This is a genomic window from Soonwooa purpurea, from assembly GCF_053891095.1.
The window spans coordinates 1-57,671 of the sequence record NZ_JBSSMA010000014.1 but is presented as its reverse complement, the minus strand read 5'-3'; the positions used below and the strand labels follow the sequence as shown (position 1 = coordinate 57,671).

Here is a 57,671-nt window from a genome sequence, read left to right as displayed (position 1 = left end):
ATCTTTTTTTAATGGAATATTTTCAAACTCCTCCCCTTTGGTTTCTGATTCAAAAATATTTGTATTAGAAACTATAGATTCTTCTTGACCTACATCAGCAGCCGATGGCTTTACGTTTCTCTCTTCTTTTTTTGTTTTACCCATAATTGAGGGTAACTTCAGTTCTTTTTCGGTACTGCTTTTCTTATTACTAATGAATTTCTTATCCCAAAGTATGAGGATGATAATGAATAACAGACCTATAATGATTTTTTGTTCCATAATAATGATACCTTAAAATATTGGACGGTATTTGCTGTTGAAATCATCTGTAATCTCTTTCTCAAACATTTCGAAATGATAGGCTAAGATATTATCCAGATAAGCATATAGAGGAATCTGATCTTCGGCAATAATCTGAATAATACGGGATAGCCGCTCATGATATTCCGCGCGGATATAAATGCTTTTATCTCCTCGCTTCGTCATTGTATGATGGGTAAGAAACTGCTGAGCATAAGTAATTTCAATACTTTTCTTGCTTTTTACTTTTTGTTTCGTGATTGTCTTTTCTACAGACAATTCCGATTCTTGGTTCGGTAGTTCTTTCTTTGGGCTGCCAGCCATGATGGACATCAAATATTGTTCATCAATATTGTTGTCTTCCTCACTCTTTTTATCATTTTTCATATTTTTACAATTTTATAATGCTTAAAAACTCATCGATAAAATGATCAAGACCACAAACTGCCATCAACTTTGGGTCAGCGGGAAGTAGGGTCGAGCGGAAAACAGTTTTTGCAACTGTCTCGCCCTCTTTTCGAAATCTTTTGCTGTCTCTAATGGATGTTTTCATTAACTGAAGCCCCAAATCTTTGATTACCTTACTATAATTATCATACAAAGCTGTTTTTTCCCTGCCATCTACCTGATTCCAAAACAAATGAATACTTTTAATTCCTGTCTGCTTTTTCTTCATTAGGACATTGGTCAGCACATCTGTAAAACTCAATGTGCTTTCCAAAACGACCCGATCAGCTGTTATTGGAGAAAAAATATAATGTACATTCGCAAGAGTACTTAAAATACCAGCCGTATTGACTGTTCCCGGAAGATCCAAAAAAATAAAATCAGGAATAATTTCTGTAGTATCCTGGTACTCTGACAACTCTTCCAGGACTGCTTCTGCCCTACTTTGGAAAATAGGATAAGCTTTTTTATTAAGGCTGGAAAACTGTTTATGAGCCATTTTTTTCAGTGCCTCATTTTGCATGACTGTCTTCAAATCCCGCTCCCGCATCTGAATTAAACTGTATTGTGGAAAATCACAGTCAAAAACTGCGACATTATATCCCAAGCGGTAATGAAGGATACTGGCAATAAGAGTAGTGAACGTGCTTTTTCCTACTCCACCTTTCTGTGTTGATAAAGCAATAATTGTTGTTTGGTTTTTTGTTTCCATTTTAATGAATTTTGTTAAACTTAATTTGAAAGAAGTACTGACTGCAGGCTCTGCTTCAAGAATGACTTCTTGCTGCAAATCTTGTTGTCAATAATGCTTGCCGAAGGTCTGGCTATCGTTCATGAAAGCATTTCATCATCCTTGATTACCTTAAGTTTTTCAATACTTCACGACAGAGTTCCTTCTTTTATTCAGGCAATACTGAAATCCTGACGGCTTGAATTCCTGAAAGCAGGCAAGCAGGATTTCAAGAAATCATAACTTCAGCCAATCAATCAGCTCTGCAACAGTGAACGCCTGCACTCATTCTTGTTCTAATGCAAATGAATATTTTATATTCTTTGTAATTGTATGCATGGTCTATGTTGTCCTTAACTGTCTCCTATTGGCACTCCATATTTTGCTTTAATTCTAAAGGATAGCAGTTTACTTTGTTATAGAAACATTAAGGGCTTGAAGAGCATGAGGTTACTCAATAAAAAATGGTAGCAAAACCAGTTTTGTTAATAACTTTTCCTTTCACCCGAAAGGGGCAAGTTGTGTTTTGAGCATCTCGAAACGTTTTCGGATGCTAAAAACAACTTGCCCTTGCAGGGGGCAGAAAACAATCTCCGAAGTCGATGTTTCTTTAAATTAAAATTGATTTATGATGGAAGATAAAAAAAGCAAGACAGTTAGAAAGACAGGTCGCCGACCAAAGGCAGATCCTGCCAAGTTTCGATATACCATTTCATTTAATGCGGTTGAACATGCGAAATTTTTAGAACTTTTTGACCAATCAGGACTGGATGTAAAAGCTCATTTTATTACTGCCTGTATATTCGATAAGTCTATCAAGACCATAAAAATTGACAAGGGAACTTTAGATTTTTATATGAGACTGACCTCTTTTCACAGTCAATTTCGTTCTGTTGGTGTAAATTACAATCAGATCGTAAAGATTCTCTACAATAATTTTTCAGAGAAAAAAGCTGCTGCATTTCTTTACAAATTAGAAAAACAGACACTCGTAATGATTGAAATTTTTAAAAAAGTCATTCAGTTAACTGAGGAATTTAATCAAGAACATTTGAAAAAGACAGAATAGGATGGTCGCAAAAATTGGTAGAAGCAGCAATCTTTTTGGCACTTTATCCTATAATAATAAAAAAATGGAACAGGATAAAGGTGAAATTATAATGACCAATAAAATGATTGAAACTTTTGACGGAAAATATACGGTATCTCAATTAGCAAAATCATTTGAACCTTATGTTTTGGCCAATAAAAATACTGAAAAACACACGCTCCATATTTCGCTAAATCCCCATCCTGATGACCAGGTGTCTGATGCAAAATATATGCAGATAGCCCAAGAATATATGAACGAGATGGGTTACGGTAATCAGCCGTATGTTGTCTTTAAACATACTGATATTGAAAGAAGCCACATTCATATTGTGTCTGTATGTGTGGATGAAAATGGAAAAAAGATTTCAGATAAATTCGAGAAGATACGCTCAATGAAAGCCTGCAGAGCAATTGAGAATCAATATGGATTGATAAATACTGAAAAAAATACAGGAAAACAAAATGTTAAGATTTTCAAACCGGTAAAATATGATGAAGGAAACATCAAAAAGCAGATAGCGTCCGTCATACGGCATCTACCTCATTATTATCAATTTCAAACCTTAGGCGAATACAATGCACTACTTTCTTTATACAATATTACCTCCGAGAAAGTACAGGGTGAGTTGGATGGAAAGATGCAGGAAGGATTATTATATTTACCGGTAAACGAAAAAGGTGATAAAGCAGGTAATCCTATAAAAGCTTCTCGTTTTGGAAAAGAGGTCGGTCTAAAAAATATTCAGCTACAGTTTGAAAAAAATAAATCGTTAATGAAAAATCATCCTTCCAAACAAAAGTTGAAAACAGAAATTTTAAATTGTCTGAAATTGTCAAAAGGTGAAAAAGAATTCAAAAAACAATTATCCGAAAAAAATATAGACTGTATTGTAAGAAGAAATGATCAGGAAAAGATGTATGGGATTACTTTCATAGACCATCAATCAAAAACAGTATGGAACGGTTCGAGATTGGGTAAAGAATTTTCAGCGAATACCTTTAATGACTATTGGAATTCAGCTCAACAAAAACCTGAAGATAAAAGTGAACAACAATCAGAATTTAAGAAATACAATAACATTCAAGACATAAACAATCATGAAATACATGATTATTTCGATGTTTTTAGTCGTGAAGAACCTCAATTAAATCTTATTGAAGGACTGGGAGGACTTCTTCCCGATGTTCAAATTGAAGACGTTGAAGAAATTAATTTTGTTAACAGGATGAAGAAAAAAACTAAAAAGAAAAAAATATGATCAAGAACATTCTACATCATATTAATTTTTAGAACTAGTGTCAATGTTTTAAAATACCATGGCTCGTAAAGCAAATTGAAGCCATCACATGACATCTATCCTGATAACTTTTATACCGCCATTAGATTCGTGCTTAATAAATACTTATCAAATGCAGGGAGAAGACGACTTAAGAGGATTGGGAAAAATCATGGGTTTTATGCGGGCAGTGAGTATCCTCTTACTATTAATGCACATCTATTGGTTCTGCTACGGATTTTTTTTAGAGCGTGGCTGGACTTTAGAGCTCATCAACAAGATTTTAAACAACTTTAATCGGACAGCAAACCTTTTTTCACATACAATTTACACTAAAGCATTTGCCATCCTTTTATTGGCGTTAAGTTGCTTAGGAACCAAGGGTGTAAAAAATGAAAAAATAACGTGGAGAAAAATTTATTTAGTATTAGGTGTTGGTTTTACGTTGTTTTTTCTCAACATACCCCTGTTACAACTACAAACAACTGAAGGTGTCCATTTATATATCCTGACTACGTCGATTGGGTACATTGCTTTGCTAATGGCTGGTGTATGGATGAGCAGATTATTGCGTAATAATCTAATGGATGATGTTTTTAATAGTGAAAATGAAAGTTTTTTGCAAGAAACAAGATACATATACAATGAGTATTCCGTTAACCTCCCTACAAAATTCTATTATAGAGGCAAATGGAATAACGGCTGGATTAATGTTGTAAATCCCTTTCGTGCTACTATCGTTTTAGGAACTCCTGGCTCTGGTAAATCTTTTGCTGTTGTCAATAATTACATAAAACAGCATATTGAGAAAGGGTTTTCGATGTACATTTATGATTTTAAGTTTGATGACCTTTCTACCATTGCCTACAATCACTTATTGATTCATTCAGATGCTTATCCCATCAAACCTAAGTTCTACATCATCAATTTTGATGCCCCTAAAAGAAGCCATCGTTGTAATCCTTTAAATCCAAATTTTATGACGGATATATCTGATGCTTATGAAGCAGCATATACCATCATGCTCAATCTGAACCGAAGCTGGATACAAAAACAGGGAGACTTTTTTGTAGAATCCCCCATAATTCTTTTAGCTGCGATTATCTGGTTTTTAAAGATTTATGAAGGTGGTAAGTATTGTACCTTTCCTCATGCTATTGAACTTCTTAATAAAAAATATGAAGACGTATTTACTATTTTGACCTCATACGCTGAATTGGAAAACTACCTCTCTCCTTTTATGGATGCATGGCAAGGCGGAGCACAGGATCAATTGCAGGGACAAATTGCATCAGCAAAGATTCCATTGTCAAGAATGATATCGCCACAACTCTATTGGGTGATGACCGGAGATGATTTTTCTTTGGACATTAATAACCCGAAAGAGCCTAAAATACTTTGTGTAGGGAATAATCCTGACCGTCAGAACATCTATTCCGCGGCTCTTGGTCTTTATAATTCCAGAATCGTTAAGCTGATTAATAAAAAAGGACAGCTTAAAAGTTCGGTAATTATTGATGAGCTTCCTACGATTTACTTCAGAGGACTTGATAATCTGATTGCTACTGCCAGAAGCAACAAAGTATCCGTATGTTTAGGATTTCAGGATTTTTCTCAATTAACAAGAGATTACGGAGATAAAGAAAGTAAGGTTATTCAGAATACTGTCGGCAATATTTTCAGCGGACAAGTCGTGGGTGAAACGGCAAAGGCTTTGTCCGAAAGATTTGGAAAAGTACTCCAGAAAAGACAAAGTATTTCTATTAATCGAAATGATACTTCTACTTCAATCTCAACGCAATTAGACAGTTTAATTCCTGCTTCTAAAATTTCAACGCTAACACAGGGATTCTTTGTAGGATCCGTTTCCGATAATTTTCATGAAAGAATCGAACAGAAAATATTTCATTCTGAAATTGTTGTTGATACTGTAAAACTCTCCGCTCAGGAAAAGAATTACCAAAAAATACCGAAAATCCGTTCTTTTTTAAACGATAATGGTATTGATTTGATGCAGCAAGATATTGACAACAACTATAAAAATATTAAGTCAGATATTAAAAGAATCATTGCAGATGAATTGAATAGAATTTCAAATGATCCTGATTTGCAGCATTTGATTAATAAAGAATAAAAAACCTCAACACTAAATCAGTAATTGAGGTTTTACCAAAGGAAAGCGATTATTCTTCTTCACTATTTTGAAAATGCTGATTTAGATTATCACTGACCATATTTAAAAACTTGGTAGGTCCTTGCTTTCTGTTTCGGATTTCAAAAATGGTCTTATGAAAGTTTCCCAGATCAGTATCCAAAGTTTTTTCCACATTTTTAATAACCTCACTCAGCTCTATATTTCCGCCGTTAAAGCAGCGCATATGATAAAGTGCGTATACCAATTCTATTAATCCAACTTTTGAAGAAGACCAAACCAATGGTGATTGGACTTTGCCATTGCCATTGCCATTGCCATTGTCACCTATATTTTCAATCTGTCTTTTCAGATACTGGTCATACTGCTGGTTGGCGATAAAACGAGCAATCATATGGTCATGAGATGTTGTAAAGCTTGAATCGAAATTGTAAAAACCAAATGATAATTTCATTTTGATATCGTAAGAATTTCTAACGAATATTTTATGGTCGAGATAGGTTGCTTCTCTTCGATAATAACTGTAAAATTCCGATTGCTGAGAATAAAAGAGTTTCAATTTTTCCTGTTCTGCTTCATAATATTTTTTTAAAACCTTAATTCCTGCGTTGGGCTTATGTGATTCAACCTCTAATACTTTTGAATAATAGATAAACTTTGCAATGAATGGCGGTTTCAATTTTTTGAAGAACTGAACTTCTTCTGCAACGGTTTCAAACTGATGTGATGAGATCATTTCTTTGAGTTTACGAATGGATTCGTCTATATGAAGCAAAGATTTTTCTGCAACTTTCACCATATCTTCGTCATCATCATAAACTTCATTGATTTTTAATTCTAACTCATCGTGTAATTGAGTGATTTTTCTAAAAATAGTTTTTGTTACCATGTCCTTTTTTTAGAAATTTACAAAAAATCGTTTATTGAAGCCACATTCAGCTGATTTTCAGTTCTTGTTTGCGCTTTTTGATGTAATCTGTTGGTCTGATTCCGTTAATCTCGAAAAAAAGTTTTGAAAAGTTCTGTCTCGCAGCAATACCACATTCTTCCGCCAAAGCCTCTATAGTATAATTTAAGTATTTATTGTTGGTATTTAAAAGTGTTGTGATATAATTAATTCGCAATTCAGCCATGTATTTATTAAAGTTTATTCCTTTATTTTCATTAATATAGACTGATAAATAATGAGAATTGGTTCCCATTTTACTGGCAATACTTTTCTGAGTGATGCCTTTCTTAAGAAATTGAAATTCTTTCTCAAATTTTTCAAGTTTTTCCTTGATTTCGGAAGCCATTTCAGGAGAAATCGAAGTTTTTCGCAAAGAATATTCTTCCGATTCTTCGTTTGTAATATCAATTGTATTATAAGTGCCTTCCGCTATTCTCTTTTGAAGCAAGTTGTATTGCTTTTTTATTTTTTGGTCTCTACGAATTCTTATAACAAAGACAATGAGTAAGACCGCACCTGAAAATATTAAAATCTGTGCAATAAGGATTTTTCTTCTACTCTTCTTCTCAATATTCTCCTTTTGTTCAATCAATTTACTTCGATCATAATCTTTATGAAGCTTATGCGACAGATAGGGATAATCTCTTGTGATTAAACTATCTGCTTTCAATAACTGATTGGTGTAGTAAAGTTGCTTGTTAACATCTTTGTTCTTGTAATAATCAATAAGATAATTATAACTTCTATAAATCTCCGGTTGAATAAACTGATGTTTTTCAAAAATAGAATCTATTTTACTGTAATAGTTAATGGCTTTATTCTCTTCCTTTTTAACTTCCGAAATTTTTCCCAGATAGTAATAAACTACCGATACCCAAGCAAAATCATTGCGCTTTAGAATATTGGGAAGTGCTTTTTGCAAATCTGATTGTGCTCCAGCATAATTTTGATTTAAAAACTTCGAAATACCCATGCACTTTAGAAAATAACTGTTTTCTAAAAGAAAATCTTTATCATTTTTGGTGAGATCAAAACCAATTCTGCTAAGGCTATCACTCTTTGAGAAATTCTTAAGATAACGGTTGATTACCGTCATTTGGTGAAGCGAATTGAAATATGCCTTATTATAATTGAACTGAAGATTCTCATGTTGATTCATCTGAATTTGAGAATTATAGAATTTACCGCATTCTTCAAAATGATTCAAAGCTTCTTCGTAATAACCCAAATGTTCTTTCACAATACCCAAATGGTAAATTACTTTAAAATGATGATATTGATCCTCAGATCCTTTAGAGTACTCGTAAGCCTGCAAATAATCATTGAGAGCTAATCTGTACTTCTTTTGGTAGAAATAATAGATAATACCTTTACTGAGATATTCTTTACTGACATCATTTCTGGTTCCGTACTTTAAACTTATTGTTAAAGCACTATCAGCATATTTGATTTTATTGTTTAGGTCAAACTGTCTCGCATCCCTATATCCCTGAATCAGCTTAGCAAAGTTTTTTTCTTTTTTTGCTTTTTGGATGTAGAGTCTTACATAAGGCATCGCATGGACATCATCTATTGTCATTTTCTCGTAGTAATTTCTAATCTCCCTGTAGGTCTTTTCTTTTTTTTGCTGTGAAAATAATAATTGTGAAAATACAGAAAGGAGGAAGAGAAAGTAATTTAACTTTTTCATATACTGATATTAAGAACCTCACCATTCCAAAAATAATGATTTTGCTTTTAAATACAGGGGTTTTGACCTCACCCCATTGTGTAAAGAGTTAAAAGCAGGATTTAATGTTGATTAATCGGGTTTTAAAGGCATTTAAACAATGGTTCAATTTTAAAATAGTTCCGTCTCAATTTTAAAATTACCACACAATGCGATTTTTTCTGTGGCTTCAGCCGGATAACTTTGGCTTCAGAATTCTAAATCAATCCGGCCGGGATAACCAAATTAAAATTATTAAAATGAAAAATTTGATCCCAATTTTAAGCATAGCAATAGCTTCAGCTTCTTTGCAAAACTGCGCAAACCTAGATGAAGACATAACCCCTGATTTTGATCAGTCTGAACAATTACAAAAAGCATTTATGAAATCATCTGATTCTACAAAATCTTCAGAAGAAACTCTAGACTTAGACCCAGATCCCGACACCGATCCACCTGTAAGAGATGGTGATAACTGGCGGCTAATTCCAAGAAAATAGTAAATCTCCATAAACTATGATTCCTCATACCTCCATATCAGCTGTCACAGGCTTACCATGTCCGGAAAGCGGCATCTGGGAGAGTATGGGGAATTTCAAGACAACAGTAACCTTGCTTAAGGGTGAGCCCATGCCTGACTACTGCGGGAAGAAAATAATATGGCAATTAATCCAAATCTGTTAAAACGACTAATGCATTAATCATGAAAACCTTTTTGAATTTTTTTATACAAACTGTTTCATATTTTTTTATTCTGTTGTTTATCTATGCAGGCATTAGTAAGTTGCTTGATTTTGAAAATTTTCAGGTACAGATTGCTCAATCACCATTATTGAGCTCTTACACCGGCATAATTTCGTACTTTGTTATTATTATTGAATTCATAATTGTTGCATTATTACTATTTCCTAAAAGTAGAAATATAGGATTATATTTTTCTTTAGGATTAATGTCAGCATTTACAGTCTATATCTATTTAATTCTTGAATACAGTGAATTTGTACCCTGTTCATGCGGTGGCATACTTGAAGATATGGGATGGAGAAAGCATCTTTTTTTTAATGTGATTTGTGTTCTCGCATGTTTGGCAGCCGTAATAGCAAACGAAAACAAAGCAGAAAAAAAACCTGTAAGATATATTCGATTGATCCTTTTAGTCATGATTTTAAGTTCACTTAGTGTTTTTCTTATGTACCTGCAATCGGAGAGAGAACTTAGAAAAAATAACAATTTTACAAGAAGATATATTCCTCATGCAGTGGAAGATGAAGTAAAACTAGATATTAAATACAATTCGTTTTACTTTTTGGGACATGATTCATTGAATATTTATCTTGGAAATACGACTGCGCCGTTAAATCTTACCATCGTTAAAAAAGACCTAAGCAGTTTCACAAAATATAGAATACCCTTAGATCCAAAATCCCATCAGTTCAAAAGTATAAAAGTTACTTGGAAGACACCTCACTTTTATATATATGATGGAACTGTTCCAATTATTTATAAAGGTACTATTGAAAATAAAAAATCATTAAGCGTAGAAAGCTTCAGAGATATGTACTTCGACCAATTGAATGTTATTTCAGACGATAGCTTTTTGTTTAGATCGCAAGGCACACAGTTCAAAAATTTTGTAATTGGATCTTTCAAAAATAACGATGTACATCTGAAATATGATATCCTTGGTACTCAGAAAACCGGATATATTGAAAATGATGGACAATTATTACTCGATGAACAACAAAACAAATCGGTTTACTTGTATTACTACAAAAATGAGTTTATCGTTATTAACAGTTCTTCTGGTGAAAAGGAAAGATTTAAACTTATAAGCTTTCACAAAAATCAGAAAACTGAAACGGTAAAGCTTCCTGATGGGTCAACAAAAGTCAAAAACCCCTTACAGCAAAGCGTAAAAAATGCATTTGTCTCAAACAACACCCTGTTTGTAAACTCAAATTCCAAAGCTATTCATGATGGAACTATGCAATGGAATAAGGCAAGCATTATAGATTTTTATAAGATTAATCAGCAATATTATTACGGAAGCTTTTTGGTGCCTAATCGCCATGGCGAAAAACTGAAAGATATGCTTATTGCTGGTGAATACTTATATATCCTCATTGGAAATGAAATTGTCAAATACCATTTTGCGCAACCCGTACTTGAACAGTTTCACAGGTAATGCCGAAAACCTGTATTAATCGTAGGCACATCTTAATACAATTATTATGAAAAATTTTAAAACAATCATGATTCCCGTAGCAATTTTGGTATTTGGTGTCGGAAGTGCTTTTGCTACCAACAAAGCAAAAACAGACAAAAAAGCTTTAATCTCTGGTTATCATTTTGATGCATCTGCACCAGATGAAAAGTGTATTTATTTTGGAGAAGTTGACTGTAATCCAGAATTCGGTCCGGTATGTACTGAATTGGTTGGAGGTACGCCAAAAGTAATGTTTGAAAAGATCAGTGCTACTGAATGTGGACAAAATTTGTATAGAAACTAAAAAAGAAGGATGCCAAAAGGCATCCTTTTCTTTCTATTCTATCCAATCCGGTTTTGAAGAATCTTTTAGGTAGTAATCTAACCAGTCAAAAACTCTTCTAAGAAGATCTTTAGCACTTTCACGGGACGCTAAATAATGTCCTTCTTCAGGATATACAATCATTGTCGCTGGCTTCAGATTTCTTTTAAGACCCAAATAAAACTCCATTGATTGTCCCCACTCTACATTTAAATCCTTTTTCCCAGCCCATAAGAGCATCGGCTTATTTACGTTTCGAACATAAGAAATTGGATTATTTTTAAAATACAATTCTTGATTTGAACTGTATGGAGCATTAAAATCAAACTGCCCTTCTTCATACTGCCAATACAACGGACTCATATAGTGAAAGCTCATTGAAAAATATGATTTGACAATATCGCTGACACTTGCACCTGAAACATATGTGGTAAATCGATTGGAATGCGTTGCAATAAAATTTGTAACATATCCTCCAAACGAATGCCCGATCAGAGCAACTTTCTGAAAGTTAAGGGATTTATGTTCTTGTAGAGCATCAAGAGATTTTTCAACACAATCCAAAGCCGAAAGCCCAACTCCTTTTTCATTACTAATGATATCTGGTAGATAAACAAAGTATCCTTTATCTAAAAGACCCCTAAGATCAAATCCAACGTTGAGCTGGCGCTCCAAGGATAATGGGTACACATTTCTTTTATGACTTTGTAATTGATAAACATGAATAACCATCGGATATTTTTTTTCAGGATGATAATCTGATGGATAGTAAAGAATGCCTTTGAGTTTTGCATGATCTGAATTTTCAAAAGTGACGGTCTCAATACGAATTTTGAATTGCGCTTTATCTTTTCTATTCGATTGATAGATTACTTTTTTATCTGTATTTTGACTAAGGCTAATCACTTGGTTAGGAAGATTAAAATTTTCTTCTGAAAAGAAATAATCTTTGTCAAGTTTGATTTGTTTGTAAACCAATTTTGACGTACTGTTTTTAACTAAATGATGAAATCGCTTTTCAGACTTTTCATAAATCGATGTCGTAAGATTAGCTTTATTATGAACTTCAAAAAGTAAGTGATTTTCATGTACAGTTCTGCATAAAAAAGCAAGTTCAAACAGATTACTTGAAAAATGAGTTGAATGATTAGAATTCAATATTTTATAATTTCCTTTTTCCTGATTAAAAATCAATGAGAGTCTATCTCTGTTCATATCATACTCCCACAGTCCTTCTGCCCCATCAAAAAATATTTTATTATTTTCTGTGAAAAATGCCTGGGAGAAGCCATGATTTTCAATTTTTATTGACTCTAAAGAATTAATGTTCATTAGCTTCCAATAGTCATCTTTTTTGTAAATGATGTAATCTCCATTAGGAGAATATGTTGCGCCTGATTTTACTACATCTATGTAGTCATATTTTTCTGCAATGAAATTATATCTGTATAACTTCAAAGAAACGTCTAAACTGGTATAGTCACGCATCCCTGAAAAGCTAAAACTGAGAAAATAATCTTTATTGTTAATATCTACGACCCTATCCATTTTTTGAAATCCCAAATCAACGACTTTACTTTGTTCAGGAATCCAGAGAAATTTACTTGTTAATATGTTCGAAAATTTTTCCTTATAATCATTTTCAGATGCTTGCCAAATTTCAGGCTCACTCGAAGTTTTCTTTTTCTTCGGCCTTTCAGTAGTGAGAACAATACCTCCGTCATTTCTTTGATAAGCTTTTGCGAAATTAAAATCAACATCATGCTGTTCTGAAAAATTGAATACCTTATTTCGAAGATAATTGTAGTAAACTATATCCTTAATTCCATTCTTAGTATTTTTAAAGATCAACAATGATTGACTCTTCAACTCTGTTACATTTGAAATCAAGTCTGTTGTTTGATACAAAATTGATTTTATATTTCTTTTTAATTTCACCAATTCGTAAAAATTTTTCTTTTCAATCAATAGTAAAATACTATCCTCTTGATAGAAAACTTTTTTTACCGAACGGATCCTATCAATTAACTTTCTACTCTTAAGGTCGTAGACTTTCACCTGCTCAGAACCATATAAGATTAGTAAATTTTCTTTTTTGTTAATTCCAAAACTCTCACAAACTGGTAAATGAAAAGATACACCTTTAGTATAGTCAAAAATTTCAGTTATATTATCATATCTTAATACCAAATCATGAGGAGCCCATTTATAATCCAAAACTTTTATTTTCTCATAAAAAATTTTAGGATTATGGCGGTTAATAATAACAAGACTGTCACTTTGACTGTCGTAGATTTTGTAAATAGCAAGCCATCGACCTTCAGAGGAAGTGTCTTTAAAGTTTATTTCAAAAGGTTTATATTTTCCGTTCGATGACATTTCCTGTTGCTCCTGTGAAAACACCAGCGTAAACAGGCTCAACAATAGGATTGAAAAAATCTTCTTCATTAGTAACCACTATTTTGAGGATTTAAGTTAGGATTTATAAGCAGCTCTCTCTCTGGAATTGGGAAAGCTTTATGAAAACTTTTCCAGTTAGGTTTTGATAATCCTACAATATCAAGCTTATTCATTCTCTTTAAATCGAAAAAGCGATGTCCCATTTCAGCAAAAAATTCATGCCTGAACTCGTCCGATATTTTACCAAGCAAAGCATCTTTTGAGAGTCCTGCCGGAAGTGAAGCTAATCCTGCTCTTTGTCTGATTTTATCTACGCTATTTTTTGCTTCAAATAGTTTATTCTGATTAGCAAGACTCTCTGCATGTAATAAATAGGCTTCCTCTAAGCGGAATACCACTGAATTCTCAGTGGTATTGGCGTTCGCCGGATTTTTATATTTCATGGGACGGAAATAAGTCTTCTGATTAATTACTGTCGGCAAAATCCAGACTTGTTTTCTTTGATCACCCCCTTCAAAAGAATTTACCAATACATCTGATAATGCAAAAGATGTAGGTAGGCTTGTTGTAAAGTTGTAAAGTAGGTATTCTTTTGTCGCATCGGTAGAATTAGCCGGTTTCAGCTGCCACATAATATGTTTTCCTGATTTAGTAAAAACTTTACTCAAATCTGATTCCCAAATATAAAGGGGTGATTGAATGATTTGAGAAAGCAGAAACTCAGCATCGTTCCATTTTTCAACACTTAAAAACACTTTTGCCAGTAAAAGTTCACCCACTTTTTTGTTAATATAGATTCTTTCCTGATTTGCATACTGATCACTCAAACCATTCATTACGTTTTTCAAGTCATTTTCAAGAATCGCCATTAATTGAATCTTTGAAACTTTTTTCAACTGGCTGTTATAAACATAATCTGTTGTATCAGTGTAGGGTATATCATCAAAAACCTGCGATAAATTGTAATAGATCATTGAACGGATCACAGTCGCTTCACCAATCAATCGATCTTTTTGTGTTTGTGAAATTGAAGTAGATTCCTTTACTCCTTTGATAATCGAGTTAGCATAATAAATATGCTTATATGCTCTAGACCAAAAGTTGTAGATAATGGAGTTGGTAGGAATATGTACATTGTTGTAAATATCTACTATTCCATTCTGAACATAGGCCGAATAACAGTTCAGATCATCTGTATAAGCCCCTAAAATGGCAGCCGACCCTGAACTGTCTCCTGAAAAAATAGAATTGCTCCAAAGTTCAGCATAGAGTCCTGCTAATGCAGCATTAGCGGAGGAGGTATCTGCAAAAACCTCTTGAGTTCCAATCTGATTATAGGGAAGATCAGTATCTATGAATTTTTCGCAAGACACATATCCAAATAAAATAATGCTTACTGAAATAAGTTTTAATTTATTAATTATATTATTTTTCATTTTTACAATTTTTAAAAGTTAATCTGAGTTCCTATAGACCAAGTTCTCAATGGTGGTAAATAACCTGTTGAAATAAATTCAGGATCTAAACCTAAATATTTTGTCCATGTTGCAACATTTTGCCCCTGCAAATAGATCATTACTTCTGAAACAAGTGAACTTTGTAAAGGAAGCCTATAGTTGAGTTGAATGTTTTTTAGCCTGATGAACGATGCATCACCAACTGCTGCCGTACTGCGGGTAAAATTAGTGTGAGCTGCATTTTTAGTAGGATTTACACCCGTTGTAAAAGGCATATAGAAACCGTTTGGATTTCCTGCAGACCATACATCTGAAACAAATTGTGGTTGATTATTCATTGTACCCGCTACAGGCATGTAGCTGTGATAGTTATAATTTCTTTGTTTGGTGAACTGAAATAAAAATGATAAATCCCAATTTTTGTAGCGTAGTCTGTTAGACCAGCCTCCATAAAACTTTACAGAAAGGTCTTCAATGCTTTTGTTATCATCCGGTGAGGAGATTTTACCGTCTCCGTTGACGTCTGTAAAAGAGTATAATCCTGTACTTGGATTAATCCCGTTAAACTCATAAAGCTTTACAATCGAAGTACTGTAGCCTACTACAAATTGATTGGCATATGTCGATCCTTCCAAATTAGGAAATGCAAGCAACTTATTTTGAGGGATGGTTAAGTTAAAGTCAGACTGCCAAGAAAAGCTGTTGCTTTTAATAGGTGCTGCTCTCAATTCGAATTCCCAACCTTTGTTTTCAACAGTGGCAGGCAGATTTGCCTGAACAGAGGTAAAACCGGTTGTTGCAGGTAAAGGCAGACCTACCAACTGATTGTTGGATCGGTTTCTGAACCAAGAGATATTCAAGCCAATCATATCCTTTAAAAATGATGTTTCAAGTGCAAATTCCAGCTTCTTTGTTTTTTCCCAGCTGAAGCTTCCGTTGAATAATCTTGTGGGAACAAGTCCCACTACTCCATTATAGATACTCGCAGAAGCTACTGAATACGTATCTCGAAACTGTGCATCACCAATATTATCACTTCCCGCAATGCCGTAACTTCCTCTTATTTTTCCAAAACTTAACCATTTTTTGTAGACTAAAAAGTTTTCTTTTGAAAACAACCATGCTGCTCCTACTGCTCCAAAATTGGCAAATCTATTGTTGGGACCAAATCTGCTTGAACCATCCCTTCTCGCTGTGAGATTGACCATATATTTACCGTCAAACTGATAATTCAATCGTCCAAAAGCAGCAATATATTTATAGTCAGTAGAAATTACATCAGAAAATATTTTTGTTTTGGCTGCATTGATATTCATCATCAAAGCATTGCTTTCGAAACCTGATCCTTGAATCGAAGATTGTTTAGACTCCATTGAATTTATGGTTGCACCCAGCAAGAAGCTGATTTTATTTCTTCCAAAGCTGTAATCAGCGGTGAGCTGTGGTTCTACATTGTATGAAAATGAAGAAAAACTACTCGTTAATGTGCTTGAACCATTCGAGCTGGTAAAATTAAAGGCAGGATTATACCTTGTGTGCGGTCGTAAATTAAACTCTTCAAAATTTTGATAATTAAAGCCTGAATTAATGTTAAAGCTTATATTAGGAAAAATCTGATAAGAAATATTCAAACTATTATTAATCTGCTTGGTATCATTCTTATAGGTAGCCACCGTGGACGCTATAGGATTGGTAAACGTATTGTTCTGCCAATTTAATGATCCGTCACTGTTATAAAGTGCCGGAGCATTTGGGCTGAGAAATAAACCAATATTTGTTAGATCCTCATTGATAACATTATTGAATTGCTGCGAAAAATTATTCGCCATCACAACATTCAGTTTTTTATCTTTTGATCTGTGGGTAAAACCCATTGAGAGGGCATTATTCTTATATTGATAGTCAGCAGGATAAACCGTTGTCTGTTCATTGTGGTTCACATTGATTCGGTATGTCCATCCGTCTGAACCTCCCGACAGACCGACACTTGTATTAGAGGTCGTTGCCGTTTTTCCGGTTAATGTTTTCTGCCAGTCCGTGTAACGGGATTCGTCCCAGGCACCATTCACATCATATGCAGCAGCCGGATATACAGTAATATTATCATTTGCAAATGCAGATTTACGCATTGCCATATATTCTGCAGTGTTCATCATTTTCATTCTTGATGCTACACTGCTAAAAGCCAAACCTGAATTGAATGTGATATTGGATTTATTCTTACTTCCCTTTTTTGTTGTAATTAAGATAACTCCATTCGCTCCCCTGCTTCCATAGATTGCCGTTGCATCTGCATCTTTAAGTACCTCAAGACTTTCAATATCATTAGGGTTAATGCTGTTAAGAGGGTTGATATTTCTGAAAGGTAATATCTGTGCGGAGAATGTTGAAGCCACTGACGTTGACATTGGCACACCATCTAATACATATAAAGGCTGATTTCCGTCAACAGGACTGTTGGATAATGTTCTGAGGCTGTTTCTTCCTCTGATCTGAACATCATATCCACCTCCAGCAACCCCGGAACTCTGTGTAATACTCACTCCTGCCATTCTTCCCTGTGCTGCTGAAAGTACATTGGTGACAGGTTGGTTTTCTATGTCTTTTGCTGAAACTTTGGCGATACTACCAGTACTTTCTCTGTCTTTTACCTTGTAGTAGCCAGCGTTGAGAATAACTTCTTCGATTCCCTTTACTTTTTGTTCTAAGCTGATATTTATGACGGTCTGAGTAGTGGCTGTAATTCGTTCTTCAGCATACTCAGGATGGCTGAACAATAGGATGGGATTTTCTGCTGAAACCTGTAAAGTATAGGTTCCGTTGTTGCCGGTCATGGTTACGTGATCACTACCTTGTTGGGAGATTGTAACTCCTGAAAGGGGTTTACCTGATGATGTAACGGTACCGGAAATGCTGCGTTCTTGAGCTTTTATGTTGATGCTTACAGCGGTAAACATGAGCCCAAAGAAAATGCCTCCTATAGGGTAATAGGAATTTTTCATAGATTTGTAAAAGGTTTTTAATCGTTAAATTAATTACTGATCTGCTCTTTCCCTATGTCGTCAAACTGTATGGGAAGGGGCTTTTTTGTTTTTTTATTTTTTGTAATTAATGTGATAGATTCATCGATGAATAAAAACTTTCCTGATGCCCTTTAGTATGAAAAAGGACTGGTGAGGTTCTGTAATCAGTGACCGAAAGGCACCGGAAAGAATTTAATATGAATGAATCTGTGTCCCGTGTGAGCTATTTAAAGCCTCAATAGGTTGTACCCTCCTATTGTATCGTGCATGATACTATTTTTTAGGAAGCGGGCTTAGATTTTAATGTTGAGATAAGGCGAACAGCATTGAAAAACAGCGTGAGTACTCTACATTATCTGATTCGAGGCACTGGTATACCCATCCCAAGATAAGAGAGACTCACGCCTAGGTCGTGAGCCACTTACTTATTATCTCAGGGATTTAAAAATTACCAGTTTTCGAACCGAGACTCTAAGCAATAGCTTCTAATATTCTTTGAAGTATCGCAAAGTTACATTTATTGTAACCTATTTTACAAATATAATAAAAAAAACAACAATAACACATATATGTGTTTATGAAAAATCAAAGAAAGCCCAAAATTTACTAAATGTATATATGGGAAGTAGATGACTTAAAATTTCAAATTGGAAAAATTTTCCAATTGTATAGGCTGAAGAACAAACTTTCGCAATTACAACTTGGCAATGAGATTAATCTTTCAGGTAACCAAGTTGGTAGAATTGAAAGAGCAGAAACAAATCCTACAGTAGAAAGTATTGTTAAATTCTGCAATTTCTTTAAAATTGATATTTTGTTTGTATTCACAAAAATGAACACAACAGATTATAAAAAACTTGAACTTGAAATTATGCAACTACAAAAAGAGTTTAAAAATCATAACAGAAGAAAATCCTGACTAATAGTTAGGATTTTCTTTTTTTTTTTTTACTGAATAATATTTTGCTACCTCACATTAATCACCTGCTTCATCGTATTTAAAAACGCCTGATAAAACGAAGAATCCTGCGCATACAATTTATATAGTTCCAAATCTTGTTTTCTTTTCTGAGACATTACATCATCCAAAATCTTTTTAAGTGCTAATTCTCTGTTTTGGTCATCTGTATTTTGGGCTACTTTAATTCCAAAATCTGGGTGAGTTTCTATTGATTTTCCTAAACTTAATACAGTCACTCGTTGCTCTTCAGGTGTACTTGACCAACCCTGAAACCACTTTTCATTAAAGCCATTGATGATGGTTTCCAACTCATCCTTTTCCTCTTCTCCGTGTGCTCCTCTTGCGTTAGGGTTCTGAGGTTTCAATTCAGTTTCTTCATCATCAAGACTGATGGAAACATTTAATTTGGTTCTTTCTAAACCATAAGTAGAAAGGTCTACAGATTCCAATAGTTCATCTAACAAATCGGCTTGAGGGTCTTTAACCACCATTTTAGGGATTAGGAATTTCAAAAACCAAAACAGTTTTTCCCAAGCTAAAATTTCGTAGGGCAAGATGGCAGCCACCTGACCATAAATCTTTACAAACTGCTTTGCCTTAATTTTATAATCTGCTTTTTGCTTGTCATCCAAGTCGAGTTCATCCGCAAATCTTTTTGCAGACAGATCAATAATTGGGCTTAACAATTGTGCATCTGCACCTTTAAAATATTTTTCATTGAAATCTTCAACCTCTGTCTGTTCATAGATTCCCGAATCATCCAAACTGTCTTTCAGTTCGTGCAGTACATTAATATCCGTAGCACCACTCAGGCTGGTTGCCGTATAGAATGGGTCAAAAGATTTTTGAATATCATCTACTGAATTGAAGAAATCCAATACAAACAAATCTTCGGTTTTCTTATTGAGTTTATTGGCAGAACGGTTTAGCCGTGATAAAGTTTGCACCGCCAATACACCCTGTAATTTTTTATCTACATACATCGCCGAAAGCTTAGGTTGGTCAAATCCTGTCAGGTATTTATTTGCAACCACCAACATTCGGTATTCGTCTTCGTCAAATTTATCTTTGGTTTCACTTTCCGAAAAACCATTCATTTGTGCTTCCATGTATTTGATACCGCCGATTTCTTTCTCACCTGAAAAAGCTATCACAATTTTAAAAGGATGACCTCGTTTCGCAAGCAACTGATTCAAAGCCTGATAATATCGGATGGCAGACTCAATACTTTGCGTTACCACCATTGCTTTGGCTTTACCATTCAGTTTTTTCTGATTCACTACAGCACTTGTAAAATGATCCAACATAATTTCGGCTTTTGTACCAATGGTCTGCTGGTGTTTTTCTACATACGCTTTTAGTTTCTTCTGAGCTTTGGAAGTATCAAACAACGGATTGTCTTCTATTGATTTTTCTAGTTCATAATAGCTTTTATAAGTGGTATAATTAGCCAACACATCCAGAATAAAACCTTCTTCAATAGCCTGCTTCATCGAGTAGAGATGAAAAGGCTTAAAAGAACCATCTTCCTGCTTTACGCCAAATTTTTCTAAAGTAGCATTTTTTGGCGTTGCGGTAAACGCAAAGTAAGAAGCATTTTGAGTCATTTTTCTGGCTTGCATCGCCTGCAACATCATATCCTGATAATCTGCAGCATCATTGTCTTCACTTGTATTGCCAATGGCTTCATTCAATTTGTCGGCACTAGTTCCCGATTGCGAACTATGCGCTTCGTCAATAATCACAGCAAATTGTTTATTGCTCATATCAGCAATGCCATCAATGATAAACGGAAATTTTTGAATTGTAGTAATGATAATTCTCTTTCCGTTTTCTAATGCAGATTTCAAATCAGATGACTTATACGCTGGAGCCACAATGTTTTTGACTTCTGAAAATTCCTTAATATTATCTCTCAACTGCTTATCGAGCAATCTTCGGTCAGTTACCACAATTACCGAATCAAATAAGGGTTGATTCACTGATTTATTACCAGCTACCATTTCATTTTCGGGATAGGCTTCTATGAGCTGATACGCCAACCAGGTAATGGAATTGGACTTACCCGAACCCGCACTATGCTGAATTAGATAGGTTTTTCCGGCACCATTTTGTGAAGTATCTTTTAACAGTCTGCGCACCACATCCAGCTGATGATAACGTGGAAAGTATAATGTTTTCTTGCTCAAAGCATCATTTTCTCCTCCATCAAAACGTACAAAATGCTGGATAATATTGGCAACACTTTCTTTCTTTAAAATATCCTGCCAGAAATAAGCGGTTTTATGACCAAACGGATTGGGCGGATTGCCCTTGCCATAATTGTCTCCGAGATTGAATGGCAAAAAGAAAGTCTTGGCACCATCCAACTTGGTGGTCATATAAATTTCGTCGGTATCTACTGCAAAATGTACGATACATCTACCAAAGTTCAGCAGAGGCTGTGTAATATCTCTTTTGAATTTATATTGATTGACGCCGTGTACTTTGGCATTCTGACCTGTCCAGTGGTTTTTTAATTCTATCGTAGAAATAGGAATACCATTGATGAAAATCACCATATCAATTTCCTCCAGAGGATTGGAAACCGAATATCTTAATTGTCTAGTTACGCTGAACTGGTTCTTCTCAAAATTATCTTTGATTTGCTGACTGCTGTTTTGCAATGGCGCCACATAAAACAAAGTAAAATGCGCATCATCTACCGCCAAACCTTTGCGCAACAATCTAAGGATGCCATATTTCTTTACCAATTTATCATAGCGATCCAGAACTTTAATTTTCCAGTCGCTTTGGCGTTTGAGTTTTTCTAATTCTTCTTTTTGCGTGGTTTCTAGAAAATCCCAAAAACGCACCTCATCCAAAGCGTATTTTGGGTTGTAATCTGATGCGTTTCCTATAACATATCCATTTCCTGCATACGCCAAATTAGGTTCAGCAACAGTTCCATTTTTTATATCTTCAGTCGAAATTCCGCATAGCGCCTTTTCTATAGCAGTTTCGAGAGCGAGTTCGTTAGTTTGTGATGCCATAATGATTTTGTTTTAATAGTTCATCTATTGAATCAAATAAATTATTTTCAAATTCAAATTTGAATTTTAGAGATTTAGAATCGATAATAATTTTTTTATTAATAACTTTTATAAAAAGACCGGGATCACTATTTTCTCCTTTTCCATTTATATATTCAATTGAATTTTTTTCGCAATAATTTTTATTTTCAACGTACCAATCATAGGTTAATGCTTCTTTGAAAAATCCATAGATTCTTGTTTTACTTAGTAAATAATAACCGTTGTCATAAACACGGATATGATTTTTCTCTGGATATTTTAATAGTTCAGCGTTCTTAATCAATTTATAACGATTGGTTGCTGTTACATTGCAATTTTTAATCAACTCTTTCAGTTGAATCTGAATATTTATGTTTGTATAAATTTCGTCAGTTAATTTTTTAAGATAATCAAATTTGGTATCAATAAATCGTCTCCAATTTTCATTTCTATTTCTTAAAGTTCCTCTTACATTTGATGGGTAAGTCAACGTATTGCCACTTTTGAAAAAACAATTACCAAAAGTTAGAAAACTCCGAAATAAGAGATAATCCGAGTTTCTCATTACTTCTTCTGAAAAAATTTGCGATGCTTTCAAAGAATTTTCCCTAAAAGTTACAAACTCTTCAGAGTCGTCTAATTTAAAAATGAAACCAATCTGACCATAAAAATAAATATGCTTTTCTAAACTGATAAATAGTTCTTCCCAATTGTGATGAGGCTCGTTGACAATCTTTTGAGCCTTCAATATTTCCTCTTCTTTTTGTTTTTCATTAAAAAAGTTGATGTCTGCGCCATTCATCTTTTCTATTACTTTGTAAACATTTGCATCACCTATTTTTTCCAGTAACTCTAAAATACTCTGCGCCGCTTCATTGAATAATTTGGGCGATTCAATTGGTGTGTTATAAATAAGATTCGAGATTACTCTTACCCATTGATTAAGGTACGAAAGATTGTATTTATTTTTTATGATATATCTTGATATTGCAAAATACAGAGTAGTATGCCACCAAGTTAAACCTACGTTTTTGGAGAATAGAAATTTACTTACATCTTCTATTTCATTGTAAAGCACATTGATTTTAGTATTCAAATTTGCCTGGCTAACAGACTCTAATACTTCTAAATAATTTGAAATATTCTCTTGGAAATTATTATTCCGTTCAAATAAAGAAACAGGATTGAATTCAGTATTGAGTCTTAGCAAGTCAATGTTTTCATCTTTTTCAGAAATTTCTTCATTCAACAAGTAATCGCCCAAAAACATATTTTTAAAAAACTGAAGATAGGCTGTGTCAATTTTTGAATCGTCTTTCAATTTTTGATTCCAAAATAAATCATTCCATTCTAAATCTAGCTTTTTCTTCCATTCTGAAATTTCGATTTGGTCTGTAAAACTTTTTTGTAACCAAGCTTTGTAGTTCTCAAAATGCGTAAGTTTTTTTCCTCTTGCATTCATTTTTAGATACAATTCGTCGGTTAATTCAAAGTCGTCTAAATCAAAAAAGTCAAATGTGATAATCTCTTCTCGGGTCAACTTTTTCCAAACTGTTGCTGCATCGAGATTTTTTTCTTCAAATTGTTTCTGAATCTCATTTAGAACATATAGGATACTCAGAACAGTAGGATCTTTTTTCCATTTTGTAAAAAAATCTTCGTGATTTTGTATGTTATTTGTTAGCGTTTCTCTCTTGTGTTCAAAATAATTGTCTTGATGCGTTAAAAACTGCAAAAATTCTCTAGAACTAGTTCTGGTAGCATATTTAAATCTTTGCAGTATTTTCTTTGCATCTTTATTATTTAATTCATTTGCTACAAACCAATAAATCAAGAAAAGTGTGGTTAAACGCTGTTGCCCGTCTAAAGGAATAAAGGTGATTACTTCGGCTGCAGAACTTTGTTTTTGATGCGTATTAAAGTCAACCGCAATGTTCAAATTTTCCGCATAATTCTTTAGCGAAAGCAATAAGGTATCTATACTGCTTTTATTTCTTTCAAGGGCAGTAAAATTCTCAATGCCCAGTTTTTTTCCATATACAAAATCAAGATGCAAGGTTGATTCATCTTCTTGCAGAGAAGTTAAAATCGAGTGAATTAATTTTGTGCTAATTTCTTGAGCTCCTTCTCTTCCATAGGTATAATCTCTTTGAATGGTAGGAATTTCGATCGTACATTCATTTATTAAATCCCAAAAATTGTAGAGGGTCTTTTTCATACATTTACTGATAATAAAAATCCAACTGTTTTTTTAAATGCTCCTTGTAATCAATCATATCTTTTGGCGCAAAAAATTCATCAGAAATATTTTCGTTTTCTTTTGAAAAATTTTTAGTAAAAACATCTTTGGTACATTCAGGTATAAAAACACCTTTTTCTTTAGCTGCATAATAAAGATCCAGAATTACTTTTCTTTTATCAATAAATACGTTATTTCCTAACTTGCTATTAGTACTTCTATCTAATAAAGCAAGATTTGTAATATTATGTAACTCTAAATCGTTTGTAATTTTTTCTGTTACACTTTGTAATTTTTCACTGTTCTCTTTTGATAACCTTAATTCGGAAAGCTTTCGGTTTTGGTTTTCCTGATGATTTAAGAAATTAAACAAATCTGTAATTTCTTCTTCAATAGTCTTGTCTTCGTGTTGGTATTTGGTATAATAGTTTTTATAGGATTCTAACCATTTAACAACCTGACCCACCGATTTAAAATCTTTGGGATTTTGAGGATTAATATGCTCCACGCTCCAATATTCACTTTTATACAAATCGAAAGGAAATTTATTGTGGCTTGAATTGTTGAGGAAATACTGTACATTCAGCAACAATAAAAGATTTTGACATTCTACTCTGTCATCCTCATAATTGATGGTATCCACGTCATAAATTTTCTGTTGCTTGTCGTCTTCTATTTTTTTTGTTCTTTTTAATTCGTCTTTAATTACACCAATTAATTCATTTTTAAAGTCAATTTTACTTTTCCCTTTGCTTAATTTGATGATTTCTGAAAGCTTTCTTAGGCGGGTAACAATGATATATCCCACATAATGATATAGTTGCTTATCTCTATACCATTCATTTAGCTTATTAAAGGTTTGTTTGATACTTTCCCAATTCAACGGATTTTCTTCCAGAAATTCTTTCTCGTAATACCGGTAAGACTGCATACCGTCCCAATCTTTTTTGGGCGATATTTTATTGGTTATATCAATGATCAAGTCAATTCGTGTATCAAGGTTCTTGTAATAGTCGTGGTCACAGATAAAATACCAAAAATCTGTTTCGTGTAATTGATTTTCGATATCATCCCATTCTGTTGCCAATTCTGCTGTTTTTAAAGAAGCAATCTCTTTTGTATTTCGTTTCTGAACGTCCAAAATAAAAAGTGCTTTTATCAATTCAGAATTGGTCAAGGGTATCTTGCCAGCATTCAAATTCAAAAATACATCTTCGGCATTTTGGGTTTTGTTGTTGTTTTTTATGTCATACCAAATCACATAAACTTGATTCAAAATCTTTGATTTAAATTCATCTCGAAAATCATCAGATTTATCACTAAACCAATGGTATATTTCTTTGTACACCAAATAAAAATGATAAACATCTACATTGTTATAATTAAGATTTGAATCACTAAGTTCTGAAATGAAGGTTTCCCAATCTTTGTCCGCAACAATAGCTTCATTCATTTCACTCATTTTTTCAGTGATAAATGATTGAGATGCTTTTCGGGTAAGATAATCTATCGAAAAATAGTTAGCTTCTCCCAAAAAACACAAGAGTAAATAAATAGTAGTTATGCGTTGTTGTCCATCAATCAATTCAACTCCGCTTATCTGCTCATCTGTTATCACAGGTTGTAAACAATATTTACCAACTTTATGATAATAAATATCATTTAATAAAGCCAAAATCTGTTCGCTTTCCCACTTGTAACCACGTTGGTAATCTTTAACCACAAAATGTTTGTTTTGTAGCTTACAGACCGGGATAAACGCGATGCTATTTTTTTCTATCATTCAATTGCTTCTTCAATTTCTCTCTAATAATCTTCTCGTCCTCTTCGCGATTTCGTAACAAACGTTTCCCTTTCGTATGACCAAATTCCGAATAATCAAACTCAATTAATTCAAATCCATTTTTAGGGATTTCCGTCCTGCGCAATTCATCATATTTCTTTCTCTGCTCGCCTCTGCTTATTCCGGAATTGGTAATTCTTTTATCAAAAAATGCCACTTCTTCTGTATGTTGCTTTTCCCGATATTCGATTACTAATTCCAACGCTGGATAATAAATATCAACCGGAAGCTTTGTTCCCGAATCGCCTCTCAAAAAATCAAATTGATACTGTCGCAGACCTTTTAAACCCAAAACTTTATCACAAATATCTAAAATGTACGCTTCATCGCTGGTAGCTCTATTTTTTGCAACCGCTTTCTCAAGTGGTTTAGCTTTATTTTGCAAAGTTTTGTTCACTGCTTTTGGTTGTATCTGTGTTCCTTTTGCTCTTCCAAAAAACCAATTGGTATTTTTAGCTTTTCTTTCGGCAATAACGTTAGGTAAAAGATGTAGCTCGTTTCGCTCATCCAACAGTCGCAAGACTTTCCTGATAGGCAAACCGTTTTTCTCATCCTTAGAAAAGATATTTGCCTTAATGAAATAGGGCATCAAATCTTTTGCAGGAATGACTGACACAGAAGGATTATTGTAAAAATAATCTTCAACCACTTTTTGAATTGCGTTTAGCTTCTCCATCATTACATTAATTAGTTTTCACCTTCCCCGTCACCACCTGATCTATTAGCACCGTTTTATACTCCTTCAGCTTTTCTATTTCCTGCTCTTTGATGGAAATGGCTTTGGCGATTGGATTAGTTAATTCATCTATAGCTTTAATAATTTTATCTTGCTCATTTATCGGTGGTAAAACAATCAATAATTCTTTTATCTTTTCTAAGTGAAGGTTCGTTACCGATGTTCTTGAACTTCCAAAATTTAATTGTTCATCAACAAGTGGGCTGTTAAAAAAATATGTAAAGTAATGAGGATTTATTTCTTTTCTAAGCTTTATTAGACATAAACTAACAAAAAAGCTAAATTCTTCGTCCCAATCGATAACTTTCGTCAAACCAATTGTTCCATTCTTTGAAAGTAGCACATCGCCTTTTTCTCCGAAAGCACGCTTAATTAATGATTTATGTTCTTCGACGCTAATTCTGTTAACTTTTTCCCATTGTATCACTCCCGATTGCATATTTGTCAAATCCGTAACTCTTAGAAATGGGATACCCTCATCAATGTAATTTGGAGTGAAATGAGTTCCATCCACAATCTTCTTTGATAATGTCTTCAACTTCCTCACCTCCCAATGCTCTGGTATTTCCCCAATCCAATCCACACCGCTGTCTTTCATCGGTACGGTAGCATCCAGACCTTTGGTTACGGCTTGCTGTATCAGGATTTGTCGGCGTTCTTTCAGCAGTTCTATTTCTTTTTGGCGGATGCCAATGGTCTGATCTATTTTGGCGGTTTTGTCATCCAGAAATTCGGCAATGGCAGTTTGCTCTGAAAGTGGTGGGAAAATTGTTTTAAAAGAGAAAAAACTATCTTTAGGTATTGTATTCCTTAAGCCTCTATATAAAAATTTAAGCCTCTTCTTCTCATCTAAATTGAGATAAAAATAGTAAAGAAACTTTTTGTCTGCAGTTGGTTTAGTATCAAAAACAGTATATGCTCCTGTTATCATTCCGTCAAAATCAGACAAACCAACAGTTCTAGGCGTTTCTTCAACATCAAAAAGACAAAAGATAAAATCATTTTTCTTAACTTCCTGATATGTATCAAACTCAGCAGGAAATTTTCCTTCAGGATTTTCCATATCTCTTTTAATTACACCTTTCAATGTAAGAGATAACAAATCATACTCATTTGATCTTTTTCCAACTTGACTCTTTTTCAAATTGAAAATATATTTATTAGACAATACTTCCCATCCCTCCGGAATTTCCCCAATCCAATCTACACCGCTGTCTTTATAGGCTTCGTATCTTTTCATCTGCTAAAAATTTAAGATTTCTGCCAACAATCCATCACCTTCTTTTTCCAGTGCCAAAATATCCTTTGTTACGTCTTCCAAAGAACGCAAAGGCGCAGGCTGGTAAAAATATTTATTAAAGCTCAGCTCATAGCCAATTTTTACGCTGTCCAGCACCATCCAGCTTTCTTCGGCATAAGGTTGCACTTCCCGCAGATAATAATCCTGTATATTGTATTTCAGTGGAATACTTTCGCTGTCACGCAGGTCGCTTTCGGTTTCGTAAATGGTGTATTCGCCTTTAACTTCGGTAGGGAAATAACCATAATACGGCAAATCTTTTTCCGTACAGCCTAAAAATGCCAATAAATCAGTTAGCTTTTGTCCACTGAGTTTTTCTGTTTTTTTGATGACTTTCTCTGCTGTTTCATCATACCAGCTCACGGCATCTAAAATTTGTTTCTTTTCAGAGGCAGATAGTTTGGTTTTATCCTGTTTCAGCACTTCATCTACTTTCGCAGTGAAAATATTGAAGTTGTTAAATTCATCCGTTCCCAACACTTCCATCAGTCGCACCGCAGTCTGATACAGTTCTTCCTGCTTTTGCCAGGTTTCTTTTTTCAGAAAGGCAGTCAGTTGCTTGGCATTAATGTTCAGTTCGTGCTTATCAATATAGTCGGTTAGAGCTTTTTTGTGAGCTTCCAATCCGCTGTACACTTCCATTCCGTACTGCTCAAAAAGATACTGTGAAAACTCGGGCTGCGCCTTGTCCCATTTCAGTACCTCAATTTTTTCTTTAGTAAATTGGGCTTTCAGTCGCTTCGGTCTTTCGATATTGATTTTATAATATCCAAAATCATTGTTGTCAAATACTTTGCTTGCCAATTTTTGCTCGTCCGTTTTTTCCAGCTCGTTTAATTCCAGATAGCAGTTTAAAATGTCGCTGATATGTGTTTTGCTGAGCTCGCAGTTTTTATTCCCGAGATTCTTGCGCAGTTTCTGGTACATTTCGCTGGCGTCAATCAGCTGTACTTTTCCTTTTCGTTGAGCAGGTTTATTGTTGGTTAAAATCCAGATATAGGTGGTAATACCGGTATTGTAAAAGATGTTGTTCGGCAACTGGATGATCACATCCAGCAAATCGTTTTCAATAATGTAGCGTCTGATATTGCTCTCGCCACCGCCGGCATCGCCCGTAAAAAGGCTCGAACCGTTGTGTACCGAAGCAATACGGCTTCCGATTTTGTTTTTATCGGTCAGGGCTTTCATCTTATCTACCATTTCCATCAGAAACAGCAACTGCCCGTCACTCGAACGCGGTATGGCATCCACATCTTCTTCTTCGCCCCAATAGTTTTTCAGTTTGATTTTAAAACGGTTGTCGATGACGTCTTTTCCGTCTTTGATGTATTTCTGCTCACTCGCCCAGCTCTTTCCATAAGGCGGATTAGACAACATAAAGTCGAACATTGTTCCGGCAAATTCATCAGTAGAAAGTGTAGAACCCACCTTGATATGTTCAGGGTCTTTACCCTTGATCATCATATCCGATTTACAGATGGCGTAGGTTTCATCGTTTACCTCTTTTCCAAACAAGTACACATCGGTATTGGTAGCTTTGATTTCTCCCTCGGGATCGGTAATGAAATTTTCAGACTCCGTCAGCATTCCGCCCGTTCCACAGGCAGGATCATAAATCGTAATCACAGACGGAATTTGATTTTTAATCGGCTCAAAAACCATATGCGTCATCAGGTCAATTACTTCTCTTGGCGTGTAGTGTTCTCCTGCTTCTTCATTATTCTCCTCATTGAATTTACGGATCAACTCTTCAAACACATAACCCATTCCTAAATTGGTCAAAGCAGGAAGTTTTCTCCCTCCCGAATCCAGTTTTTCAAAAGGCGTCAGGTTTATATCCGGTGATGTAAATTTCTCTAATACATCCAGCAACACATCTTTATTTGCCATATGCTTAATTTGCGCTCGCAGATTAAATTTACTGATGATTTCCTGCACATTGGTACTGAAACCGTTGAGGTAATCTTCAAAATTTCCTAATAGAATTTGTTGGCTGTTGGTGGCATTGCCGTGCAAGCTCTGCAATGTCCACTCGCTGGTATTGTAGAAAACATATTTAGAAGCCGCGGTCATTCCCTTATCGTCCCATTCGGTAAACTTCATCGTATTTTTCTGGAATTCAACTTCTTCCAAAACGTGTTGTTTGGTAGGTTCAAGCAAAGCATCTAATCTTCGCAAAACTACCATTGGCAGGATAACATCCCTATATTTTCCTCTTACATAAACGTCTCTTAGACAGTCATCGGCAATGCTCCAGATAAAGGAGACTAATTTATTGTGTACAGCGTGATTCATTGTTATATAGTTCTATGCAGTGATCATTGTACTGCATATTTTTTTTAATGTTAAAATATAATAGTTATTTCTTATAATTCTCCCATTACTGAAAGTTAAGCCTCAGCATATCTTTGTCTTCAAAATAATGAGCAACAGAATCATTAGCAAAATACTTCATTTCAAAATCTCCGGTCTCTTCATTCAGAACTGGCTCTATAATATTGTTAAATTCAAAAATAAGGTTTCCACCCTGCGTCAGGAATTCTCTTTTAATAGCTTTAACTGGAGAAAAATCGATGGATATACCGCCCTGGTTGGTAATCACTGTTAATTATTTTATTATAACTCTCAAAGATAAATAAAAATCACAATCTAATGATTGTGGGATACCGTATTACACGTGTTTTTACTCATTTTTTAATCCCACAATAAAAGAATTATACATAAAAAGATAAAATCTTTGAATAATAATTAAAGCGGAAAGTTTTAATTTTAGATACTTAAAGCCATAACACATTGAATTATGTTTCAAAACTCCCCCAACTGGAAAATCTACGAATCCATAACAAAATACATTTATGAATCTTTTGGCAAAGAATGTTTTGAGTCAAACAATGAACCTTTTGAAAAGTACAAGCAAGATATTGCTCACCAATTGGGCATGATTTAACCTGACCACTCGGAAATCCCCAGGATTTTGAGTTTTTCTTTATATACAGCTTATTATATTTATAAGTAATTATTAATTTATGCAAAAATCTAAACCACATACTTTTTGAAGAGAAGCATTATACATAGATTATAAAGACATAAGTGACGAGATAGAATCTTATTCTTTTGAGTGCAATAAATGTGTAGTGGTATATAAAAATAGTGGTAAAGTCTATTCTTATCCTCAACAAAGAATTAAAATGGTGAGATTTGCTATTCAAAGTAAGAGAGCCGGTAATATTTTTTCTTATCTAAAGGCGATTGCAGCGAGCGTTGGTTTGAAGACCGAGGAAGGCAATAACATTTTGGCCAATAGTTATGGGAAGATATCTTTTATTCCTGCGACATCTATTCTTTACAATTTCCTACAACCCCACTTAAAACCCTGTAAATTACTGATTTACAGGGTTTTTTTAATTTCAGGCATCAATTAAGGTGCTAATTTAAATTCTAGAATTTTGTGAAAAAGTTCCTCAGAAATCTTGTTGATAAACGAGATTCTATTTTACAACTAAAATCCTATTAGCTCATTTTAATATCGTTTTTAAAAAAAATTAGAGCTGAATTATTTCTTTATTTACCTTAAATTATTATATATTTAGAATGTAAATATGAATGCTTACATTTGCAATTTAAAATCACGCATAATCTATGAACCAGACCCTACTTACCAGATTGTTTAAATCTATCGAAGGCAACAAAGAAGAACCTCTGGTAAGGATAGCTTATTCTATTATTGAGGATGAAAGAAAAAAGGGACATTTGAAATTGGCAGATAGACTTGATACAATTTTAGAAGGCAATCTTGCAAAAGTTATTGAGCCAAACAGATCACAAGTATTAAAACTTACTAAAAGTAAATACGATACATTTTCTATTCCTGCGGACAGAAGGTATAAATTACCTCTAGCTACTCATATCGAAAATGATTTTTTAAGACACGATATGGTTCTTGCCCCTTCTGTAGAAGAAAAAGTGTTGAGGATTGAAAAAGAATATATAGCAAGAGAAAGATTAGCTCACCACGGTCTGAGACCCCGTCAAAAAATACTTTTATACGGTAGTTCAGGGTGTGGAAAAAGTATGACAGCTGAAAGAATTGCTTGGGATTTGGGCTTACCTTTTTATAAAGTTCGTTTCGACACAATAATCTCTTCTTATTTAGGGGAATCAGCTTCAAATCTCAATAAACTGTTTGAAAGTATTGAAAACTACCCTTGCGTATTGCTCTTAGATGAGTTTGATATTATAGGACAGCAAAGAGATTCAAAATCTAATGATATTGGTGAAATCCACCGAATAGTCAACATAGTTTTAGGACTTCTGGAAGAGTACAAGGGTCAAGGAATTTTAATCGCCACAACAAATTTAGAAGGTAGTTTAGATAAAGCTTTATTTAGAAGATTTGATGAAATCATTGAATTACCTAAGCCGAATGAAAATGAAATCATTGATTTACTTAAAATAACATTTTCAGCTCTAAGACTTAGTAATGAGATTGATCTTAATATATGTGCATCTAAGATGCAAGGATTATCATATGCACTTGTTGTTAAAATAGCAAATGATGCCGCAAAAAAATCTATTATAAATTCTAGCAAAGAGATTTCTGTAAATGATTTGGATAAAGCACTGGAGGAAAACTTAGCTTTTAACAAATAGTTTTATGGAAAAATTCCCTCATCTACAATTCCTTCAAAAGGTTTCTGGGAAACCTCGTTTAAATGGAGGCCCCACCAATAACCCTATTACAGAAGAAAATAAGCGTAATCGAGGAAGGCATTCTAGTAACTTACTGAACAAAACTACTCAATTAAAGACTAATTGGAATAATGAATTATCGCTAAGAGAACAAAATGGTCTAGCTCCTCTAGATGCTGATATTATACCTATTTTTCTTAAAATAAATCCAAAATTAATTAATTACGATTTTGATTTAAAACAATTTGGAATAGAAATAATTTCGGAAGAAGATGATGGTTATATTATAGGTGCATCTCTAGATAGTTTTGCGTCTTTGGATGAAAAGATAAATAAATTTTTTAATGCCGAACACGGAGGAGGTCAAGTAGCAGAATTTTGGGAAATCATAGATGGAAATCAATGGAAGCCTGAACATATACTTTCGGACTATTTAAAATCCATATGGCAAAGTGTTGATGAAAATACTATTTATAAATTAGAGGTTGGAGTTGCATTTGACAAACCAATGGCAAAAGCCCCAGATCCAAATAAGCAGGGTTATATAGGTAGATTGGAAAAACATACACAAGAACTCATCGCGCGTGATGATAGGTTTCTCCAAAGACAAGATGAATTTGAAGAATTTATTAATTACTACGGCACTATTACCAGCAATCTTATTGATTTGGAAGATAGTTTTTGTTGCGAAGTTGAAATTAATGGAAAGGGTTTAAAAGACTTAGTATTAAACTATCCTTTTGTTTTTGAAGTTTCAGAGGTTGATGAAATTGTAGGTGTAAATTCGGAATCTGAAGAAACTGAAACATTCGAAATTGAAATTATTGAGCCAGAAGAAGACGCCCCTGAAATAGGAGTGATTGATAGTGGTATAATGGAAGGGAATAAATATATTTCCTCAGCTATAATTTCTGAAAACTCAAAGTCTTATGTTATTGGCGACACTTCTACGGCAGATTATGTAAAAGGCGGGGGACACGGAACTCGTGTAGCTGGAGCAATTTTGTATCCATATGGCATTAGTAATGTTACCAATCCATATCAACTCCCTTGTTACGTAAGAAATTTAAGAATTTTAAATCAGGATAATAAACTTACAGATAAACTTCCTGCCCAATTAATGCAGGAAATAATTGCTGACAATGAAGATTGTAGAGTATTTAACCTTTCTGTAAATTCTTGTTTACCATCAAGGAGTAAACATATGTCATCTTGGGCAGCAACGATTGACACACTTATAAATGAAAAAAACATACTATTTTTAATATCAGCTGGAAATATTTCAATTAATGATGAAAGAGGTTTTGGCATTAATCGCTATATAGAAGAAGGAAAAAATTATCCGGATTATTTAAATGAACCATTTTGCAGAATTGCAAATCCTGCGCAAAGTAGCTTTGCTATTACTGTAGGATCAATAAACCATATGTCGTTTGATGATGAAAATTTTAAGTCATTAGGAGATGAGAATACTATTTCGCCTTTTTCAAGAATTGGAACGGGTATATGGGGAATGATAAAACCAGATGTTGTTGAATATGGTGGAGGGCTAGGAATTTCTAAGATAGGTAATATTGTTTCAATTAAAAATGAACTATCTCCAGAATTAGTACGCTCTACATTGCACGGAGGTTCAGCGATTGGTAACGATATTGTAGGAACTTCGTTTGCTACTCCGAAAGTTTCTTATATTGTATCACAACTATTAAAACTTTACCCGGAAGAAAATATAAATTTAGTTAGAGGACTCGTAGTACAAGGAGCACGATTGCCAGAACCTTATTTTGAAAATCCTTCTGCAACTAGCATAAAGCATTTTGGTTATGGTATACCTTCTTTGGAAAGAGTAACCAAAAACAGTGATCAACGTATAACATTTTATAATACCGGAAATATTAGAGCCGAAGAAGGTCACATTTATTCACTAAAAATTCCAGAGTTTTTAAGATTACCCGCTGAAGAATATGATATCCTAATAGAAGTTACCGTTGCTTATAGTGCAAAAGTAAGAAGAACAAGGCAGAAAACTAAATCATATTTATCATCCTGGTTGGATTGGACAAGTTCTAAAGTTGGAGAGAAATTTGTCAAATTTAAAGACTATGTTCTCAAAGAAATTGAAGATAAAGTTACTACTTATGACAAGGAAGTAAGAAATGCAATGTCAAGCTGGAACTGGAAAATTAAAAGTGATAAAAGAGGCGAAGTAGATGGCATTAGTAGAACGAATAGTACTGTTCAAAAAGACTGGACAATTATAAAATCGCACGATTTGCCAGAAGATATTAATTTTGCTATTAGAGGTCATAAGGGATGGGATAAATCAAATGGTGAAATCCCATATTCATTAGTTGTATCAATTGAAATCTTAAATTCTAATCTGGAAATTTATGAAGCAATCCGAATTGAAAATGAAATTGAATTACCAGTATAAATATTAAGCAAATGAAAAAGAGTATAAACGTTTTATTTGGAAATGATTTGAAAGATTTGGGTTATAAAATGTCCACAATTAATCATTTTGAAAAAAAATACAAAAACTATATTTATTGTATTGATAGAGATATAAGTGACTTTTTGTTGTTACGGCTACTAGTAAGCAACTGCTTTGGTGAAACCAAATGTATTGAAAACAAATTTATACCTAACCTTTCTACATATTCAATCAATGAGTTTTTAAATATAATTAATGAAACTGAAAATATTTACTTTGACCGGATAAAAGGTAGCGTCCCACTAACTGTGTAAGTTGAAAAGTTATTCTGAAAAATTATGAGCCCTCAAAGCTCAAATAATTTTTCGGAAATAACTTTTTACTATTTTTAAACATTACATAGTTATGATCGACAAAGAAGAATTATTAAACAACAAGGATTTTTACAAGTCCTTTAAGAATGGAGAAGATTTAACCACTTTTTTCAAAGAACTGCACAAAAAAGCAGTAGAACATATGCTAGATGCTGAATTAGACAGCCATCTGGACAATGAAAAACACGAAAAAACATTAAGTGGAAATTACCGAAACGGACATGGAACTAAGAAAATAAAATCCTCATTTGGAGAATCGGAGATTAAAGTTCCCAGAGACCGTGAAGGTAGTTTTGAACCCACCTTAGTTCCCAAAAGACACAATATTATTGATGGTTTGGAGAACATCATCATCTCGTTTTATGCTAAAGGAATGAGCGTTTCGGATATCGAAGAACAGATTAAAGAAATGTATGATTTTGATGTTTCTACCTCCACCATTTCCAGAATTACTAGTGCTGTTGCCAATGAAGTAGTTGCTTGGCAAAACCGACCGTTAGACGATTTGTATCTTATTGTTGTACGTCTTCAAACTAAATTGGACAGTTTCAGTTAAATCCTTAAGGAGTATTTCGGATTATAAATTTATTAATTTTTGTTGATTATACAACTGTCTTCTTTTTTTGATAGAATGCTCTTTTATTTGCTTTCTTTTTTCTAAAATCTGCTCAGATCTTCCAAAATAGACATCGGCTGGAGTCAAGTTGTTTAATGACTCATGGTAACGATTTGTATTGTAATTATTTACAAATATCTCCAATGCCTCTATGAGTTCTTCTGGATGATAAAAATGATTCAATTTCACCACGTTTTTCATCGTTCTGTGATAGCGTTCAATTTTGCCCTGAGTTTGGGGATGCATGGGTCTTCCATGAACCTGTTTCATCTTCAAATCCTCTTTCAGATATGTTTTCAGCTCATTTGAGATGTAACAAGGTCCGTTGTCTGAAAGTAATCTGGGTTTGACTTTGGACTTCAATTTTGCTTTTTCAATCGCTGTATTTACCGTTCTTTTTACATCTTCGGCTTTCATCGAATCACAAAGTTCCCAATGAATGATATATCTGCTGTAATCGTCTAAAATCGTACTTAGATAGTACCAACCCCAACCCACAATTTTGAAATACGTGAAATCCGTCTGCCACATTTGATGTACAAAATTGGTTTTATCTTTAAATTCATTTGCAGCAGCAATCAAAAAATGATTAGGTGCCGCTATCAAGTCTCTTTGCTTTAAGATCCGATAAACGCTTGATTCTGAAATAAAAACACCTTGTTCATCTGTGATTTTATGTGCCAATTCTCTGGAAGAAAGCTCGGTATGTTCTAGTGCGATTTCCACTACCAAATCTTTTTGTTCCTCGGGGATGCTGTTCCATTGTCTTTTGCTCTTTCTTTTTGAGGTTTTTAAGCCATCATAACCATTTTCAAGATATTTTTGATACCATTTATAGAAAGTGCTTCTTGCAATTCCAAAGCTCTCCAAAGTACGCTTGACGCCTATTTCACTGGTGGTAACGCTTTGAATAAGTTCGTATTTCTCTCCTGCTGATAATCTCATATATTTTCTGTATTTATGGATCAATCCAGCATGTCTAAACTTTTTTTTACGATGTCGTAACGCAGAACCAAATCAGCTACCATCTCTTTGAGCCTGGCATTTTCCTTTTTTAAATCTGATACTTCATCACTGGTCGCTTCCCTTTCAACATCTCCGTTGAGTCGTTTTTTACCAGCTTCCATAAATTCTTTGTTCCAAGCATAAAACTGAGATTGGGCAATGCTGTGTTTCCTGCATAATTCTGCTACAGAAGTCTCAGCGCGAAGTCCTTCCATCACGATTAAAATCTTTTGTTCGGCTGTAAAAATCCTGCGCGTATTCTTGCGAATGTCTTTTACAAATGTTTCTGTACTTTTTTTCTTCGGTGTTCCCATAATTAAAGCTAATTCTTTTTTTGAAAACACTCCTTAAGTTTTTATATTATAATGTCCACTTTTTGCTTACTATTTACAGCTAATATAAAGTTTTATTTTGAAGATTTAATTTTGTGAAGATTTAGAAATATTATTTATCTTAAGTTTTCTTGGATTATAGTCGTATTAAAATTTTCTACCTTTTTTCTTCTTTTGCATTGCAATATTCTCAGCATCATGGTTGATATTATTTCCGAATCGTAGGAAATTGAAAAGCTGATTTGCCATCTCATTATTTTTAAAAATCTCATTAATAGCAGAGAATGGGATATTGTTTTCTTTGCAAATGTTTTCTGCAATCTGCCCCATTTCTGATATAAGTTTTTGCTTATCTGCTTTATCTAGGTTTGGACTTCTATATCTTGAAAATTTGATCTCTCTTTCGAGAATATTGGTGACAGAATCTAAATATTTTTTCTTTTCAGAAGCAAAAACGGTCGGATTGGACAATAGAACGGCGTTTGTGTTTTTGAATAGTTGTACTAACTTTTGTAAATCAATAACTTTTGTATTGAGCTCAGTAATTTGTTTTGACTTAATATCTAACTCAGTTTTATTTTTTAGAATTGTGCTTTTGTAAGTTCGAAGTGCTTTTTCATAATTCGCAATTGTTTTGTCAGTCTTAATTTTTTTAAAACCTAAAAAATCATTTTCCTTTACTATCAGATCTTCGGATTTTTTGGAACTTATCTCTGATTTCATTGTGTTGAATCTTTCTTCCAAAACTTTAAGATCTTCTTCTTTTTGCTGAATTTTAAATTCAATAGCCTCAATGGAAAAGAACCTAGTAGGAATTACTGCGCCTCTCCTATTGAAATCTTTCCGTTTGGTTTTAATTTAAGTCAGAGAAATGGAGTTGACAATTCATTTTCAAATCCGTTAAGTGTAATTGAAGATTCACCAGGAACAGGAAAGACACAGACCATTCTTAATATTATCGCCAATGCGGTGATGAATAATCAAAGTGTGGCTGTTGTTTCAAGCAATAATTCGGCGACAAAAAATATTTTTGAGAAACTGGACAGCAATGGAGTTTCTTTTATAGCGGCATTGTTGGGAAGCAGTCAAAATGCTTAATATTATAATAGCGTGTACACAATAATTCTATTTACCGATTACTCAAGCAGAATTTCCACAAAAGACTTTCTGCCATCTTTATACAGAAACCATGAGATGTTAATAATTTTGAGATAATCAGTTTTGGCTCGTAGTTGTTCGGATTCTTTCTCCGATAAAAGCTCAGTGGTTGAAATATATTCTCCGATACGGGGGAGGAATGGGAAGTCCCATTTGATTTCTATTGATCCGTTTTGGTAACATAAAAAAACTTTCATAATTTTTATTTCTAAGATACTTATTTTTAGAATAAATTTAGTGATCGGGGAATTCAAATATGCTTTGGTGGTCATCTTTCAAAACGATGTATGCCCTGAACTTTTTGCCGTTTTTGGTCTTCATATTTTTAATGAGTGGTGTTCTTTTATTGTTGATGAGGGAAGTTATGTATTCAACGCTGAGCTGAACTCCACATATAATTCTGAATAAAATCCATTCACACTGCTCATCAGGACATTTGACAACTTTTTCTTTTATGATCAGATTGTGATGTTGGCATTTAGGACATTTCAGTTCTGGAGTATTTTCTGGGGGTATGTGGAGTGACAAAAGTTCATGGGTAATTTCTTTAGTGTATGCCTGAATATCATTAATGAACTGATCTTTGCTGAGCTCTCCATTCTCAATTTGATGTAAAGCCATTTCCCACTCTGCAGTCATTTCTACATTGGCTATTTTTTTATCTTTGACAAGCTTGTAAACCTGCAAACCTTTTTCAGTGGGAACTAATGTTTTGTTTTTTCTGATGATGTAGTCTCGGCTGAAAAGTGTTTCAATAATGGATGCTCTCGTGGCAGATGTTCCGATACCAATGTTCTGCAAGATTTTTTGTTGGTCTTTATCCTCAATCTGTCTGCCTGCATTTTCCATGGCACATAAGAGATCAGCTTCGGTATAAAGTTTTGGCGGCTGGGTGTTTTTTTCCTGTAACTCAATTTGAGAGATTTTGAGTTCGTCACCAACTTTGAATTCTGGAAGTTCCTTAAGGGTTTCGTGGGTGTTTTGATGATTGTTAATAGTTTTATCTGAGTCACTAATGTCAGACAAAATACCTTTGATGGAACGCCATCCTTTTTGGATAATCCTTGAACCTTTGATGCTGAATTCATAATGATGGACTTTGACAATTATGTGTCTGACTTCTTTTAAGCAATGTTCTGATAAAGACTCTAATAATCGATAAACAATCATATCATAAATGGCTTTTTCACTAGCTTTTAAAGCTGATGGAAGCTTTGTGGTCGGCAGAAGTCCATGATGATCCGTGACTTTTAAATTATTGACTATTCGTTTATTGAAGTTCCCAAATTTTAAAGTTGAAATAGCCGGTTTGAATTGCTCAGTCATATTCAGCATTCTAATAAGCTCGGGAATTTCTGGCCAAAGATCTTCAGGAATATATTTACTTCCTGTTCTTGGGTAGGTAATAAATTTCTTCTCATACAGGCTTTGAGCACTACTTAGTACCTCATCCGCCGATAATCCCAATTTTCTATTGGCTTCCTTTTGAAGTTCTGTCAAATCAAAAAGCAAGGGAGACTGTTCTTTTACAGGATTAACAGCAACATTTTCAACAATAATCTTCCCTTCTCTTTCTATGGATTTAAAAACTTGCTCTGCCTGTTTCTTTTCTTCCCATTGCAGATTTGATAGACTTGTAAAATTGATATAATCTTTACGATGCTGTAATTGGATCTGCCAATATTTTCGTTTTGTAAATTGGTCATGGTCTTCAAATCTTTTACAGATTAAAGCTAATGTGGGAGTCTGAACTCTCCCTAACGAATAGATATCCTGATGAGCAGCAATACTAAGTGCCTGAGTAGAATTGATTCCCACTAGCCAGTCAGCTTCACTTCGGGCTTTTACTGCCTGAGATAAGCCGTCAAAATTTGATCCTGGCTGGAGTTTTTTAAACCCTTCCTGCATGGCTTTTTCGGTCAGGGAACTGATCCATAAACGTTCAAAAGGTTTGTTACAGTCAAGATATTCGTAAATATATCGGAAGATAAGCTCTCCTTCCCTTCCTGCATCGGTTGCAACAATAATACTGTCACATCGATTGACTAATGTTTTAATGACTTTCAGCTGTTTCAATGCGTCAGGATCAGAAGCGTATTGTTTTGTCTGTCTTATTTTTCTGGGCGTGAGCTGGAAAGGATTGGGAAAGATAGGATAAGAGGCTTTGTCAAAACCTCTTATCCCATAATCTTCCGGCATTCCTAAGGATACCAAGTGACCTAATGCCCAGGTAACACAATAGCCGTTACCTTGAATGTAACCTTCTTTTCTTTCATTGGCATTGAGCAGATGGGCAATCTCTCTGGCAACACTGGGTTTTTCTGCAATAATACATTTCATAAGTTTGGATTTTTAGTTAGACTACATTTTACGGCCTCGTGATCGGGTTGGCTTTTTCTGTTGAACCTCTTGCTGTTTTTTGGTGGGTTGTTGCTGTTTAGGCTCTAAGGCGTCTTTCACATTTTTTGTCGCTTCATTCGTCTTACCATCGGTATTAACCGCTTTCTGAGTTTTATGTTCTTCTCCTGTCTGCGCTTTTTCTTTCAATTGATTGGGATTCATAAACGAAAAATCAGTTTTGGAGGTGTCTTTGTTAAAAGTAATGTAACCTTGGTAAGATTTTCCCTTACTGTCGGTAAGCCCGTCCACGTAAACGGTCTCTCCTGCCTTAAATTTGTTGTACTGTGCATCATCCAATTCTTTGCCTCTGAAAATTCTTGGAGCTTCTCCGTTATTTTGTTGTTGTTGTTGTTGTTGTTGTTGTTGTTGTTGTTGTTGAGAGGACTGCTGCTGTGATTTTTGCTGGTTTTGATTATTTTCAAAAATAAACTCCACGTAACGCTTATCGGCATTGAACTGCACGGTAGCGTCAAACGGATCACCTTTCTTAGAAATCATTCCTTCCAGATAAAGAGGCTTTCCTTCCAATAAAGTTTGTTTTTGATGTTCATTCAATTTAACACCTTTGATCTCTTCAGGGATTTTCATATACTCTGCTCTATAAGCCACAAGCTCGTTTGTTAATCTGTCTCGACTGATAACTGAGGGAATAATCTCATCGGTTTTAGGATTGACCAAATCCACCACTCTTCCCATGTTTCCGTTTTCTTTGAGATTCTTCTTGTCTTCATCGCTGAACTCGTGACCCAAAAATTTTTGATTGAGATTTGGCTCCCTTCTTATACCATGAATATTGACGGCAACTTCTCCACTGTCATTGGTTTGAAGTGATAACCTTACATCCATTTTACTAACTGCTGTTCCTAAATTAATGGTGATAGGAATCAAAGTATTGGTCTTATACCCTCTGAGTAATGAATCCATTACATTCATCTTTTCAAGCTTCTCCTGATTAAGCCCGAATTTCTCCATTGTTTTCCAGTCGATTTGCTCCGGCTGAAAACGGTATTCCTGATTGTCTGTGTTGTTTTCCATTGTATTCTTATTTTTTAATGGGTTTGTATTTTTTGCTGATACATCATAGTCTTTCAGCTTTTCCATTTCTTCGGGACTAGCCTGATTAACATATTGCTGTAAATCTTTAGCTGTTTTCAAAGCATCATACTCTGAGACCTTGAAAAAGTTGAAACGGGTGGGATTTTTAAGTTGCCTGTAGAAATTAGAAAAGAAATTGGAGAAAATATCTCCATGTTTATCAACTCTAATCAACTGGTTATTTTCTTTTTTTTCTTCGGGTGGGAATTTTTGAAGATTCCCTTCCTTATCAACGCCTTGAACCATCTCGATTTTATTGTTATGGATGTTAAGGACTAACAGTGTATCTGATGCTGGCTTGATTTCATTATCTGAATTTTCTATTAATTCTTCCATTGTAAATAGATTTAATTCAGTGAAATTAGATTCAAACAATTCGAATCTTTGGAAACTAAGGGGATAGCTACATCATTGGCTTTCGTTGTCTTTCTTTAATTAGGAACTTAAACATTCTCTGATGAGTTGATGTACATCAGAAAGTTTGTAATATAGCTTACCACTAATGGTGTAATATGGTAGTTTTTTATTGGTACGATAACGTTGCAGGGATCTTGAGCTTATTTTTAGGAGTTGCAGTACATCCTGATTGTCAAGCAGCACTTCACCATCGATTTCAATAAACTTGGATTGATTGGACATAATTTGTTCTTTAAGGATGTCGAATCGTTCCATGATCCTTTCCATCCATGCTAAAAATTCTGTTCTTTCGATATTCATAACTGTGATTTTTGATGTTAAAATGTTTTGAACAGCTGATCAACTTTTGTGAGGTAAAGTTCAGTTATGAATATCTGATAAAATCACTACCTTTTCGTAGTAACGATGAAATTTCTGTTTTGAATACAGTTTCAAAATATGTCTAATATTGATTATTTTCTTTTTCAAATTTATTTTGATGAAAAATTACAGTTTCATTTCGCACGATTTTATCCTTAATCAATATGTTTTACTAAAGATAATCCCTAAGATTTTGTTCAATTTTTTTTTAAAAAAAATCCTAATTTTATATGAAACTAATAACAAATGTCACGCAAAAAAAGAAAAAATAGTAAGTCATCTCAAAAAGGAAAGAGATCTACAAAAAGTAGTATAAATTCTTCAGATTTTAAGAATAATAGCTCTGCTCCAGCGCCGATTAAAATGAAATATTTTGAAGCATCTATAAGTGATTTAGAAAATACCGTGGAAGAGCGACTTGAAATGGCAAGAGAAGTTGGAAGACTTGCCGCCGAAAAATTTCCTAAACAATATAGAAGTATTCAGGATTGGTTTCAAAAATATGATCAGCCCAAATTACTCTCTTTTTGCTTTTACTATTTCCTAACATCTGAAGCAGGATATGATGAGGAAGCTGTAAAAGGAAAATTAGAATTTCCTGCTTTCTATCAAGAATTATTGCAGGCTTTTGCACTAACGATGCCTAGATCTTATGAGGCAGCACCGTTTTCTAATGAGGTTAGTAATTTCAAAAAAAGTTTACAGGAAATGGGCAAATTATACAGAACCAAACAATTGCATTTTCCTGATACAGTCTTAACAGCTGAAGATCTTCCTCATCATCTTCTTCGGACTGAAATGATTATGCATACAACAGCTGTTCGAAATTGGTCTTATGATCACAAAATGAAGAAAATCACTTTAGATATTGCAAAAAAAATAACGTCCAATTTTATAGATCATCATGGTTTTGATCCAGTCGATTTTTTAGAACTTTTATATAAAATGACAGAGATAGTAGAGGAAAAGATTAACGAACATAGACTCAAAACAGTAGAGTTTTGTAAGCAATCTTCTTACAGATCTGTTATCGAAAGCTATGAATCCCTTTTTCCGGTTGATAAAATGCCTAAGGAAAATCATGATCATCTATGGAAACATTTCGGTAAAAATCTTCGAAACCTTAAAGCGATGCTCCTTATGCATTCTGATTACTTTTTAGAAAAAATATTCTCCTTTGATTTAAAAAATTTAGCTTCTTATACAAGCATTTCCGAGGATAGATTAAAGGAAATATTTCAAAAAATAAGTTTTGAATTTGGTGATTTAAAGGATGCTGAGGTTGATCATTTTTTATTAGGAAATCCTGTTCAAGAAAAACCATTTATAAGAATATCTGATGATACTGTGTTCAGTACTATGTATTCAGTAATGACTCATTTTAGCATGAGCTTACTGGAAAATTTCTGCGCTGAAAATAATAAACTCCGACAAAAATACAGTGGCTAACTATATTAGTGTTGATAAGTCTGCTTATTCTAAAATTGAAAAAGGATTAAGAAGTTTGGCTATTGAAGAAGCCCAAAAGATGGCGCAACTCTTTGATATGACGATTGCCAAATTATAAATTATGATGGGGGTCTGCCTAAAGAAGTGGTTTTAGACGATAAAACCGAACTGGAACGTCTTTGCCTGATTTGTCAATAGGCAATCCTAAAAAATCTTCATAGAATTTTTGTAGTGCTATAAAGGCTTCTTTGTGGTTTTCTTGTGATGAATTGACTTTTACAAAAATCTTTAACCCATTACCTGACGGACTTATAAAAGCCGAATAAGTATAAGGCGTTTCCTGTGCCAATGCTTTAGCATTGGTTAATTGTTCCTTTGTGAGCTTGTCAATGTCTAATACCACAATTTGAGTATATGCAGTAACAAACTCTAATTTCCTGCCACCTTTAAAGGAAGCCGAAGGCGTGAAAGCGGGCAAAGATTTCTTTGCCCTTTCGTATGCTTCCATTTTGCTTTCTGCCAATGACTTTCTTAAATAAGTTATCACATTGATATACTTACCTGTTTTGATGTCGTTGAGTACCTCAATGATTTTTTGGTTCTCTACCACTTCATTGAAGTTTTTAAAAATACTTACTACCATAATCAAACGTTTTTTATTGTTGTGAAACCCTTACCTGCACTACTTTTTAGCAAATGCTTTGTTGTAATGTTCCTGCAACAGTTTTTCAACGTCTGACAGCTTGTAATAAATTTTGTTGCCTACCTGACTGAATGAAATACGCCCCTCGTCCCTCCACGTTTGAGCTGTACGTTTGGAAATTTTCATCAGCATTAAAAACTCCTGATTGTCTAAAAACGTGTCCTTTTTTGGTTCGTTCTTTGCATTAAGACGTGTTGCGATTTCGTCTAACCTTGCTACCAATTCTGTGTATTGGTCTTTGCTTAAAATAATTGCTTCCATTTGTATAAATATTTATGATTATGGAAGCAAAGGACAGCAACATAAAAAAGTCATTATGTCCGTACTTGGTCTTTCGGGACAAGATTTATTTACAACATTTTATCAATGTCTATTCTTTTGTGGGGCTTGGGACGTTTATCGGTCTTTGACGGTGTAAGCATTGTTTTTACGGTTTCGGGACTTAATTCCCTGCCGTCTTTATCTACAAAGCTGTTTACAATGACTGCAACAAAATCATTTATATTGCCGTCAATAATGGGTTTGCCGTCTGTAAACAGTTCCCTGTGCAGTTGGTAAAATATATCTACTAACTGATTGATATTACAGTTGATTTTTAATTTATTGAAAGGAATGCCGTTTGTATTCTTCTGCATCTGTTGTTTAGAAAATTCATCGGTTAAACGGATTAAATGCTGTATCTGGTCTATTTCCTTTTGGCATTGGTCGGAATAATCGGGCAGTTTTGGGTTAATAAAATCTATACTTGCCTGTTCGTAATCGAACTTTTCATTTGTCAAAAACATTATTTTATCTGTATAATCGCCCATTGCATTTACTTTACTTTTTACTTCTCTGAATGAAAAATACCGCTCTTCACATTCGGCATTGATGTATTGCATTGGTGGTTTGGCGTGGGTGTGCCTGTTTCTTAATATCTCTAATTCTTTCCGTTTACTTTCTATAATAGTGTAACACTTCATCATCCGTCCACGCTTGGTAGTGCAAACAAATAGTTCTTCATTTTCTGAAATCAGCTTTTCAAACTTGTTCAGCCATTTTATCGGGTCTTCCACAAAATCACAATGATGAGAAAAGAAATCGGGCAATTTGGCGTAAGGAAGTTTTAGTATTCTGTTTATGAGTTCCTGACAATAGGTATCATTATCTTTTACGTTTTCCTGCAAAATATCAAACAAAGCATTTTCAGACTGCTCTTTCGGAACTGCCGTTTGTTCGGGAAATTGAACGGTTTGCTTTATTTGAATATTGTTTATCATTTCTGTTGTTTACATATAAATTATCCTTACACTAATCGTCTTGTCTACATTTAATAAAAAACTTGCTTTGGAAAAATTGGGGCTGTTTCTTAACCCTATTGACTGATAATTAGAAAATCCAATTCCCTCTTTGGGTAAAAGCAAACCTTTATCAATCTTTCCGTTATTGTTTTCATCGTGTAAAATATTTACGGCATATTTCCCTTTGGGCAGATTTTTAAAAGTAATTTCGGCTTTCCCATTTCCGATTTTCGCTTTCTCTAATCGGTAATAATTTCTGTAATCTTCATCAGGTATTGAGCCGTCTTTGTTGTAAAGGGCGAACTGTACAACGTCTTTTGAGTTTTGTGATTTTTCTACCTTAACGGTCAATGTGTAGGTTTCTGCCCGATTTCCCGAAAACGAACAGAGAAAAAAACATAACCCAACTGTCAGTATAATAAAAATTGTTGCTTTCATTTATTATTGTTTTTTATTTGAACCCAATTTTTCTTTCATTCTATCTACTCCGTAGTACACCATTGGCACTAAATAAACCGTCAATGCCAATGAAGAGAGCAAACCTCCAATAATTACCCACGCCAAACCGTTTTTCCATTCGGCTGCTGTTCCGCTGGCTAATGCTATGGGCAACATTCCTATTGCCATTGATAAAGTCGTCATTAAAATGGGTCGCATACGTTCTTTTCCTGCAGTAATCAATGCTTCTTTGTAATGTTTCCCCTCCGCTTTCAGTTGGTTGGTAAAGTCCACAATCAAGATGGAATTTTTTGTTACCAATCCCATTAACATAATCAAGCCGAGCAAAGCAAATAAGCTCAAATTGCTTAACGATAAATTCAAGGCTAAAAATGCTCCGATAGCTGCAACGGGTATGGCAAATAAGGCAACAAAAGGATAAATGTAACTGTCGTATAAGGCTACCATAATCAAATAAATCAGTAAGAATGAAATCAGCAATACTGAACCCAAAGCCCCGAAGCTGTCGTTTTGCCGTTTAATATCGCTTCCCCAAGTCATTTGTATGCCGTTTGGTAAGGGATTGTTTTTGAGATATGCCACGACATCGTCTGCTACTGTTCCCGAAGGTCTGCCGAGTGCATCGGAAGTTAATGTAACGGCAGGTTGTCGGTCTTTTCGTTCTAAAAGCGAAGGCGAATTATCTCTTTCAATAGTTGCAAACTGTGAAACTTCAATCGGAATGCCCATTGGATTTATAATGTTGAGTTGGTTTACATCATCATAATTTTTACGGCTGAATTTATCCAACCAAATCCGTACAGGATATTCTGTTCCGTTTTCCGTTAAAGTGGCATCGTCATTTCCTGTAAAAGCGGTACGCAAATTCATTCCCACATAAGCCGTGTTCAATCCTAAACGCTGCATTTTGTCTTTGTCAGGAATGACTTTTAATTCAGGGCTTCCTGCTTCTACCGAAAGCCGCACATTATCTGCTCCAGGTATTTTTTCAATGACTGTTTTTAAGTCATTACCTGTCTGCATTACCTGGTCTAAGTCGCTTCCGCTTAATGTAATTTCTATCGGTGCAGAACGTGGAATTAAGCCTAATGCTATCATTGAAAAATTGATGCCTGAATATTCTTTTTGCAAATCAGTTCGCAATTTTCGCATAAAGGTTTCGGTAGAAAGATTATTTGTTTCTTTCCTGGATTTTAGCTGAATAGTAAATTCGGTTTTATTGGCAGAACCAACTCCCAAACTTCCGATACCTGTGCTTGGTCCGCCTACATTGCTGAAAACAGTTGAAACTTCGGGTTGCTTCAAAATATAGTTTTCTATTTTTTCTGAAACCAAATTGTTTTGCTGAATGGAAGTACTTTTATCAAACTCTAATGCCAAACGGAATTTCCCTTGGTCGCCTGTGGAAATGAGTTCCTTTCCAATAATTCCCTGTTTCATCATTGCTGCCGTCCCTACGAACAGCAACAAAACAAATCCTGTAAAAATGAGTTTGTGATGTAAAACCCAATTCAATGTTCTGCCATACCAATTGATAAATTGGTCTAACTGATGTTCAAACCAAAGCAAAAAACGGTTGAAGATATTAGTCGGCTGCAAATCTTCTTTTTTCCCGATGCGTGAAGCCAGCCAAGGCGTTAAAGTAAAACCTACCAGTAAACTGGTAAGTGTAGAAGTGATAACCACCACCGAAAACTGTTTGAGCATATCGGCAACAAAAACCTGTAAGAATAAAATCGGCAGAAACACAACCACATCAACCAATGTAATAGACAATGCCGAAAAACCGATTTCCATTCTTCCGTCCATAGCTGCCGTTCTTTTTTCTTTACCCATATCCAAATGACGTTGGATATTTTCTAAAACTACGGTAGCATCGTCCACCAAAATACCGATGATTAAAGACATTGCAAGCAAAGTCATCAAGTTGAGCGTATAACCCAAAAGCCACATCACGGCAAAAGCGGTAATTAAGGAAGTAGGAATGGCAACCAAAACAATCAATGAGTTTCTGAAACTTCTCAGGAAAAGTAACATTACCAACGACACTAAAATAACGGCTAAAATCAAGTCAAACACCACCGAGTTAACGGCTGCAATGGTGTTATCGGTGCTGTCGTCCGTAACTACAAATTTTACATCTGCATTGGCATTTTGTTTTTCAATGGACTGAAATTTTTCCCTAATCAGTTTAGAAACATCAACGGCATTGGCATCGCCTTGTTTCTTAATCATTAAGCCAATACCGTTTTTACGGTTGTAACGGCTATACGAAGTAATTTCTTTAATGCCGTCTGTTACTTCCGCAATATCTTTCACATAAACAGGACTGTTTGGAAAAGGCATTGCGACCTGAACATTCTGAATATCATTGATAGTATTGAATTTGCCTACTAACCTTACCGAATTATTTTCCGTATCGGTTTGCAATTTTCCGGCAGGTAAATCAATCCCCGAACGATTGACGGCTTCCACAACCTGGTACAAAGAAATTTTATAGAGCTTCAATTTTTCTTTATCTACCTTGATTTGAATTTCCCTTTCTTCCCCACCTAAAATGGTTATCTCTGCCACTCCTTTTAGCTGTTGGATTTGTGGCAGGTAATCGTCTTTCATTTTTTGATAAAACACTGTCGGCTCTAAATTGCTTGTTGCACTTACCGACATTATCGGCAAATCATTAGGCGATACTTTGCTCATTACAGGGTTTTGAATATCGTTAGGCAAGTCCTTTCGGATATTGTCAATATAGCGTTGAGCGTCCTGCATTGTTTTGTCCAAATCCGTTCCGTATTTCAGGTTGGCTATGATGATTGAAGCATTGGGTAATGATTTGGTAAGCAAATAATCTACACCCTCCAAATTGGAAAGTGCATCTTCAATTTTTCGGGAAACGGAAGTTTCCACTTCGTTGGGTTCTGCACCGGGATAAACCGTTCGGATTACTACAACAGGCTGATTAAAATCGGGCATCAGTTCATAGCTCAAATTCTTGTAGCCGATAATTCCCAACAGGGCAAATACGCTGAAAAGTACGATAATCAGCGAGGGACGTTTGATTGATATTTCTGTAATATTCATTTTTGCTGATTTTATTTAATCGTAATATTCGCTCCGTCAAACAGATTGATAAAGCCATTCGTTACCACAATATCGCCTGTTGCCAATCCGCCTGATACAACCGTTTTATTGCCGATGTTTCTTGATGTGATTATCGTTTGCAATACAGCTTTTCCATTTTTTATGATATATACTTTCGCTTTTCCATTTTCTTCCGTAATGGCTGATGTAGGAATAAGAATGCCTTGTTCTTGCTTGCTTTCAGAAAGATTTACTTTGCCAAACATTCCTGATTTGATACTTAGATTTTTGGTGTTTGCAACTTGAAATTGAATTGGAAAACTATTGCCCAGATTGGCTTTGCTTCCCGTCATTATTACTTTGCCCGAAAGGGAAATATCGGGATAAACATCAGCATTGATTTTGTAGGTTTGATTGTTTTGAAACTGCACCAAATCATTTTCGGGAACATTAACCGTAAAACGTAAAGCGCTTATATCCGTAATTTGTAGCAACGGAATACCCGGTGCTGCAAAACCGCCCTCCTCATTGAGCTTGGCAGTTACCACACCATTGAAAGGTGCTTTTATAGTGGTTTTATTGATTTGTTCTAATAAAGTCGCTTTCTGAACTTTTGCAGATTTTAATCCCAATTTTGCCTTTTCCAACTGCACCCCCTGAACGGCATCGGCTTCCGTTAAAATGGTGTATCGTTTTACATCGTCTTCCAAACCCTCAATCTGCACTTCAACCGTTTGCAGTTGTAATTTCAATAACGAATTATCCAACTGAATAAGTGTTTGTCCTTTGCTTACACTACTTCCAACATCTACCAAAACAGCATTGATTTTTCCTTGTATATCCGCACTGATTTTTGTTTCCTTATTCGGCTCAAAAGTACCTGTATAAGTATTTGCATCATCAATAATCTGCAAACGAATGGTGTCAGCATTTACAGTAATAGGTTTTTCTTTGTCATATTGATACACCTTGCTTTCGGTAGTTTCTTTATTGTTTTTCAACTTAAAAAACACAAGTGCTATTACTGCAATCAAAGCAATTATCCCGATTATTTTTTTCCAATTCATATTCCTGACTTTTTATTCGTTATTTCAATTCTTAATTGTTCCTGCCAGCTTTTTTAGCTCCAAATCCACTTTCAGATAATCTATCACTGCCGACAGGTAATTTTGCTGTGCTTCACGAAGTGCATTATCAGCCAATAAAACATCGGTAAGTGTTGCCGTACCTTGCTTTTGTTGTAAAATGGTTTGCTCATAAATAGATTGAGCCAAAGTGATTTGATTTTCGGTATTGATGACTGTTTGCTGTGCAATCGTTCTTTGCCTTAAAGCATTTTCAGTTTCCATTTTGTTTTTATCGCCAATCAGTTGAGCCTGCAATTCGTTATTGCTGATTTCCAGTTTTTTTTGATTTATTTTTCGCTGTGTAACTGTTCCGTTGAAAAGCGGGTAAGTCAGTTGCAAACCTGCAAAGCCTATGGGATAAAATTTCAGAAAGTCATTTGGGGTTTTGTCGTAGCCAAAACCTGTTGTTCCGTAGGAAGCAATCAAATTAAGCGAGGGCAGAAACCTTGATTTGTTCAACGTACTCAATTCGCTGTTCAATAGTTTGTTTTGTGTCTGAATAATCTTCAAATCCAATATATTTTCTACATTATTTTCCGTCAAGGTTTGCTGTTCGATCTCAGAAACAACGGTAATATTTCGCTCCAATGAAATACCGATATTCAGTTTCAGTGCATTCAAAATTGAAATGTATTTATTGTGAATGTTTTCCCTTTGCGTATTCAACTGTTCGGCTTGCAGTTTTACTTTACTCACATCTGTTCCCTTTGCCAATAGCTGTTCTTTCAAGAGTTCTATATTCTTTAAGAGCTTTTGGGTATTTATCAGATTGCTTTCCAAAAAATCCAATTGATGTTTCAATATTTGAGCGTTGTAATACAGCGTAGTGATGTCGTATAAAACCTGTTCTTCCGATTTTTGAAATTGAAGCTGTGTCAGTTCGTTGGCAATTTTTGTATTCTCAATCACTCCATAAACCTGCGGATTATACAACGGCATTGCCAGCTGTACATTTGCATTGATGTTGTGCGGAACACCAAACTGAATATCTCTAAATTGTCCTTCGGGTGCTTGCGGATTAAGTGCATTCATTGGCATTAATTGCGTAGGCAATTCCATAAAATATTTGTAATCGGCATTGGCTGTGACTTTCGGAATAAGATTGGCCTTTGCTTCTTTTTCCCTTTGTTCGCTAATGCTGATATGGTTTCTGTTGATTTGCAGGGTTTTGTTATAGACCTGTGCCGTATCAATACATTGTTTCATCGTCCAGACTTCCTGTGCCTGAACAGTATTCCACCCGATAAATATCAACGGAACAATAAATAGTTTGTGAGTGTTCACTAACATAATTGAGCAAATTTTTTTGTTTTCTATCATTTTAAGTTATTTAATCTCCTCCTATCATTTTTGAGGTAATTCCTTTTTTGTTAGAAAATTCAGCTAATACAATTCCTGCCAAATGCAAAAGAATAAAAATAGGAAACCAGTAAATTCCCCATTTGTGTACGGTTTCAATATCTTCTTTCCATTGTGGTAAAAATCCTTTTTCTATACAGATACCTGTAACAGCCGAAATAAAAACAAAAAGATAAAAGTACACATAAGTAAAACCCTGTAACCGTTCTTTAAGCGGTTGATTGCTTTTAAAGGGATTTGGAAAACGAATACCTTTTACAAGCATATAAATAATCCGTGCTAAAAAGGCAAAAATCATTATGTGAGCAAAAACTTCGTGCCATTGCCACATTGGTTCTCTTATCGCTTTGGCAATGTCCGTCATTTGTTCTTTAGGTATTGCCGATGTTTTACTTTCAATAACAGCAACAATATTGTTTTTATTCATCCAATACATACGAAGAAACCCTGTAATGAATAAAACAGGCATTGCAAAAGCCATTATCCAATGCAGTACCCGATGAAATATTGTGAATTTTTGTTGGGATTTCATTACTTAGAAAATTTAGTTAAAATACTTATGATAGTGCTGATACGAATGTTGCAGGTGCAAAACGGTTTCATTTGCTTTTTTTGCATCTGTTTCATTTTCTATCGCCTTTACTATTTCAAGGTGTGGGTGCAACCATTTGTGTAATTCATCGTGGCTTTTTCCGCCCATTGTACAACTTTTTATGAGCTGGTTGTTTTGCTCTTTTAATTGTTTAGCTAATGCTTTATAATCGGTCTGATTATTTTGGATATAAGCATTTACCAGTTCTTCGCCTTTCAATACAAAGGGTTTCATTTCTTCGTTCACCAACCATTTTTCGCCATTGTTGAGTTCAATAGCTTCGGAACTCTCATCGTGGCGATGTTCTGCGTGGTTTTCTGTTTCCTGATGTGTGGTTGATTTTTCAGTGGAATTATTACATCCCCACAAAAGCATAAGACTCATTCCAAATACAATTACTTTTTTCATATCTCAATTATTTTTTTTCAATCATTTTTAAAATTCCCTCTAAAACTGCTTTCCCGTCTTTCATCAGGTTGGATTTATGCCCTGACAATTTCCATTTCAAAACCGTCATTCTCATTCCTCCAAGTATAATAGTGGTAAGCGTGGAAGCATTGATGAGCTTGCCGTACTGCCTTGCCTTTTGTCCTTTTTCAATGTTTGCATTGACATATTGGTGCATTAATTCCATTATTTCGGAAACTTTATAACTTAATCCCTCATCATAATGAAAAATACTTTCCGCAAAAATGACACTAACAATCGCAGGCTTATCTGTAAAGGTTTGCAGTTGCGATTTAAAAATAGCTCTCAATTCATCTCCTGCTGTTGCGTCAGGGTTTACAGGAATATTATTGAGGCGGTTTTTCATTCCTGTTATGAAATAGTTGAGCAAACCAAGTAAAATATCATTCTTGCTTTTAAAATGACGGTATAAAGCCGGTTCGGATAAACCAATATCGGCAGCCAGCGTTTTGATAGTCAGGTTTTGAATACCGTAAGCATCAATCCGAGCCGTTGCAGCTTCCATTATTTCTATTTGCCTGTCTGTGAACTTTTCCATATTATTTGTTTGCTAACAAAATTATATTAGTTAGCATTCGCTAACAAAGATAGAGATAGTTTTTTAATGGAGATAGTATTTTTACAGCAAATTTGTGAAATTTAATGCAACGCATTGATAAACAAAGCAATTAAGAAGGATGAAAAATGAGATTATTCTTCCGTTGGGCTGTTTTCAAACAACTCGTGTAGTTTCTGTTGTAACAGCTTTTTATCGGGTAGTTGTGTTTGATAATCGGAAACCAATGTAGGGGAACAAGTTGTCAGTATTAAAAATACTATACTACGAAGTTAAAAATAAGTATCTCGGTAGCATTTTAATTGATGTATTGCTCAACTGCCTTGTCTAATTCCTCACTGATTACTTTGGCGTAAATCTGTGTAATACCAATATCTGAATGGTCTAACAGCTTTGAAACATATTCTATCCGCATACCATTATTTAGAGCATTGGTAGCAAAAGTATGACGGCTTAAATGGAACGATAAAGTAAACGGTAATTCCATATCCTTGCCCAACCTACGTAACTTCTGACCGCATAGGATATTTTTTGCATTGATGATATATGCCTGATAATCGGTATCAGTATCAAACCTTTCTACGTCTTCCAATATCGGAAAAACGAAATCGCTTGGCAATGATATTTCGGTTTTGTATTTATTTAAAATGTCAATCGCAATCTGCCCGATTTTAAAGTTGTGCGTTCTTCCTGTTTTGCGAATGGTCTTTGTAATGCGTTGTTCTTTCTCGTTATAGTTTTCCCATTTCAAGCTCACTACATCACTAAAACGCAAGCCACCTGCATACACCGAAAAAATGAACATATCTCTAAATACTTCGTCCTTGCCTGTGTACTCGATTTTAAAATTGCGTAGCTTTTCTACCTGCTCTTTGTTCAGAAATAAACGCTTTCCTTTATCACGTTTCACACGAACTTTTGAGAATGGGTAAATATGTTCGCCTATAATATCTTCCCTTTGGGCATCACGAAACATTACGGATAAAATCAATAAAGAATAGTGTACCGTAGTTGCTCCGTTCTTCAAATTATTGGACATATGATTGATGTAATCTTTCAGCATCGTAACGGTAATATCATCAAAGTATATTTCTCTATGCCCGATAAATTTTTCAAACTTGGCTACATACTGTTTGTAGTTCCTGTAAGTGGCAACCGATACCGTTCCTTTGATACGTTCGCAACGGTTGTAAGCATATTCAAAGAAGTTTGCCATATCCTTACCTTTTATTGCTTCTTTTAGTTTTCGGGCTGATACGGATTTACGTTTGCGTTCGTGGTCTGCAACTGTTCCCTCTGCATCTGCTACCTTTTGAGAAATAAAGGCATTCATTCTCGCACTGTTGGTGTGGTTCTTCTTTATCTTCTGCTTATCATCGTCCCATTCGTTGCGTTTCAGTTTTACGCCTGTGGCTACAAATTTGGCTTTCCTATCCTTTATAACCCTTATATATAAAGGGCTATGACCTGTTTTATCTTCCTGATTTGTCCGAAGTACTAATTTTATTGAAGCCATAAGAAAAAGTATTATATTTGTTGTACTAAAAAAAACAATCGAGTGCAAAACGATGAAACCCTTTATAAATCAGTTATTTCAAAGCGGTGCAACCTGATACAAAGGTACAACATTTGGTACAACAAGCCTAACTTTTCGTTGCTTTTTTCTGCGTTATTCTGTTCTTTCTTATTTTATAACTTATTGATAATTATGTATTTGAGTGCAAAAAGCGACATACGATTTAATACTTTTAATAACATTGTATTGGCAAAATGCGGGGTTTAGGGAAAAGTTGAACTACTCTACATTTTTTATTCGCCGCTGCTTTTCATATTGTTTTTTTCTTTAATTTAGACAATCTGAAAAAGCATCGGCTACACTTAGTCTAAATTGAACTTTTCGTCCAATTTAGCCCGCACTTCGCCAATACTTTTTCGTTATCTGCAAGCAGTTTCCAACAAACTACCTAAAACAAATTATGGCATGGATTCCAATTTATTTAAATAAAGGTGATATAAATATTCTCAATGACTTCTTAAATTCAGAACAAGAAATTGCCTTTCTAATTTCAGTTGGTAAAAACAAATGGATTGCCAAATCCGAATGGAATATTTTAGCTGATATTGAGAAAGATTCTTTTATTGGAGAATATTATATTCCAAAAACTTGTGAATATTCAATGTGGCATATTCCAAGTGGAAAATTACCTGTTTATAATTTAGAAGAAGTATTTATTGATCCGTGGAAGGAATGGACAGAGGATTTTGAAGACCAAAGAAGAACTCCTTTTTTTGGAGCTGACTGTACTAAAGTTTTTACACTAACAATAAAAATAGACGATAATGAAATTCCAATGTCGGGAGTTGAATGGATTAGAAACTATTATAAAATAATTGGAAAAGAAGCCGATAAATCAACCGACAAATTCTGGAACAAACTAAGAAGATTCATTAAAAAAAATTCAATTCAAATTCCTAGATGTAATGATTCATTGAGAAAGCCTGAAATTTTCGCATTTGAAAATGCTTATAGAGAAATTCAAAATGGAAAAAATTGTTCTTTAAATCCATAATTCTGCCTACAGATAACATTGGTTTTGCAAAATGCGGGGATAAGTCAAAGTTGAAAATTTTCTTAAAATAATACGCAAATCGGCTTTTCATATTGCAGTTTTTTATTAACTTAACAATCTGAAAAAGCCATTTGCTTCGTTTCTGAATTCTTGAACTTTTGGTTCTTCGAATTCCCGCACTTCGCAAAGCCTTTTTCCGTTATGTGCAATTTTATCCAACCTCCCGTCAATACACGAATTTCCAAATGAAATTAAAACTATTTCTAATCTGTTTAATATTTTCAAATTCAATTTTTGGACAATTAAATTCTGATAAATTTAAACTTCTTGAAAATTTGAATAAATTAAATTACGCAGAATCAGAAAATATTGGATATGCAGGAACGCTTGGAAAAACTCGAATTGAATTCGACTCAATTAAATCTAAATTTAATAATAATGATTTGATTTATATTTCTAAAAATCTATCTGCTCCATTAAAATTATATTCAAGTATAGAATTAGTGCATAGAAATGATAATCGAATTTTTGATATTTATAAGTTTTACAAAACAAACAAATATGAAATTGAATATCATTCAGGCGATACAAATATTGGAATGAAAAGAATATCAGATTTAATATTTGAAGAATTTGAAAATCTTTTGAATAAGAAAAAAATAGTAGAAAAAACAAAATCCGATTTAGAAAATGGATATGTAAATGAAGTTTATAAAAAGAATTCTGAAGATTTCGTGAAATACGGAACAGAGTATCTCGATAAAGTTATTACAAAAAAATTCTATTCAATATATTCCAAAATTCAAAAATTAGAAACAAAGTAAAAAAACTGCACATAACATTGGTAACCGTTGCACAACTCAAAACTCAACAAAATAAAATTATATATGACCTCGTTTAAGCCTTTTTAAGCGAGGTTTATTTTTGGAGTATATTCAAAATAATTAAAAATAAAGTGGTTGAAAAAAGC

At 34.3% G+C, this 57,671-nt stretch carries 46 protein-coding genes and 1 pseudogene (1 of these 47 running past the window's edge); 16 read left to right on the top strand and 31 right to left on the bottom strand.

Annotated features, from left to right (window positions below; genetic code table 11):
* The 3 genes in view from ACVFVN_RS12260 to ACVFVN_RS12250 are tightly spaced (at most 12 nt apart) and all read right to left on the bottom strand, a layout consistent with a single transcriptional unit that may run on beyond the window.
* Positions 1–261: the 5' portion of a hypothetical protein gene (locus ACVFVN_RS12260; protein ID WP_456235483.1), read on the bottom strand. Its footprint begins 354 nt before the window's first position; 261 of the gene's 615 nt are visible here — the first part of the coding sequence; the start codon lies at positions 259–261; its stop codon lies off the left edge, out of view.
* A 12-nt stretch (positions 262–273) separates the two neighbouring features.
* Positions 274–669 carry a DUF3408 domain-containing protein gene (locus ACVFVN_RS12255; protein ID WP_456235482.1) on the bottom strand — a complete coding sequence of 132 codons (396 nt, stop codon included), beginning with the start codon at positions 667–669 and terminating at the stop codon, positions 274–276.
* 4 nt (positions 670–673) lie between these two features.
* A complete protein-coding gene (locus ACVFVN_RS12250; protein ID WP_456235481.1) occupies positions 674–1,441 on the bottom strand; it encodes a ParA family protein in 768 nt (255 codons plus the stop codon).
* Positions 1,442–2,090: 649 nt separating this feature from the next.
* Between ACVFVN_RS12250 and mobA the strand changes: the two genes are divergently transcribed.
* The 3 genes from mobA (at position 2,091) to mobC (ending at position 5,962) form a co-directional block, all read left to right on the top strand.
* The gene (gene mobA, locus ACVFVN_RS12245) at positions 2,091–2,528 is read left to right on the top strand and encodes a conjugal transfer protein MobA (RefSeq protein WP_456235503.1); all 438 of its coding nucleotides are present in this window, start codon (positions 2,091–2,093) and stop codon (positions 2,526–2,528) included.
* A 1-nt stretch (position 2,529) separates the two neighbouring features.
* On the top strand, positions 2,530–3,810 hold the full coding sequence (mobB, locus tag ACVFVN_RS12240) for a conjugal transfer protein MobB (RefSeq protein ID WP_456235480.1): 1,281 nt from the start codon (positions 2,530–2,532) through the stop codon (positions 3,808–3,810).
* 151 nt (positions 3,811–3,961) lie between these two features.
* The gene (mobC, locus tag ACVFVN_RS12235; RefSeq protein ID WP_456235479.1) at positions 3,962–5,962 is read left to right on the top strand and encodes a conjugal transfer protein MobC; all 2,001 of its coding nucleotides are present in this window, start codon (positions 3,962–3,964) and stop codon (positions 5,960–5,962) included.
* Between the two features lie 49 nt (positions 5,963–6,011).
* Here the strand turns inward: mobC and ACVFVN_RS12230 are convergent, their stop codons facing one another.
* Together ACVFVN_RS12230 and ACVFVN_RS12225 are read right to left on the bottom strand one after the other, a co-directional pair.
* Positions 6,012–6,869: an RteC domain-containing protein gene (locus ACVFVN_RS12230; protein WP_456235478.1), complete on the bottom strand. Its 858-nt coding sequence runs from the start codon at positions 6,867–6,869 to the stop codon at positions 6,012–6,014.
* Between the two features lie 46 nt (positions 6,870–6,915).
* Positions 6,916–8,619, bottom strand: coding sequence for a helix-turn-helix domain-containing protein (locus ACVFVN_RS12225; protein WP_456235477.1), 1,704 nt, complete (start codon positions 8,617–8,619; stop codon positions 6,916–6,918).
* 278 nt (positions 8,620–8,897) lie between these two features.
* Between ACVFVN_RS12225 and ACVFVN_RS12220 the strand changes: the two genes are divergently transcribed.
* The 3 genes from ACVFVN_RS12220 (at position 8,898) to ACVFVN_RS12210 (ending at position 11,147) form a co-directional block, all read left to right on the top strand.
* Positions 8,898–9,137, top strand: a complete 240-nt coding sequence (locus ACVFVN_RS12220; protein ID WP_456235476.1) for a hypothetical protein — start codon at positions 8,898–8,900, stop codon at positions 9,135–9,137.
* A 203-nt stretch (positions 9,138–9,340) separates the two neighbouring features.
* On the top strand, positions 9,341–10,822 hold the full coding sequence (locus tag ACVFVN_RS12215; RefSeq protein ID WP_456235475.1) for a MauE/DoxX family redox-associated membrane protein: 1,482 nt from the start codon (positions 9,341–9,343) through the stop codon (positions 10,820–10,822).
* A gap of 46 nt (positions 10,823–10,868) precedes the next feature.
* On the top strand, positions 10,869–11,147 hold the full coding sequence (locus tag ACVFVN_RS12210; protein ID WP_456235474.1) for a DUF6520 family protein: 279 nt from the start codon (positions 10,869–10,871) through the stop codon (positions 11,145–11,147).
* A 33-nt stretch (positions 11,148–11,180) separates the two neighbouring features.
* Here ACVFVN_RS12210 and ACVFVN_RS12205 read toward each other — a convergent pair whose 3' ends face one another.
* The 3 genes from ACVFVN_RS12205 to ACVFVN_RS12195 are packed head-to-tail and all read right to left on the bottom strand — an operon-like array spanning position 11,181 to position 18,024.
* The gene (locus tag ACVFVN_RS12205) at positions 11,181–13,613 is read right to left on the bottom strand and encodes an alpha/beta hydrolase family protein (protein ID WP_456235473.1); all 2,433 of its coding nucleotides are present in this window, start codon (positions 13,611–13,613) and stop codon (positions 11,181–11,183) included.
* The gene (locus tag ACVFVN_RS12200) at positions 13,613–15,001 is read right to left on the bottom strand and encodes a RagB/SusD family nutrient uptake outer membrane protein (protein WP_456235472.1); all 1,389 of its coding nucleotides are present in this window, start codon (positions 14,999–15,001) and stop codon (positions 13,613–13,615) included. Before ACVFVN_RS12200 ends, ACVFVN_RS12205 begins: the two co-directional genes overlap by 1 nt.
* 11 nt (positions 15,002–15,012) lie before the next feature.
* A complete protein-coding gene (locus tag ACVFVN_RS12195; protein WP_456235471.1) occupies positions 15,013–18,024 on the bottom strand; it encodes a SusC/RagA family TonB-linked outer membrane protein in 3,012 nt (1,003 codons plus the stop codon).
* 631 nt (positions 18,025–18,655) lie between these two features.
* On the opposite strand from ACVFVN_RS12195, the gene ACVFVN_RS12190 reads away from it, so the two are divergent.
* Positions 18,656–18,964, top strand: a complete 309-nt coding sequence (locus tag ACVFVN_RS12190; RefSeq protein WP_456235470.1) for a helix-turn-helix domain-containing protein — start codon at positions 18,656–18,658, stop codon at positions 18,962–18,964.
* A gap of 47 nt (positions 18,965–19,011) precedes the next feature.
* Here the strand turns inward: ACVFVN_RS12190 and ACVFVN_RS12185 are convergent, their stop codons facing one another.
* The 7 genes from ACVFVN_RS12185 to ACVFVN_RS12155 form a co-directional block, all read right to left on the bottom strand.
* The gene (locus ACVFVN_RS12185) at positions 19,012–22,038 is read right to left on the bottom strand and encodes a type I restriction endonuclease subunit R (protein WP_456235469.1); all 3,027 of its coding nucleotides are present in this window, start codon (positions 22,036–22,038) and stop codon (positions 19,012–19,014) included.
* The gene (locus tag ACVFVN_RS12180; RefSeq protein ID WP_456235468.1) at positions 22,022–24,277 is read right to left on the bottom strand and encodes a GmrSD restriction endonuclease domain-containing protein; all 2,256 of its coding nucleotides are present in this window, start codon (positions 24,275–24,277) and stop codon (positions 22,022–22,024) included. Before ACVFVN_RS12180 ends, ACVFVN_RS12185 begins: the two co-directional genes overlap by 17 nt.
* 4 nt (positions 24,278–24,281) lie before the next feature.
* Positions 24,282–26,081 carry a DUF262 domain-containing protein gene (locus tag ACVFVN_RS12175; protein ID WP_456235467.1) on the bottom strand — a complete coding sequence of 600 codons (1,800 nt, stop codon included), beginning with the start codon at positions 26,079–26,081 and terminating at the stop codon, positions 24,282–24,284.
* The gene (locus tag ACVFVN_RS12170; RefSeq protein WP_456235466.1) at positions 26,065–26,820 is read right to left on the bottom strand and encodes a hypothetical protein; all 756 of its coding nucleotides are present in this window, start codon (positions 26,818–26,820) and stop codon (positions 26,065–26,067) included. Before ACVFVN_RS12170 ends, ACVFVN_RS12175 begins: the two co-directional genes overlap by 17 nt.
* Positions 26,821–26,824: 4 nt before the next feature.
* Complete coding sequence (locus tag ACVFVN_RS12165) at positions 26,825–28,117, bottom strand: restriction endonuclease subunit S (protein WP_456235465.1); 1,293 nt, start codon at positions 28,115–28,117, stop codon at positions 26,825–26,827.
* 3 nt (positions 28,118–28,120) lie between these two features.
* Complete coding sequence (locus tag ACVFVN_RS12160) at positions 28,121–30,472, bottom strand: type I restriction-modification system subunit M (protein WP_456235464.1); 2,352 nt, start codon at positions 30,470–30,472, stop codon at positions 28,121–28,123.
* 85 nt (positions 30,473–30,557) lie between these two features.
* On the bottom strand, positions 30,558–30,779 hold the full coding sequence (locus tag ACVFVN_RS12155; protein WP_456235463.1) for a hypothetical protein: 222 nt from the start codon (positions 30,777–30,779) through the stop codon (positions 30,558–30,560).
* Positions 30,780–30,977: 198 nt separating this feature from the next.
* On the opposite strand from ACVFVN_RS12155, the gene ACVFVN_RS12150 reads away from it, so the two are divergent.
* The 4 genes and pseudogenes from ACVFVN_RS12150 to ACVFVN_RS12135 form a co-directional block, all read left to right on the top strand.
* Positions 30,978–31,124: a hypothetical protein gene (locus tag ACVFVN_RS12150; protein ID WP_456235462.1), complete on the top strand. Its 147-nt coding sequence runs from the start codon at positions 30,978–30,980 to the stop codon at positions 31,122–31,124.
* A gap of 692 nt (positions 31,125–31,816) precedes the next feature.
* Entirely contained in the window at positions 31,817–32,827 is a 1,011-nt protein-coding gene (locus tag ACVFVN_RS12145; RefSeq protein WP_456235461.1) for an AAA family ATPase, read from the top strand.
* A gap of 4 nt (positions 32,828–32,831) precedes the next feature.
* Positions 32,832–35,300: a S8 family peptidase gene (locus tag ACVFVN_RS12140; protein WP_456235460.1), complete on the top strand. Its 2,469-nt coding sequence runs from the start codon at positions 32,832–32,834 to the stop codon at positions 35,298–35,300.
* Positions 35,301–35,705: 405 nt separating this feature from the next.
* Positions 35,706–36,194: pseudogene (locus tag ACVFVN_RS12135) on the top strand (transposase); the annotation flags it as partial.
* 57 nt (positions 36,195–36,251) lie between these two features.
* Here ACVFVN_RS12135 and ACVFVN_RS12130 read toward each other — a convergent pair.
* Together ACVFVN_RS12130 and ACVFVN_RS12125 are read right to left on the bottom strand one after the other, a co-directional pair.
* A protein-coding gene (locus ACVFVN_RS12130) for an IS3 family transposase (RefSeq protein WP_456235502.1) occupies positions 36,252–37,609 on the bottom strand; the annotation gives its coding sequence in 2 pieces (ribosomal slippage) (positions 36,252–37,271 and positions 37,274–37,609; 1,356 coding nt in all).
* A gap of 165 nt (positions 37,610–37,774) precedes the next feature.
* A complete protein-coding gene (locus ACVFVN_RS12125) occupies positions 37,775–38,350 on the bottom strand; it encodes a hypothetical protein (RefSeq protein ID WP_456235459.1) in 576 nt (191 codons plus the stop codon).
* 42 nt (positions 38,351–38,392) lie between these two features.
* On the opposite strand from ACVFVN_RS12125, the gene ACVFVN_RS12120 reads away from it, so the two are divergent.
* A complete protein-coding gene (locus ACVFVN_RS12120) occupies positions 38,393–38,725 on the top strand; it encodes an AAA family ATPase (protein ID WP_456235458.1) in 333 nt (110 codons plus the stop codon).
* 294 nt (positions 38,726–39,019) lie between these two features.
* On the opposite strand, the gene ACVFVN_RS12115 is transcribed toward ACVFVN_RS12120, so the two are convergent.
* The 3 genes from ACVFVN_RS12115 to ACVFVN_RS12105 all read right to left on the bottom strand — a co-directional run bounded on the left by ACVFVN_RS12115 (position 39,020) and on the right by ACVFVN_RS12105 (position 42,997).
* Positions 39,020–41,125 (bottom strand): DNA topoisomerase 3, encoded by a 2,106-nt coding sequence (locus tag ACVFVN_RS12115; RefSeq protein WP_456235457.1) that lies wholly within the window; start codon positions 41,123–41,125, stop codon positions 39,020–39,022.
* A 21-nt stretch (positions 41,126–41,146) separates the two neighbouring features.
* A complete protein-coding gene (locus tag ACVFVN_RS12110; protein WP_456235456.1) occupies positions 41,147–42,616 on the bottom strand; it encodes a DUF3945 domain-containing protein in 1,470 nt (489 codons plus the stop codon).
* Between the two features lie 99 nt (positions 42,617–42,715).
* A complete protein-coding gene (locus tag ACVFVN_RS12105) occupies positions 42,716–42,997 on the bottom strand; it encodes a helix-turn-helix domain-containing protein (RefSeq protein ID WP_165130417.1) in 282 nt (93 codons plus the stop codon).
* Between the two features lie 306 nt (positions 42,998–43,303).
* Between ACVFVN_RS12105 and ACVFVN_RS12100 the strand changes: the two genes are divergently transcribed.
* Together ACVFVN_RS12100 and ACVFVN_RS12095 are read left to right on the top strand one after the other, a co-directional pair.
* Positions 43,304–44,506 (top strand): hypothetical protein, encoded by a 1,203-nt coding sequence (locus ACVFVN_RS12100; RefSeq protein WP_456235455.1) that lies wholly within the window; start codon positions 43,304–43,306, stop codon positions 44,504–44,506.
* Positions 44,499–44,624: a helix-turn-helix domain-containing protein gene (locus tag ACVFVN_RS12095; protein WP_456235454.1), complete on the top strand. Its 126-nt coding sequence runs from the start codon at positions 44,499–44,501 to the stop codon at positions 44,622–44,624. Before ACVFVN_RS12100 ends, ACVFVN_RS12095 begins: the two co-directional genes overlap by 8 nt.
* Before the next feature lie 18 nt (positions 44,625–44,642).
* Here the strand turns inward: ACVFVN_RS12095 and ACVFVN_RS12090 are convergent, their stop codons facing one another.
* The 11 genes from ACVFVN_RS12090 to ACVFVN_RS12040 all read right to left on the bottom strand — a co-directional run bounded on the left by ACVFVN_RS12090 (position 44,643) and on the right by ACVFVN_RS12040 (position 55,647).
* Complete coding sequence (locus tag ACVFVN_RS12090) at positions 44,643–45,149, bottom strand: BT4734/BF3469 family protein (protein ID WP_456235453.1); 507 nt, start codon at positions 45,147–45,149, stop codon at positions 44,643–44,645.
* A 39-nt stretch (positions 45,150–45,188) separates the two neighbouring features.
* Positions 45,189–45,470, bottom strand: a complete 282-nt coding sequence (locus tag ACVFVN_RS12085; protein WP_165130411.1) for a helix-turn-helix domain-containing protein — start codon at positions 45,468–45,470, stop codon at positions 45,189–45,191.
* A gap of 89 nt (positions 45,471–45,559) precedes the next feature.
* The gene (locus tag ACVFVN_RS12080; protein WP_165130409.1) at positions 45,560–46,468 is read right to left on the bottom strand and encodes a hypothetical protein; all 909 of its coding nucleotides are present in this window, start codon (positions 46,466–46,468) and stop codon (positions 45,560–45,562) included.
* A 9-nt stretch (positions 46,469–46,477) separates the two neighbouring features.
* Positions 46,478–46,927, bottom strand: a complete 450-nt coding sequence (locus ACVFVN_RS12075) for a DUF2141 domain-containing protein (protein ID WP_456235452.1) — start codon at positions 46,925–46,927, stop codon at positions 46,478–46,480.
* A 3-nt stretch (positions 46,928–46,930) separates the two neighbouring features.
* Positions 46,931–50,029, bottom strand: coding sequence for an efflux RND transporter permease subunit (locus ACVFVN_RS12070; RefSeq protein ID WP_456235451.1), 3,099 nt, complete (start codon positions 50,027–50,029; stop codon positions 46,931–46,933).
* An 11-nt stretch (positions 50,030–50,040) separates the two neighbouring features.
* Complete coding sequence (locus ACVFVN_RS12065; RefSeq protein ID WP_456235450.1) at positions 50,041–51,096, bottom strand: efflux RND transporter periplasmic adaptor subunit; 1,056 nt, start codon at positions 51,094–51,096, stop codon at positions 50,041–50,043.
* Positions 51,097–51,120: 24 nt separating this feature from the next.
* Complete coding sequence (locus tag ACVFVN_RS12060) at positions 51,121–52,446, bottom strand: TolC family protein (RefSeq protein ID WP_456235449.1); 1,326 nt, start codon at positions 52,444–52,446, stop codon at positions 51,121–51,123.
* Between the two features lie 40 nt (positions 52,447–52,486).
* Positions 52,487–53,047, bottom strand: a complete 561-nt coding sequence (locus ACVFVN_RS12055; RefSeq protein WP_456235448.1) for a cytochrome b/b6 domain-containing protein — start codon at positions 53,045–53,047, stop codon at positions 52,487–52,489.
* Positions 53,048–53,059: 12 nt separating this feature from the next.
* Complete coding sequence (locus tag ACVFVN_RS12050) at positions 53,060–53,515, bottom strand: hypothetical protein (protein WP_165130400.1); 456 nt, start codon at positions 53,513–53,515, stop codon at positions 53,060–53,062.
* Between the two features lie 7 nt (positions 53,516–53,522).
* The gene (locus tag ACVFVN_RS12045) at positions 53,523–54,113 is read right to left on the bottom strand and encodes a TetR/AcrR family transcriptional regulator (protein WP_165130399.1); all 591 of its coding nucleotides are present in this window, start codon (positions 54,111–54,113) and stop codon (positions 53,523–53,525) included.
* Between the two features lie 316 nt (positions 54,114–54,429).
* A complete protein-coding gene (locus ACVFVN_RS12040) occupies positions 54,430–55,647 on the bottom strand; it encodes a tyrosine-type recombinase/integrase (protein WP_456235447.1) in 1,218 nt (405 codons plus the stop codon).
* A 460-nt stretch (positions 55,648–56,107) separates the two neighbouring features.
* Between ACVFVN_RS12040 and ACVFVN_RS12035 the strand changes: the two genes are divergently transcribed.
* Both ACVFVN_RS12035 and ACVFVN_RS12030 read left to right on the top strand, forming a co-directional pair.
* Positions 56,108–56,701 carry a hypothetical protein gene (locus ACVFVN_RS12035; protein WP_456235446.1) on the top strand — a complete coding sequence of 198 codons (594 nt, stop codon included), beginning with the start codon at positions 56,108–56,110 and terminating at the stop codon, positions 56,699–56,701.
* Positions 56,702–56,946: 245 nt separating this feature from the next.
* Entirely contained in the window at positions 56,947–57,525 is a 579-nt protein-coding gene (locus tag ACVFVN_RS12030; RefSeq protein WP_456235445.1) for a hypothetical protein, read from the top strand.
* Positions 57,526–57,671 lie beyond the last annotated feature (146 nt).

Bases quoted from the DNA above. Each gene is read 5' to 3' on its own strand.
- ACVFVN_RS12255 (WP_456235482.1), bottom strand. From the start codon at position 669: ATGAAAAATGATAAAAAGAGTGAGGAAGACAACAATATTGATGAACAA.
- ACVFVN_RS12250 (WP_456235481.1), bottom strand. From the start codon at position 1,441: ATGGAAACAAAAAACCAAACAACAATTATTGCTTTATCAACACAGAAA.
- mobA (WP_456235503.1), top strand. From the start codon at position 2,091: ATGGAAGATAAAAAAAGCAAGACAGTTAGAAAGACAGGTCGCCGACCA.
- mobB (WP_456235480.1), top strand. From the start codon at position 2,530: ATGGTCGCAAAAATTGGTAGAAGCAGCAATCTTTTTGGCACTTTATCC.
- mobC (WP_456235479.1), top strand. From the start codon at position 3,962: ATGCAGGGAGAAGACGACTTAAGAGGATTGGGAAAAATCATGGGTTTT.
- ACVFVN_RS12230 (WP_456235478.1), bottom strand. From the start codon at position 6,869: ATGGTAACAAAAACTATTTTTAGAAAAATCACTCAATTACACGATGAG.
- ACVFVN_RS12225 (WP_456235477.1), bottom strand. From the start codon at position 8,619: ATGAAAAAGTTAAATTACTTTCTCTTCCTCCTTTCTGTATTTTCACAA.
- ACVFVN_RS12220 (WP_456235476.1), top strand. From the start codon at position 8,898: ATGAAAAATTTGATCCCAATTTTAAGCATAGCAATAGCTTCAGCTTCT.
- ACVFVN_RS12215 (WP_456235475.1), top strand. From the start codon at position 9,341: ATGAAAACCTTTTTGAATTTTTTTATACAAACTGTTTCATATTTTTTT.
- ACVFVN_RS12210 (WP_456235474.1), top strand. From the start codon at position 10,869: ATGAAAAATTTTAAAACAATCATGATTCCCGTAGCAATTTTGGTATTT.
- ACVFVN_RS12205 (WP_456235473.1), bottom strand. From the start codon at position 13,613: ATGAAGAAGATTTTTTCAATCCTATTGTTGAGCCTGTTTACGCTGGTG.
- ACVFVN_RS12200 (WP_456235472.1), bottom strand. From the start codon at position 15,001: ATGAAAAATAATATAATTAATAAATTAAAACTTATTTCAGTAAGCATT.
- ACVFVN_RS12195 (WP_456235471.1), bottom strand. From the start codon at position 18,024: ATGAAAAATTCCTATTACCCTATAGGAGGCATTTTCTTTGGGCTCATG.
- ACVFVN_RS12190 (WP_456235470.1), top strand. From the start codon at position 18,656: ATGTATATATGGGAAGTAGATGACTTAAAATTTCAAATTGGAAAAATT.
- ACVFVN_RS12185 (WP_456235469.1), bottom strand. From the start codon at position 22,038: ATGGCATCACAAACTAACGAACTCGCTCTCGAAACTGCTATAGAAAAG.
- ACVFVN_RS12180 (WP_456235468.1), bottom strand. From the start codon at position 24,277: ATGAAAAAGACCCTCTACAATTTTTGGGATTTAATAAATGAATGTACG.
- ACVFVN_RS12175 (WP_456235467.1), bottom strand. From the start codon at position 26,081: ATGATAGAAAAAAATAGCATCGCGTTTATCCCGGTCTGTAAGCTACAA.
- ACVFVN_RS12170 (WP_456235466.1), bottom strand. From the start codon at position 26,820: ATGATGGAGAAGCTAAACGCAATTCAAAAAGTGGTTGAAGATTATTTT.
- ACVFVN_RS12165 (WP_456235465.1), bottom strand. From the start codon at position 28,117: ATGAAAAGATACGAAGCCTATAAAGACAGCGGTGTAGATTGGATTGGG.
- ACVFVN_RS12160 (WP_456235464.1), bottom strand. From the start codon at position 30,472: ATGAATCACGCTGTACACAATAAATTAGTCTCCTTTATCTGGAGCATT.
- ACVFVN_RS12150 (WP_456235462.1), top strand. From the start codon at position 30,978: ATGTTTCAAAACTCCCCCAACTGGAAAATCTACGAATCCATAACAAAA.
- ACVFVN_RS12145 (WP_456235461.1), top strand. From the start codon at position 31,817: ATGAACCAGACCCTACTTACCAGATTGTTTAAATCTATCGAAGGCAAC.
- ACVFVN_RS12140 (WP_456235460.1), top strand. From the start codon at position 32,832: ATGGAAAAATTCCCTCATCTACAATTCCTTCAAAAGGTTTCTGGGAAA.
- ACVFVN_RS12125 (WP_456235459.1), bottom strand. From the start codon at position 38,350: ATGAAATCAGAGATAAGTTCCAAAAAATCCGAAGATCTGATAGTAAAG.
- ACVFVN_RS12115 (WP_456235457.1), bottom strand. From the start codon at position 41,125: ATGAAATGTATTATTGCAGAAAAACCCAGTGTTGCCAGAGAGATTGCC.
- ACVFVN_RS12110 (WP_456235456.1), bottom strand. From the start codon at position 42,616: ATGGAAGAATTAATAGAAAATTCAGATAATGAAATCAAGCCAGCATCA.
- ACVFVN_RS12105 (WP_165130417.1), bottom strand. From the start codon at position 42,997: ATGAATATCGAAAGAACAGAATTTTTAGCATGGATGGAAAGGATCATG.
- ACVFVN_RS12100 (WP_456235455.1), top strand. From the start codon at position 43,304: ATGTCACGCAAAAAAAGAAAAAATAGTAAGTCATCTCAAAAAGGAAAG.
- ACVFVN_RS12090 (WP_456235453.1), bottom strand. From the start codon at position 45,149: ATGGTAGTAAGTATTTTTAAAAACTTCAATGAAGTGGTAGAGAACCAA.
- ACVFVN_RS12085 (WP_165130411.1), bottom strand. From the start codon at position 45,470: ATGGAAGCAATTATTTTAAGCAAAGACCAATACACAGAATTGGTAGCA.
- ACVFVN_RS12080 (WP_165130409.1), bottom strand. From the start codon at position 46,468: ATGATAAACAATATTCAAATAAAGCAAACCGTTCAATTTCCCGAACAA.
- ACVFVN_RS12075 (WP_456235452.1), bottom strand. From the start codon at position 46,927: ATGAAAGCAACAATTTTTATTATACTGACAGTTGGGTTATGTTTTTTT.
- ACVFVN_RS12070 (WP_456235451.1), bottom strand. From the start codon at position 50,029: ATGAATATTACAGAAATATCAATCAAACGTCCCTCGCTGATTATCGTA.
- ACVFVN_RS12065 (WP_456235450.1), bottom strand. From the start codon at position 51,096: ATGAATTGGAAAAAAATAATCGGGATAATTGCTTTGATTGCAGTAATA.
- ACVFVN_RS12060 (WP_456235449.1), bottom strand. From the start codon at position 52,446: ATGTTAGTGAACACTCACAAACTATTTATTGTTCCGTTGATATTTATC.
- ACVFVN_RS12055 (WP_456235448.1), bottom strand. From the start codon at position 53,047: ATGAAATCCCAACAAAAATTCACAATATTTCATCGGGTACTGCATTGG.
- ACVFVN_RS12050 (WP_165130400.1), bottom strand. From the start codon at position 53,515: ATGAAAAAAGTAATTGTATTTGGAATGAGTCTTATGCTTTTGTGGGGA.
- ACVFVN_RS12045 (WP_165130399.1), bottom strand. From the start codon at position 54,113: ATGGAAAAGTTCACAGACAGGCAAATAGAAATAATGGAAGCTGCAACG.
- ACVFVN_RS12040 (WP_456235447.1), bottom strand. From the start codon at position 55,647: ATGGCTTCAATAAAATTAGTACTTCGGACAAATCAGGAAGATAAAACA.
- ACVFVN_RS12035 (WP_456235446.1), top strand. From the start codon at position 56,108: ATGGCATGGATTCCAATTTATTTAAATAAAGGTGATATAAATATTCTC.
- ACVFVN_RS12030 (WP_456235445.1), top strand. From the start codon at position 56,947: ATGAAATTAAAACTATTTCTAATCTGTTTAATATTTTCAAATTCAATT.